Raw genomic sequence first — 57,671 nt, forward strand, 5'->3', positions numbered from 1 at the left:
CCAACATCTACACCTCTTGTTGGCTCATCTAAAATGAGTAACTGCGGGTGGATACCTAGCCATTTTGCAATAACAACCTTTTGCTGATTTCCACCAGAAAGAGATTTCACCGCTTGCTCTCCACTAGCTGCTTTCACATTAAGAAGTTTCATCATATCCGCTGTAAACTGTTGTTCTAGTTCGTTACTTAAGACACTTCCCTTTGAAAGACTTTCTAAATTCGGTAAAGCTAAATTTTCTCGAATTGAGAAATCTAAAACTAACCCTTCAGATTTTCTATCCTCTGTAATAAAAGCTATTCTTTGTCTAATCGCATCTATCGGACTATCAATCTTTACTTCTTGTCCATTTATAAAAATTTGCCCAGAATCTAAAGGTTCGTATCCAAATATCGCTTTCATAATATCTGTACGGCCAGCTCCCATCAAGCCAGCAACACCAAGGATTTCACCTTTTCTTACTTGAAACGAAACATTTTCAAACTTCCCTTTTTTCGTTCCGTTACGCATCTCAAAAATGACATCGCCAATTTGACTATTTCGCTCTGGGTAACGTTCACCAATGCTGCGCCCCACCATCATACTCACTACTTCATCAAATGATGTTTCCGGAATGAGTCTCTTTCCTACGTATTCCCCATCACGTAAAATCGTAATGGCATCACATATTGAAAAAATTTCTTCCATTCGGTGTGAGATATAAACGAACGAAACGCCTTCTTTACGTAATTTATTAATGACAGTAAACAACGTTTCAATTTCACGATCTGTTAATGCAGCTGTAGGTTCATCCATAATAATAACGCTCGCGTTTGTCATTAACGCTTTCGCAATTTCGATAATTTGCTGTTGTCCAACCGATAACTCTCCTGCCAACATAGCGCCTTTTACATGTAACCCTAACTCCGCTAGTTGCTGCTGCGCAATCGCGTTCATTTGACGCGTACGCAAAATACCTGTCTTCCCATACATTAACTCTTTACCGAGAAACATATTTTCAGCTACTGTTAAATTCGATAATATGTTCAATTCTTGATGTATAAATGCAATACCGTACTCTTCTGCTTCTTTCGCATTTTTAAAAGTTCGTTCTTGTCCATCAATCGTGATTGTTCCACCATCTTTTTTGTATACACCTGTTAAAATTTTCATGAGCGTTGATTTGCCCGCTCCATTTTCCCCCATCAATGCATGGACTTCCCCTGTTTCAATCATAAACTGTGCATTCTTCAAAACAGGATTGCCATTGAACGCCTTTGAAATATTTTTCATTTCAATACGCATTCCCATCACTTCCTTTTATTAAAAAATCACGCCTGCATGTAAAATTACATTGGCATAAGGAGTAGCCTCTCCTGTACGAATAATTGCTTTCGCTTTTTTCGTGTGCTCTTTAAATTGTTCATGCGATACATATTCAAATGCTGGCTCTATTAATTTCAGCTCGATTTCTTTATTTACTTCCGCATTATTATTAATGACTTCTTCTGCTAACGTTACTTTTTCAATTGCCATATCATCAGCTACCACTTGCAATACGTCTAAAAAGCTAGGTTTTCCAATCTCAACAGCTAAATCAATTCGTTTTACTCCGTCAGGAATTGGTAACCCGCAGTCTGCGATTACAATCGTATCTGTATGTCCAAGTGAAGCAAGGACTGATGCAATCTCACTGTTTAATACACCGTGCTTTTTCATCCGACAATCACCTGCACTTCACGTACTCTATCTCTCGTTGGCATACCGCCCTGTGCTCCAAGTCTCGTTACAGAAAGACCACCAGCAATATTCGCAAAACGAATTGCTTTTTGAAGTGTTTCTCCTTCAGAAAGCGCGACTGCTAATGCACCATTGAATGTATCACCAGCTCCAGTCGTATCTACTACATCAACAGCGATGCTAGGAACATGTACAATCTCCGTACCATTATGGAAACGAACACCTTTAGAACCTTCTGTCATCAATAGTTTATTTGGATATTTAGCCAGTAAATCTTCAATTGGTGACGTGAAATCATCTAATACGATGCGACACTCATGTTCATTTGGTGTAATATAAGTTGCCTTTTCTAAAATATCTTCTGATAACACTTGTGCTGGCGCTGGATTTAACATAACTGGAATATTATGCTCCTCACAAATAGCCAATACATATTTTACTGTTTCAAGTGGAATCTCTAGTTGAAGAACAACCATATCTGCTTTTATAAGAAGATCTTTTGAACGATCTACAACCGACTCATTTACAAGAGCATTTGCCCCTTGCACGACAACAATACTGTTATCCTCTTCTGCTAAAACGATATGAGCAATTCCTGTCGCCGTATCTGTAACCGGTACCACATAGTCGATAAAAACGCGTCCGTTCTCTAAATTGTTCCTAACTACAGTTCCATAATTATCGTTTCCAACCGCTCCAACCATCGCTACATTTGCGCCTAATCTAGCTGCAGCAACTGCTTGGTTGGCTCCTTTCCCTCCTGGGATTGTATGAAATGCTTCACCAATTACTGTTTCTCCTGCTTTCGGACGTTTTTTTGAAACAGCCACTAAGTCCATTGAAATACTACCTACCACTGCAATATTTGGCATCTGTTTCATCTCCTTACTTCGTTGTATTTCGTTCTATAATTTCAATCGGTAAACGATAGTGTTTCTCTTCTAATACGTTTCCTTCCATCTGCTCTAACAACAGCTCTGTTGCAATTTTCCCCATTTCATAAATTGGCTGTGCAACAGTTGTAATAGATGGATACATCATTTCTGTTAAAGAAATTCCATCGAATCCGATAATTTGTAAATCATCTGGAATAGAAATCCCCTTTTGGAGTGCAGCCTTTACAATACCTATTGCAATTAAATCATTTCCAGCAACAATTCCATCAATATGTGGGTATTCTTCTAATAATTCCACTGTTACACGCTCACTATTAGCTGGATCAAATGTACTCTCTGCAATCATATAAGAAAGATTTTTTTGTGTAATAACGTCTACAAAACCTTCAAAACGTTCATTAGCAGTGCTTACATCACGCGGTCCGCGAATATGCGCAATATGTTTACAGCCTTTATCTATTAATAGCTTTGTCGCTGCCTGACTCCCTGCATAGTTATCTGCATATACAGTAGGGATACGCTCATTAAACATACGGTCAATTGCAACAACTGGAACAGACAACTTCATGTAATTAACACTATTTTGTGGATTCGTTGCTACAATAAATCCATCCACATTATTTTGCCTAAGTACATCAATATATTGCTTTTCTTTCTCTAAACTCTCATCAGAGTTACAAAGGACAACTGTGTATCCTTGCTTATGCGCTACATCTTCTACGGCACGTGCAACTTCTGGAAAGAATGGATTCACGATATTTGGAACAACTAAGCCAATTAAACGTGATTTTTTATTATACAATGAACGCGCTACTGTACTAGGTTTATAATCTAGCATCTCAATCGCTCGTTCTACTTTCTTTAATGTATCTTCATGAACATATCCATTTTTATTTAACACTCTGGAAACGGTCGCCACAGATACTCCCGCTAATTTCGCAACGTCTTTAATCGTACTCATTCTCTTTCCTCTCCATCCTATGTAACCGTTTACAGAAAACAATATAACGTATTTCTAGAAATACGTCAATCATTTCTCATGAAAAAGCTTTTAAGGTTATACTCAAAAAAAGCACCGCCATAAGGCGATGCTTTTTCATTACGAATAGGATACAGTTTGTTCTTTTTCCTCTGTAGCTGGCTCTTCAGCATCTTTTTTACGATCTGACAGTTTAATCTTCTGTAAGAAAATCGTAAAGATAGCGCCTACTACGATAAATACCAATCCTGTTAAGAATACAGTATGAAGTGAGTCTACTAAAGAGTTTTTCAAGATTGGTACAATGCTGTTAGCGAATGCTTCTGGCATTTGTTTTAATGCTTCTGGACTAAATAGCATCGAATATAAACCTTGTGGATCTGTGTGAATCATATCTTTAAATTTCGTTACCATTTGGCCCGCTTCTTTCGGGAACGTATCTAATACAGGTACTAATTTATTTGTTAATGTTGTACCTGAAGTGTTATTCATGATTGACCCTAAAATTGTAATACCAAATGTTCCACCGATTTGACGGAAGAACTGACTTGATGATGTTACGACTCCAAGATCTTTTTTCGGGAAACTTTCTTGTAACGCTAATGTTAATGTCGGCATAACAAGACCCATTCCTAAACCGATAATACTCATATAGAAAGTAGCAGTAAGTTTAGTCGTGTGCATATCCATCGTTGTTAATAACCAGAAACCACCAGCCATAATAAGCATCCCTGTAATAATTTGTGGTTTCACACCAACTTTTAATACAAGTTGACCACCGATAATACTCATCACTATCATTGTAATCATCATCGGTGTCATAATTGTTCCTGATTCAGCAGCACTTACTCCTACAATTCCTTGCATGAAGAATGGTACGAACATAATCGCACCGAACATTCCGATACTCATAAAGAAACCAATCGCATTCAGTATTGTAAACGTGCGATTTTTAAAGAAATGCATCGGTAAAATCGGTTCTTCTGCTTTCGTTTCAACGATAACAAAGCTAACAATACCAATTAGAGCTAATGCAAATAAACCGATAATTTGCCAAGAATCCCATGGATAATCTTTTCCGCCAAACGTTAATGCAAGTAATAAACTTACAACACCGAGAATCATCGTAAAGATTCCAGCAATATCAATTTTGATCGGTCCTGTTTGCTTATGTGACTTTAATCCCATTGCAATAAAGATTGTTGCTAAAATACCAACTGGTAAGTTAATGTAGAATACCCATCTCCAGTTCACTGCGTCTACAATCCAACCACCTACTTGTGGTCCAATTACAGAAGCAAGACCGTATAACGCACCAAAAATACCTTGCCATTTCGCACGTTCTTTTCCCGTAAACATATCTCCGATAATAATCATAGCCATTGGCATCATAATACCGCCACCAAGACCTTGAATACCACGGAAAATAATTAATTCTGTCATACCATTTGCCATACCACATAACGCCGAACCAACCATAAAGATAACTAGTCCTGTAATATATACGTTACGACGGCCAAGTAAATCCGCTAATTTACCTGCAATTGGTACAACTGTCGTTGATGTTAACATATAAGCTGTTGTTAACCACGTCATTAAACTTAATCCGCCTAGTTCACCGACGATACGCGGCATTGCTGTACCAACGATTGTTCCATCTAATGCAGCAAATAGCATCGCGATTATTAAACCGATTAACAGCAACTTTCTATTTATGTTTTCTTGTTGCTCCATGTAATCTCCTCAATTCCTCTTAGTTATTCTCTTTTTTCTCTTGTGTCCCGCAAATAATTGTTTCTAACTTCTCAAAGAGGCGTAACAAATCTTCTCTTTCTTGTAATTCTAAATGTGAGAAATATTTTGCAATATGCTCATTACGAGCTGTCATCGCCTCTTCTACTCTAGCTTTACCCTTTTTTGTTAACTCAATGATGACAACACGACGGTCATCTTTGTCGTGATAGCGCTCTACAAGCTCTTGGTCAATTAGGCGATCAATCATCACTGTAATTGCACTAGGCTTTACATACATCTTTTTTGCTAATTTTGTCGCTCTTGAAGCACCGTAATGATCTAAAATCTTTAAAATATAAAACTGCGGTGGTGTAAGTCCTGTTGCTTGCATTTGTTCTAATAACTCCGTCTGCATTTTCTTTCCAATCGAAAAGGCAAGAGCTTGAATTTTATCGATATGCGTCATATCATTTGGCATGTTATCCACCTCTTATTTAAGCAATAAAATATTTAACGTATTTAAATATTAATCCCACAAACAAAATCCGTCAACACTTTTTATTTATAAAAACGTTTACATTTCTGTCACAAAGTTTTATAATTTTCGACGAAGTTAATATTGACAGTCACGGAGAATCGGAGTATACGGCTATGAATCATAAAAAAGGAAACTTTTTTATATTTCATGGCCTTTTTATATTCTCTCTGACTTACAACATTTCGAATTCATTAGGGGAGGATTTTCATTTTATGTTTTTCACACAATTATTTAAGCCTGCGCCCCACGCGGAACGCTTACCAGCTGATCGCGTTGATAGCGAATACCGTAAATTACGTTTACAAGTATTCTTAGGTATCTTCATCGGCTACGCAGGTTACTACTTTGTTCGAAAAAACTTTTCACTAGCGATGCCATACTTAATTGAACAAGGCTTTAGTAAAGGGGAACTTGGGGTTATCCTTTCAGCAGTATCTATCGCTTACGGATTAAGTAAATTTCTTATGGGTATCGTATCCGACCGTTGTAATCCTCGCTACTTTTTAGCAGCTGGGCTATTTTTATCAGGTATCATTAATATTATTTTCGGCTCATTTTCTTTCATTACAACGAGCATTATACTTATGTTTGTCCTTCAGTTTTTAAATGGATGGGTACAAGGTATGGGATGGCCTCCTTGTGGTCGTACGATGGTTCACTGGTTCTCTATTAGTGAACGTGGTACAAAAATGTCTATTTGGAACGTTGCTCATAATGTCGGTGGCGCGCTAATGCCTTCTCTTGTGACATTAGGCTTATACTTCTTCGCAAATGACTGGAAGAGTATTTTTTACTTCCCAGGTATTCTTTCAATTTTAGTTGGTATTTATGTATTAATTACGATGAGAGATACACCTCAATCTTGTGGATTACCTTCTATCGAAGAACATACTGGAGAATATCCATCAGATGAAAAAGTAAAAGATCGAGAACGCGAACTTTCAGTAAAAGAAATTTTATTTAAATACGTACTAAACAATAAATTTTTATGGTACATCGCTATCGCGAACGTTTTCGTTTATTTCGTACGTTACGGCGTTGTAGACTGGGCTCCTACCTATTTAGTAGAGGAAAAAAGTTTCACTCATAGTAGCTCCCGTACAGCTTATGCTCTATATGAATGGGCTGGTATTCCAGGTACACTTCTTTGCGGATGGATGAGTGATAAACTATTTAAAGGGCGCCGCGCACCTGCTGGTATTTTATTTATGGTTGGTGTATTTATCGCCGTTCTTGTTTACTGGCTAAACCCTCCTGGTAATCCAATGGTTGATAGTATCGCACTTGTCGCGATTGGTTTTTTAATTTACGGACCTGTTATGTTAATCGGCCTACACGCACTAGACTTAGCACCAAAAAAAGCTGCTGGAACTGCCGCTGGTTTAACTGGGTTCTTCGGTTACCTAGGTGGAGCTACTTTTGCTAGCGCAGCTATGGGCTTTATCGTCGATGCATTCGGATGGGATGGCGGATTCATCTTATTACTTGTATCTTGTGTACTTGCAATGTTCTTCCTTGCTCTTACTTTAAAGACAGGATCTGCAAAACCAAAACAAGCTTAAGTACTAATATTATTCTTATCAAAAAAAGAGAGACTGTTCTTTCCCGAACACCTCTCTTTTTTCTACATATAATACTTTTTTCCTACAAAAGATTTATTCTCCTCTTTTTATATGTTAGCGTTTTCAACTAACTTCAATCCCTTATATAACAGCATTCAATCTCTGCATAAAAAGATTTTTGAATATTTTATCAACTTATGCTTGTCAAACATTGTCAATTTATATTAAAATAACAACAACATACAAAATATTTAGTCTTTTCAGAAAAGATGGAGGGATAGCCATGAAGAATCCACTTCTTCGCATTGAAAACTTACAGACTTCCTTTCGCATACAAGATCACTATCATGCCGCAGTTGATGATGTTTCGTTAACTGTCCATGAAAATGAAATTGTCGCGATAGTTGGTGAATCAGGTTGCGGAAAAAGTGCACTTGCCCTTTCTATTATGCGATTGCATAATGAAGCAAATACAAAATTACAAGGGCAGCTTAACTATAGAGATAAGGATCTACTAACTATGTCAGCCGCAGAGATGAATAAAGTACGCGGATCAAACATCGGTATGATTTTCCAAGAACCTCTTACAGCACTCGATCCTCTTATGACAGTTGGAAAACAAATCGAAGAAAACTTAGACTACCACACAAGCCTTTCAAAAGTTGAAAAAAAAGAACGCACCTTAGAACTACTTCATCAAGTTGGTATTCCAAAACCAGAACTTACATATAAACAATACCCACACGAATTATCTGGCGGAATGAGACAAAGAATTGTTATCGCAATTGCAATTGCTTGTAACCCAGCACTCATTATTGCGGATGAGCCAACAACGGCTCTTGACGTAACCATCCAAGCACAAATTTTAGACTTACTAAAATCTATTCAAGAACAAACGAAAATGGGCATCATTTTAATTACTCATGATTTAAGTGTTGTCGCAGAAACAGCCGATCGTATCGTCGTTATGTACGCCGGACAAGTTGTAGAGACAGGAAAAGTTGAAGAGATTTTTAACAACCCTCTTCACCCATATACTCGTTCTCTATTAAACTCCATTCCATCTGCGTATGGTGAAAAAGAAAAATTGCATGTAATTCAAGGGGTCGTTCCTTCGTTAGCGAAGCTTCCTCGCACAGGTTGTCGCTTCCAAGCTCGAATTCCATGGATTAGACCTGATCAACACGAGGAAAATCCAATTTTACATGAAGTAAAACCAGACCATTGGGTACGTTGTACTTGCTACAAGCATTTCAACTTCCAAGATAAGAAAGGAGATGATGTAGCTCATGGCACTGCTTAAAGTAGAAGATTTAAAAGTACATTTTCCAATTAAAGGTGGTTTCTTCGGCCGCACATTAGATTACGTGCGTGCTGTCGATGGTGTAAGTTTTGAATTACAACCGGGTGAAACATACGGGATCGTTGGTGAATCAGGAAGTGGCAAATCAACAACGGGTAAAGCAATTATGCATTTAACGAAAGCAACAGAGGGTAGCATTCATTTTAATAATAGAGATTTAACAAAATTAAGTCGCTCTGAGCTACGTGAACAACGAAAAGATATTCAAATGATTTTCCAAGATCCTTATTCATCATTAAATCCGAAGAAACGTGTTCTCGACATTATTGCTGAGCCTCTTCGAAATTTTGAGAAGCTCTCACCTGATGAAGAACGTAGAGCGGTTCAAGAATATCTTGATAAAGTTGGTCTAAATCCAGAGTCAATTTATAAATATCCACATGAATTTTCCGGCGGGCAAAGGCAGCGGATTGGTATTGCACGCGCTCTTACATTAAAACCGAAGCTTATTATTGCTGATGAGCCAGTATCTGCGCTTGACGTCTCTGTACAAGCACAAGTATTAAACTTCTTGCAAGATTTACAAGCTGAGCTCGGACTAACATACTTATTCATTAGTCATGATTTAGGTGTAATTCGTCATATGTGTGATCGTATCGGTGTTATGTATCGCGGACGCATTGTCGAAGAAGCAACTAGTGCAGAAATTTATAGTAATCCGCAACATATTTATACGAAGCGCCTAATATCAGCAATTCCTGATATTCGTCCTGAAAACAGAGAGAGACAGCGTAAGCTCCGTCAACAAGTAAGCTCTGAATACGAGAAATCATACGAAAATTATTTCAATGAAAACGGTCGTGCTTATGACTTAAAAGCAATCTCGCCAACGCACCGGGTGGCATTACCATAAGGGAGTGATAAAACATGTGGAAGTTTATATTACGGAGATTTTTAGTGATGATTCCGCAATTATTCGTGTTAAGTGTACTTGTCTTTCTATTAGCTAAGGCAATGCCAGGCGATGCCTTAACCGGCAGAGCAATGAATCCAAAAGCGGATCCAAAAGTGATTGAAGAACAACGTGAAAAGCTTGGATTAAATGACCCAGTTGCAACACAATATGTTCGCTGGATTAAAAATGCAGCCCAAGGTGACTTTGGTATTTCCTATGCACATAAAATGAAAGTAACCGATTTAATTGGAGAACGACTTGGAAATACAGTATCTTTAGCACTTGTTATTCTTATTCTTACTTATTTAATTGCCATACCACTAGGAGTTATAAGTGGGCGGTGGAATGATACATGGGCTGATCGACTCATTACCCTTTACAACTATCTAGGTTTTGCTACACCACTATTTATATTTGCATTAATTATGCTCTTCCTATTCGGATTTAAGTTTGCAATATTCCCAACCGGCGGTAGCGTTGATCCTCAAGTTGCAACAGGTACATTTGCTTACTATTTAAGCAAATTGAATCACATGCTATTACCAGCTTTATCTGGTGCATTAATTGCGACAGTTGGTACGGTTCAATATTTACGAAGCGAAATTATTGATACGAAACATAAAGATTTTGTGCGTACAGTAAGAGCAAAGGGTGTTCCAGAATCAAAAATCTATTCTAGACATATTTTACGAAATTCATTCTTACCAATTGCAGCGTTCTTAGGTTATGAAATTACAGGATTAGTTGGCGGTGCTATCTTCTTAGAAAGCATTTTTAGCTATCCGGGAATTGGGCAACTATTTATACAATCTATCTCTCAACGCGATTTTAGTGTAATAACTGCACTCGTTATGTTTACTGGATTTGCAACGTTACTTGGAACTCTCCTTTCAGATATTATTCTAAGCATCGTTGATCCACGTATTCGTATTGATTAAAGAAAGGAGCAGACGTTATGTTGGCAAACCCTGAAAAACAAACTGAAGTTATTCATTACGAAAAAAGCCCTTCTGGTTTCTCTATTATGTGGCGAGAACTTCGTAAAGATAAATTAGCAATGTTTTCACTTGTTTTCCTAGCAATCTTATTACTAGCAGTCTACGCAACATCTTTTATTATGAAACAAGAAGATATTGTACGAGTTGATTTATTCGCTATTTATGCTCCTCCCTCTGCTGAACATTGGTTAGGAACAGATTACGGAGGACGCGATATTTTCGGCCAACTTATTATTGGTACACGTAACTCTTTTACAATTGGATTAGCAATTACTATTCTTTCTTGTGTAATTGGCCTTTCAATTGGATTAATTGCCGGTTATTTTGGAGGAGCAATTGATAATATCATTATGCGCATTATCGACTTTGTTATGGTTTTACCATTTTTAATGCTTGTAATTGTATTTATTACACTTGTTCCTACATTCAATATCTTCACTTTCATTTTAATTATGAGCGTGTTCTTATGGACAGGAAAGGCAAGATTAATTCGCTCAAAAGTATTAACTGAAAAAGAACTCGATTATGTCTCTGCATCAAAAACTTTAGGAACACCAAACTGGAAGATCATTCTTTTCCAAGTACTACCTAACTTAAGTTCAATTATCATTGTTAGTGTTACATTAAACCTTGCTGGAAACATCGGTATTGAATCTGGTCTAACCTTCTTAGGATTTGGTCTACCAGAAAGTACACCAAGCCTTGGTACACTTGTTAGTTATGCTAGAAATCCAGATGTATTACAAGAGAAATGGTGGATTTGGTTACCCGCATCAATCATGATTTTAACATTGATGCTGTGTATAAATTTTATTGGTCAAGCACTACGCCGTTCGGCCGACGCAAGACAAAGAAAAGGATAAGGGGTGGAAGAAATGACAAATAAGCCAAAGTTTTTCAAAGTATTAAGTACACTTGCAGTTTCAACATTACTACTTTCAGCATGTGGTGGCAGTGGTGGTAGTGAAAAAACGAGCAGCACAAAAAAAGTAGATACAAATAAATTTAGTGCATCTGTTAAAAATGATAAAAAGGAAATTAAAGATGGTTCATTAACATATGGTCTTGTTTCTAACACACCATTTGAAGGACTTTTGAACTTCGCTGTATATGAAGGAGATCCTGATAACCAGGTCATTACAATTTTCGATGAATCTTTATTATCAAATGACGAAAACTGGGAATACACGAATGATGGTGCTGCTACATATGAAATTTCTAAAGATAAAAAGACAATTACACTAAAAATCAAAGATAATGTAAAATGGCATGATGGAAACCCTGTTACTGCTGAGGATTTAGAATACTCTTATCTAGTAATTGGTAGCAAACAATATGCTGGTTCTCGCTATGACACTCAAATGCAAATGATTGAAGGTATGGAAGATTACCACAATGGAAAAGCCGAAAAAATTTCAGGTATCAAGGTAACGGATCCAAAAACAATTTCGATTACGTTTAAAGAACCGAATCCTTCAGTGAAAACTGGACTTTGGGCATATCCTCTTCATAAGAAATATTTAGGAGATGTACCAATCGATAAATTAGCAGAGTCTGATAAAATCCGTAAAAACCCAATTGGTTTTGGACCTTTTAAAGTGAAGAAAATTACTCCTGGAGAATCCGTTGAATTTGAACGTTTTGATGACTATTATGGCGGAAAACCAAAGCTGAAAAGCATGGTTTTAAAAGTTGTTAACCCTTCCGTTGTTAACGCGTCCTTAAAAAATGGTGATATTGACATTGCTGAAGTAAGTGCAGATCAATATCCAAATGTAAGTAAATTAAAAAATGCACAATTAGTCGGCAAAACCGATTTATACTATAGCTATATCGGCTTTAAGTTAGGCCATATGGATAAAGAAAAAGAAGAAGTAGTGATGGATAAGGAGAAATTTAAAGATGTTCGTGTACGTCAAGCGATGGCGTATGCTATTGATCGAAAAGAAATTGGTGAAAAATTATATCATGGCCTACGTTATCCGGCTAACTCACCAATCCCACCATCTCTACCAAAATATCATAACAATAAAGTTGGTGCCTATGATAAAGATGTAGAAAAAGCTAAAAAGTTATTAGATGAAGCTGGCTATAAAGATACGAACGGAGATGGATTCCGTGAAGATCCGAATGGTAAAGAATTTAAAGCTAATTTCTTATCAATGAGTGGTAGCGATGTAAGTGAACCACTTGCAAAATTCTTTATTCAATCTTGGAAAGACATCGGCCTAAAAGTAGAACTTCTTGATGGTCGCTTACACGAATTCAACTCCTTCTACGATATGATTAAAAAAGATGATCCAAAAGTTGATCTTTTCGCTGCCGCTTGGGGAACTGCATCTGATCCAGACCCTTCTGGTATTTGGGCTAAAAATGCAGCGTTCAATTACCCACGTTGGGCTACTGACAAAAACACAGAATTATTAAAACAGGGTATTTCTAAAGAAGCAGCTGATGAAAAGTACCGTAAAGATGTATACGATAAATGGCAAAAATTAGTTCATGATGAAGTACCATTAATTCCACTTCATTATAAATTTGATTTAAAAGGTGTAAATAATCGCGTAAAAGATTATAAATATACACCAGAAGATCAATACAAGTGGGGTAAAGTTAGCGTAACAAGCGATAAAGCAGAAACAGAGAAATAAGAAAATAGCTCCTAGCACTGAGGTACATGCTAGGAGCTATTTTTTATTTATAACCCTTCTCTTGCTATTAATAACAACCAATTCCTTTCCTACTCTAAGATTAAAAGATTTGATGAATCATCTTTATTACAACAGCTAACGTAACAGATGCAGCAAATCCTCCTAAACAAATTAAGCTTACCCCTTGACTATATGATAAATTTTGAAATGATTTCATTGCTTCCATCCTCCCTATCTCCCCATTGATACTCTTATTTTACCAATGGGGAAATTTTCATAACATCGATTTTACTAACAACTAACTTACAAATTTGTAAGTTAATAATTTCCCTTTAAACTTATATATCTAGTATGTCCAAGCTCTCTCCCTTTATACGTCAAAAAAGACCTCAAATTATATCAAGGTCTTGCTTACACTACAAAATTTCTCACTCATATTATTTTATAATCATCACCGGGCATTTCACTCGTTTTGCTATTTTATGGCTTACACTACCAAGCACCATTTCTTGTAATGTATTTAACCCTCTACTGCCTGCGATAACAAGATCTATATCCCCTGTATTTACATATTGAACAATCGTATCTCCAGGATCGCCATGTAATATCGTAATTTTGTAGGAAATGTTCTCTTTCTTTAATAAACTTTCAATCTCTTTTAATTTATCTTTTCGACTAGCCGATATTGTTTCTAAATCTGTTTGACCTTGTATAATATCTGATTTTGCCGTTCTATTATCTACTACGTACACAACTTCAACATTTGTTTCTTCGCTACATTTCGCAATATATGTTGCATGTTCCGCTGCTCGAAGTGCATGTTCAGAACCGTCACATGCTAATATAATTTGTTTGTACATATGCTGAATCCCCTTTTCGTTATCCTACCCGTATTATATAATAAAGCCCCCTAAAAAGGAGGCTTCTAACTAGCAATTCTTTTACTATAAGTAGCTAAATTTGAAATAATCTTCGAGCTTCGTTCATTTAATCCCGTTATACTTACTTTCACACCACTTTGTTCATACTTCATGATAACTTTATCAATTGCGGCTACTGCTGAATCATCCCATATATGCGCATAAGTAAAGTTCAACTCAATTTCTTTTACATCTTCATTGAATAAAAAATTATTTATAAAGTCTGCTGTAGATGCAAAGAAAAGTTGACCATGAATTTCGTATATTTTCTTATTTTCAATATATAAATGTTTCACGTGAATCTTTGCCATATTGAATGCAAATAAAACCGCACTAATTACTGTTCCGATAATTACACCTAATGCTAAATTATGTGTAATTATGACAATCACAACTGTTACGATCATAACAAATGCGTTTCCTTTTGGTACTTTATGAATCGTTGTTACAGAGTTCCAATCAAATGTTCCAATTGAAACCATAATCATAACTGCAACTAAAGCTGCCATTGGAATATGAACGACATAGTCACCTAAAACGAACAGTAATACGATTAGAAATCCACCCGCTACAAATGTTGATAAACGACCTCGTCCACCTGATTTAATATTAATAACAGATTGTCCAATCATTGCACATCCTGCCATTCCTCCGAAGAAACCAGCGACAATGTTTGCGATACCTTGACCACGTGCCTCTTTATGTTTATTACTTTCCGTATGCGTCATATCATCTAAAACTGAAGCTGTTAATAAAGACTCTAGTAAACCGATAATTGCAAGCATAACTGCGTACGGTAAAATAATCCCTAATGTCTCAAGTGTAAAAGGCACGTCAGGCATGCTAAAGAACGGTAATTCTTTCGGCAAGCTTCCCATATCTCCTACTGTTTTTAACTGCAATCCGCTCATAAGTGCAATACTTGTCACAATAATAATGGAAATAAGTGTAGACGGTACAGCCGTCGTAATACGTGGAAATACATATATAATTGCAAGTCCTAATGCGACAAGTGCATACATTTGCCAAGTTACATTTTTAAAATGTGGCAATTGCGCTGTAAAAACTAAAATTCCAAGTGAATTTAAAAACCCACTCATAACAGATTTAGGTACAAATTTCATAAATGAGCTCAGTTTGAACACGCCAAAAATAATTTGGACAATACCGGTTAATATTGTTGTAGCAAATAAGTATTGCAAACCATGATCCTTAACGAGAGTAACCATTAATAATGCCATTGCACCTGTTGCAGCTGAAATCATCCCAGTTCGTCCGCCAACAAATGAAATGGTAACTGCAATACAAAAGGCTGCGTATAACCCAACGGTCGGGTCCACGCCTGCAATAACTGAGAAAGCAATCGCTTCAGGAATTAACGCTAAAGCAACGACAATTCCCGATAGCGCGTCTCCTCTCACATTGGAGAACCAGTCATTTTTTATCGTTTGAAACAAAATACCACTCCTCTACTCTTTTATCATTTGATTTTCTCCATAAGAAAATCTAGGCCGACTGCACGAAGGCTATTATATAACGAGTAGAGAGATTTTTGCTATGTAAAAGTTTCCTAAAGAAAAAGACGCTACCTTAGCAGCGCCTTTACTCACTTTATTAATGTCCACCGTGCCCTTGACCACTTTCTTGAACAATCTCTAGCCTCTCATCCAATATACCTTGTGTTTCAAATGAAATATCACTCATACTTCCTAATAAGAAGCCGTGGTTATATGGTCCAAGCGTTGGATCATCTTTAAACTTCGGCTGAATAGTAGCAAGGAAGTCATAGACTGGTTGTGAAGCTTTCCCTTCTTCTAACAATACAATAGGTGCGTGTTTACCCATATGTGAAAATGGTGCTCCTGCAACTGCTAAATCTGGTGTTTTGCTTGAAACAAATGATAAACCGTGACCTGGTTTTGTGAACCCCCAGCCAAATTTCGTTTTTTCATCTTTAAACTTCGCAAATGCAACCGAATTTTCTGTTGGAGTCTCCCCACTAATACGCGTTACTTTCCCGTATTTACTTAACTCTTTTTCTACTGCTTTTGAAATAATTTTTTCTGGTCCTAATACATATATATTCGCTTTATCTTTTCTCATTTTTAATGCCTCTATCGTCGCTTCTGGCACCTTATCTTTTTCTGTATATAAAAGCGGTTCTGGCATATGAGAAATCCAGTTTACAGCTGGTGTTGTGTATAAAAGCCCTTCTTCTTCAGACGAACCTATAATAACGCTATTTGGATAACTTCCTGTTATATCGGCATATTCTTTATCCACATCTTTAGCAAATATAGCTGAATCCGTTTCTTTTATTTGCTTTACTTTATATGCTTTTAATTGTCCAAGGATAGATGCATCTACATCCCCCATCACCATAATTTGTGTTCCATCTTTCGTCCCGAGCGGATTTAATCGTTTTATTTCTTTTAACGTCATTTCGGGTACCTTTTCTTTTTCTATAAATAAGATAGGCCCGTTGTTTGGATGATGGATAAGATCGGCACTCGCGATACCTAATTGCCACTCGTTTACTGGTACTAAAATAATAGCGCCTGGCCGATTCTCTTTATGCGTTGCTGGCCATATCGTTTGCGAAGTTAATACTGCCATTTGCAAAGGATCGTTTGTGTTTAATCTCGTTACATTTTTTAAGCTTGTCGTTAATAAATCATTCGATGCTCCGTCGTTCATTTCTTTCGGCGCAGTTACCTCCTGATTCATTTTCATTTCCTTTTGCTCTGTTTTTTTCTCTTCTTTCGATTCATGATTTTTATGATCCGTGTTCGTTTGTCCACATGCAGCAAGACCAACTGCTGTAATTATTGTTATCCCAAAGATTCGGGTCATCTTTTTCACTATACCGCCTCCATATGAATCGTTTTCGAGCCAATATCATTACCTAAAATGGAATTTCAACTTTACAATAACAAGCAATTCTGAAGAAATTATGCAGATGCATGATAATCTGCACCATTTCTTCATGATTTTGACTTACAATTTAAGTAATAACTACAAATGCGGAGGTACTCTATGGTCGATATACTACTCGTAGATGATGAGCCAAGAATGCTTGAATTATTAACGCTTTATCTTACTCCAATCGGATATAACTGCGTATGTGCAGTGTCCGGGGAAGAAGCTATTTCACATATAGAAAATCGAAATTTTAAATTTGTTTTACTCGATATTATGATGCCAAAGATGGATGGATGGGAAACGTGCAAAAGAATCCGATCCTTTAGTAACGTTCCTATCATTATGGTAACGGCTCGTGATCAAACGATAGATGTCATCCAAGGGTTAAAACTTGGAGCGGATGATTATGTAACGAAACCTTTCCATGAAGAAGAGCTTTTCGCAAGAATTGAAGCTGTTTTAAGGCGAACGAATCAACACGCGCAAATCCAATATCACGGCATTTTATGGGATGAGGCAAAGCATTTCGTTTCTGTCTATAATGAAGAACTTCTTCTCACTCCAATCGAATTTTCTTTACTCGGGTTATTTTTACGTCATGTGAACTACGTGTTAAGCCGGGATCAGCTCATTGAACGAATTTGGGGATTAAATACAAATACAGAAGATCGAACAGTCGATTCACATATTCGCAATTTGCGTGATAAATTACGAAAAGTAAATTTCCCTATTGATCACCATTTAAAAACAGTTTATGGAGTCGGATATCGATGGATCGATACTTTAGATTAAGGAGCTAGACGATGAAGCGAATTTCTATTCAGCTCGGATTTTATTTTTTAATTGTTACACTTTTAATCGAAAGTGTTCTATTCGTCTTGCTTTATTATAGCCTTGTCAACAATAGAGTAAATGAAGAAATGACAGCTTTATTAAAGCGCGGAAATAGTCACCGAGATGTCCTTGAAAAGTATTTTGATAAGCAAACAATCTCCCATGTTGCACTAATGGAATCCGAAGCCGAAACCACCGTTGTTATTACAAATGCAAATAAGGATGTACTAGCTAAATCTAATGAAATAAATACTACTATAAAAAAGCATATTGAAAAGATGCAAACACGAACAGATCATGACGGAGCAATTATAGAGAATCATTGGAAAACATCTAATTATATATGTACAGTTAGTCCCATTGTAGTAGATGGAAAACATGAAGGCTATGTGTACATGTTTCTTGGGACAGAATCCATTGAAAAGATGGTTAATGGGCTAACAAAACATTTCATTATTGCTGGCGCTATCACGTTTCTACTAACAGCCATCACCATTTTTCTCTTATCACGGTTGTTAACAAAACCATTGTTACACATGAAACATGCCACTGAAAAAATGAGTAAAGGCGATTTATCTGTTTCATTAACGACTACTCAAAATGACGAAATTGGTGAACTAGCATCGTCTATTCAAACGCTTGCTAATGACTTACATTATATGAAAACAGAGCGAAGTGAATTTCTAGCAAGTGTTGCTCACGAATTACGAACACCGTTAACATACGTAAGAGGTTATGCTGACATTGCTTTAAAAGAAAGCACATCTCCTGAGCAACGTTTGCGATATTTATGTATTATAAAAGACGAATCTGATTACATTACAAACTTAGTTCAAGATTTATTTTCACTTGCACAAATGGAACAACATAACTTTTCTATTCAAGTAAAGGAAGTACATTTACACAACTTCCTTACTCGCATAGCCGAAAAAGTTAACGCTATGTATAAAGAAAGATACATTAAAGTTTCTTTCTCTTGTCCTCCTACTCTGCTAGTAAATTTAGATGAACAGCGATTTGAACAAGTGATAATAAACATTTTAAATAACGCTTATAGACATTCAAAAGAACATTCTCATATAAATATTTCTGTTACAGAAGAACATAAACGTATTTCCATTACAATTGAAGATGAAGGCGAAGGTATTCCGCCTGAAGACCTCCCTCACATTTTCGACCGCTTTTATCGAGTTGATAAAGCAAGATCACGAGCTACAGGCGGAACTGGTTTAGGACTATCTATCGTAAAAGAAATTGTAGAACTACACGGCGGGAATATTACTGTAACGAGCGAAGTTGATCACGGGTCTTGTTTTATCATTTCATTACCATCTATACAAAAACACGACTACTGATGGTAGTCGTGTTTCTTTATCATTTGACTTTATAATATAAATTTACAAATTGTCCAAAACGTTTCGTATCCGTTAAAGTTAAATTAATTTCTGGATTCTTGTCTTGAAATAACGGAACTCCAGAACCTAATATATGCGGTGTAATCGTAACGATATATTCATCAATTAGATTATTCTTAAAGAACTCTCTTAGTAGACTCCCTCCACCGACCATCCATATTTTAGATCCCTCCTGCTCTTTCAACCTTTTCGTAAACTCCACTACATCTTCATTTACAAACTCCACGTGTTCATTCGAACCTTTTTGTGAGTTAGAAAAAACATAACATTTTTTATCTAAATACGGGAATGGTTCTATATGCTCTACTACATAATCGTACGTTCTTTTTCCCATAATTATTGTATCAATTGTTTCATACATTTCTGTATAACCGTTATCTCCCTCTCCTTCCGTTTCCATTAACCACTGTAAATCATCATTTTCTTTCGCAATATATCCATCTAAGCTCGCCGCAATAAATAAAACAATTTCACGTGACATCTCTTTTCCTCCTTGTGTTTCATCTTGATAACATTATGATGTAAACAATATACTAACAATAAAACACGACAATTTATGTCATGTTTAAAAAGAAAAAAGGTGATACATTTGTCAAAAGCTAAACGCTTATTAGATATTCTTATATTCGCTTCGGCGAAAAAAACATTTACAGCTCAAGAAATAGCTGATGAATTTAATATTTCCGTGCGTACTGTCCATAGATACATTGTAGATTTAAGTGATATGGGTTTACCTATTTATGCTGAACAAGGTCGCAACGGAGGGTATAAAGTATTAACAAATAGAGTCATTCCCCCTATTTTATTTACGGAAGAAGAAGCAGTCTCCATCTTTTTTGCATTTCAATCTTTAAGTTACTATCGAGACTTACCTTTTAACACAGAAATCAATTCCGTTACACATAAACTGTATAGCTCTCTACAGCATGATGCGAAAGCGAAAGTTGATAAAATACGTTCTTATATCGCGTTTTGGAATCCGAAGAGAACAATTGATACACCTCTTTTAAACGAAGTACTAACTGCGGCTATTGAAAATAAAAATTTACACTTTCAATACGAATCTAAATCGGGGATAAAAATAAAACATGTTCATCCTATCGGTGTATACGCTCATGATGGGCTATGGTACCTACCATCCTATGACTTCAGCAGAAAAAAAGTATTACTGTATCGCGTTGATCGTATTCTTTCTATATTATCAACAGAAGAAAATAAAAATACGTTCATGAATTTAGAAAAATGGTTCGACTCTAGCTCTAACGTAGTACACACTCCTACCCAGTTACATGTCTCATTAACAGCAGAAGGTGTGCGCCAATGTAAAAGCGTTCCTTACCTTGAAGAATTCGTAGTAGTAAACGAAGACCGGACAGGATATATACATTCAACAATTGATAAAGGAGAAATCAATTTTATTACCCCTTTGTTTTATAGACTTGGAAAAGATGCACAAGTTTTAGAACCGAAAGAATTGATAGACGGTTTACGTATGCGCGCGAAAGAAATTTTACATATGTATGAAGACGAAAAAAGCTGCTAAATATAAGCAGCTTTTTAATCTAGTTGTTCCTATTATGTTTACGATTGACGAATATCAAACCACCAACGATTTTTCTCATTCATATTCTCAGTTCCACTAGAACCACTGTAACGGAAAGCTTCAAGGAAAAGTGAACCTAATTTATCCTCATCTACAAAATAACCTAACTTAACATTTACCGTTTGTCCTGGTCGGATACTGCCAATATTATAAAAGCTTTTTCCATCTCCGTGAGGCTCTAAATAATCAACTTCGCCTGTCATAATATTTTTTTCCTCAATTCCATCTCTTTCAGCGTAGTTCCATGCATTCCCTTCAGATTTAAGCAACTTTATGGATGGATGCATATAGATTTCTTTTGTCGACTTTTTACCAATATTTTTCACTGTTGTTGTTAAGTAAACAAATTTAGGATTAACTAATTTTGATTCTACTAATTTATCGATTGAATCTTTACCATTTCCAAGTTTATATTCATCCCGTCTGTATGGTAGCAGTTCTCCCATCTGATTTAAAGCCTTATTCTCGCTTAGTATTTCTAAGCCAAGTTCATTAAAGTTTTCTTGTTTAAAATCTTTAATTGAATCAAAGACTTCAACTTTTTCTATCACATATTCAATTTGGCTGTTATCCATGATTATAGTTACTGGAACCTTTTGCCCTATACGAAATAGTCGTTTGCTATCTTTTTTCAAAGGAATCACCTTAGTTTTTTTCGGTTCATCTCCTTCGCTAAAACGATTTTCATCATAATCTATTGTATCTGATGCCTTTTCTTTTGACGTAGGCTCAAGCGAAATGTTCCTTAACACCTCCATCATTTGTTCTTCATTTACATCGGATCCAATATAACTTTCTAACATAATCCCTTCTTTCTCAAAAAAGAGAAAGACCTTTCTGTCAAACATTACATTGTTGTTTCCTGTTTCTTTATGGACAATTACTGCTTTCCTACCATTTATCTCTTTTTCTTCGTAACTTTTCGAGTACAGAGTTTGAAAATCTGTATTCTCCCCTACTCTCCGAAGAGCGAATGAAAATCCACCCTTTGCGTAGTTATCTTTAAATGAATATTTCATAGCAGTGTCATCGATTGCTTCCATATTTTCTGGTAATTTATCGACTTTCAATTTATACCACTTGTCAGCCTTGTTCGAGTCCTTGTTTGTTACTGAAACATTTACTTCATAATTTTGTTTTTGAACGATCATATTATAGACTTTTACTGCTCCAAAAACGGTTGTCGGCATACCAATCAATAAGCAAGCAACTGCAATTAACATACGATGTTTTTTACGCTTTTTCTGCGGTTGTCCATCTTTCAGCTTCATTTCCTCCATAAACAATTTCTTTTTGCGCGTATATGTATGTGAAAATTCATGTTGTTCTTCAAGTTTATCAAAATCATCTAAAGCAATTTTTTCAGCAAGTTCATATATTTCTTTGGAGTTCTTTGAATTCGTCATGTTGTATACCTCCTATCATATTTTGGACTCGTTTTCGAGCGCGTTCAAACTGCTTGCGGACATTGACCTCCGTTATCCCCATAACACTTGAAATTTCTTGATACGTTAAGTTATAAAAGACTTTGTACTTAAACACCTGTCTGTTAGATTCATTTAACTCTTTTAGCAATGCATCAATTTGAAGCTCAGACATTTTACGTTTTTCCCACTCTTCAATATTTTCATCTACTGCCTCTACTGATTCTCTTTCATATTCTTCTAAAAATGTTTCATGTCGTTTATTTTTCCGGTAACTATCAATTGCCTTGTTTTTCGCGACCCTCAAAATGTAACGTTTAAGCTCTTGAGTAGCCAAGTTATGGAGCTTTTCCAAGTTCTTATAAAGAGTAATAAACGTCTCTTGAACTGCATCTTCTACCTGCTGAATATTATTTAAAATAGAATAAGCTACGTAATAAATTTTTTGTTCGTACAACTCGTATAGCTCTTCCATCTTTTCATAATCGTTGTTTGTAACTTTCATATAATTCCTCCTCTCACTCTATATAACGAATGAGCCATATACTTTGTGACACTATAAAATCTATTTATAAATAAAATTTAATAATAAAATAAACAAAAGCCCAATTTCTCTATTTTAACTGAGAAATTGGGCTTTTGTTTATTAGAGTTTTCCTGACTGCTCCTTTAAGATCATCCCTCTTACGCCTTTTCAGTAAGCAGTATTTGCTCTATCGCTTCTTTTAACAAATTCTGTGTCTCTTCCAAGTTATAATTCTGCTTTTCTCCCGGTTGTACCATATAAAACTCAGCAAACGAACGCTCTTTATATCTTGGTACGACATGCATATGATAATGCGATAACTCATTAAAAATCCCACCATTTTGGCAAATCGTAACTCCGTCAGGTTTATATACTATCTTAATCGCTTTTGCAATAAGCTTAGAAGCATCCATAACGGATTTTGCTACAACATCATCTAATTCGTCCACTTCTACAACATGCTGCTTTGGCACAATTAAAGTATGACCTGGATAAAAAGGTTCATGATCTAAAAAACATGTTACATAGTCATCTTCATATATTTTATATATAATTTCTTGTTCGTTGGCTAATTTACATCCTAAACATTCCATTACACTTTCTCCTCTCTCTAAAACATAAAAACGTGAGAGCCGTATTCTCACGTTTTTATGTTTCACTTTATTAGTTCAATTGTTTCCGTAACTTTTATACTATCTTTTACCGATTGAACAATCGTGCAATTTTTCACTGCAAGTTGCAGCGCCTTGTCCAATTGCTCTTCTGTAATGTTTTGTGCTTTAATTTTATAGTGCAAATGAACACTTTCAACTGGTTTCGATAAAGCTTCACTTCTACCAATTTCCGTTTCAATTGTAAACGTATCGTATGTAATACGTTTCTTTTCTAAAATTGTTTGAAAGACAATTGCACTACATCCTGCGATAGAAGAAACGAGTAATTGTAACGGTGAATACCCATTTTCTTTTCCAATCGCTAATGGACCATACGATAAATCTGCCTCTATACCATCATGCTTAATTTTTATTTTCATACTTCGCTTCCATCTCCACTTTCATCGGTTTCTTCCGTTTCTTACTCATATAATAATATATATAGCAGAAAATGATAAATGGAATACCACAGTATAACGCCATTCTTTGTTCTGGAATAAACGCTAAACTAATAACAACGATGCTATTTGTAATTAAAGCTAAAATAGGAACAATTGGATATAACGGCGTTCTATACTTTAAGTCCTCTAACTTTCCTCCGCCTTTTATATACTGACTTCTAAAGCGAAGTTGAGATAGAGCAATAATGATCCAACTTGAAACAGCTGATAAACCAGCTATAGATAATAAGTACATGTACACTGTATCTTCTGCAAGGAAACTTGTGAATAAAGAAAGGCCAGCTACTGCAATCGTTACAACCAGTGCTGTAATTGGAATACCTCGTTTATTTACTTTCTTGAAAGATGTTGGTGCCATTCCTTCATTTGCAAGTGACCATAATATACGAGTTGCCGCATATAATCCTGAATTCGCTACAGATAGTAACGCTGTAATAATAACGAAGTTCATAATATCAGCTGCGTATGGAATACCGATTTTATCAAATACGACTACGAATGGACTTTCAATTACCCCTGCTTCTTTCCAAGAAATTAATCCTACTAAAATCGTCATTGTTAAAATGAAGAATAACATAATGCGCCATACTGTATTACGAATTGCACGTGGAATTGTTTTTTCTGGATTTTCACTTTCTCCCGCTGCAATCCCGATTAACTCTGTTCCTTGGAATGAGAAGTTAACCGTAATCATTGTAAGTAATACGGCAGCTAGTCCATTCGGGAATAATCCACCATCGCTTACAAAGTTAGAGAAAAGAGGTGCTGCTTCTTTTCCGTCATATGATATAAACCCTAATAATGCACCACCACCAAGAACAACAAACGCAAGAATTGTCACTACTTTAATACTAGAGAACCAAAATTCTAATTCAGCATAACTTTTCGCCGAAATTGCGTTTGACGCATATAGAATAACGCCGAATACGAGACACCATACCCAAACATCAACATTCGGAAACCATCTTTTCATCATTAAACCGATTGACGTTAATTCTAGTCCTACTGTCACTGCCCAGCCAAGCCAATATAGCCAGCCAATCATAAAGCCCGTTCCTGGCCCAATAAACTTCGTCGCATACTTTTGGAAAGAACCTGAAACCGGCATTGCTACCGTTAACTCTCCGAGACAAAGCATTGTTAAATACATAATAAATCCGCCCACTAAATAGGAAAGGATGGCTCCCCCTGGTCCAGCCTGATTAATGGTGTAACCTGAACCTAAGAAAAAACCAGTCCCGATTACACCACCTAGTGCGATCATAAATAAATGTCTACTCTTCATCGTACGATGTAATTTCTCATTCGTTGGTTGCTGCATCTAAATCCTCCCCCTACCGATACCCCTATATCTTGTTAAAATTTTCTGATAATAAAAATATACACGAAAGCGATTACAATTTCTATATAAAATTAAAACTTTTCTGATAAAATAATATAAAAAACCGAATTATTGTGAGATTTAGATTCTAATTAGAGGAAAATAAGGAGAAACAAGGGAAAACCTTTACATATATTGTAAAGGTTAACGAAGTTCTAATCTTCTCGATAAAATTGATAAACTATAATTTACGATAAAGTACATACAAGCTACTACTATAAACGTTGGAATCATATAATTTACATTCTGCCCGCTAATAATTTGAGCATTATGCATAAGCTCTGGCAGTGATATACCAACTGCTAATGATGTATCTTTCAGCAATGAAATAAACTGACTGACAAGCGGCGGGACCATTCTTCTTAATGCTTGTGGTAAAATGATATGCCACAGTGCTTGAACATACGTTAATCCTGAAGATCTTGCGGCCTCAATCTGTCCTTTTTCAATCGATAATAGACCACTTCGAACAATTTCAGATATCATTGCTGCTTCAAATATTGTTAAAGCAACAATTACAGCTGTTATAATCTCTAATTTCAAGCCTACTTCTGGAAGCGCAAAATATGTGAAAAATATAATTAAAAGTAGTGGTAAGTTTCGAATCACTTCAACGATAATTCCTAATACTTGTGAGACGACAGGGATTTTTATGTAGCGCAATATCCCTATTATACTACCAATAATAAAGCTGAGTACAATTGCTACGAACGCTACCTCTAACGTTATAAGTAATCCTTTTAATAAAAACAGAATATGATCTCCTGTAATTGCTCCCTTAAAATCCATTTACACCGCCTCCTTTGCTAAGCGTTTTTCTAAATAACGCACTAGCATACTGAGCGGAATTGTTAATATTAAATAAAACATCCCGACAAATATATAAACGTCGAACGTAACAAATGTCTTCGTTGAAATTAAATCTCCTTGATACATCAAATCGGTACCAGCGATAATTCCGAGTATGGAAGAGTTTTTTACTAAATTGAGAAATTGATTTCCTAGAGGAGGGATTACGATTTTCATCGCCTGGGGTAAAACAACATAATACATCCCCTGTACATACGTTAATCCTGAGGAACGCGCTGCTTCCATTTGACCTTTTGCAACTGATAAAATACCAGCGCGAATGACTTCCGCAATAAACGCTGCAGTATATACGGTAAGCGTAACTGTTCCTGCTACAAAACCATTTAAAGTAATCCCTATTACAGGTAAAGCGAAATAAAATATAAATGCAATTAATACGAGTGGAATATTTCTTACAAACTCTACAAAAGCCGTTCCCAACCAATTTAAAATACGAATAGGTGCAATGCGCATTACAGCCAAAATTACTCCCAAAATAAAGCTGCCTATTAACGCAATTACACTAGACATAACTGTATACTTAAAGCCCTCTAAATACATATCAATGTTATTCGTCAATATAGAAAAATCAGGCACATATTCTCCCCTCTTTCTTTACAAGAAGAGGATGAGCATTCCTCATCCTCTTACTATTTATCAATGAGAATAAAGCTCCATTAATGAAACTATCACTTTACTTCTCTTGTTTTTGCCCAATCCATTTCTCATACAATTTGTCGTACTCCCCGTTCGCCTTCATATCTTTTAGCAAGCTATTAATCTCTTTCGTTAAATCAGCTGCACCTTTTTGCACTGCAATTCCGTACGGCTCATCCGTGAAAATTTTCCCTACAACTTCATAATTCGAATCTTGTTTTGCCATGCCGTAAAGAATTGCATTATCTGTCGTTAATACATCGCCTTTCCCTGCTTTTAACGCTGTAAATGCCTCACTGTAATTTTCAAATTCTAATACAGTCGATTCTGGTGATTTTTGACGAATATTATTTGTAGACGTTGAACCTTTTACCGCTAACACTTTCACACCCTTTTTCACATCATCAATACTTTTAATATCGCTTCCTTTTTTCACAAGTAACGATTGCCCTGCTTTAAAATATACATCTGAAAAATCTACTTCTTTTTTACGTTCTTCCGTAATTGTCATTGTCGCGATAATTGCATCAATATCACCGTTTTTCAGTAGTGGAATACGCGTTTTAGATGTTACTTCTTTTAATTCTAGTTTCTTTTCATCTCCGAGAATTTTTTTCGCAAGTGCTTTCGCGACATCAACATCAAATCCTTCTACCTGCCCAGTGGAAGGATTTTTTAATCCGAATAAGTTCGTATCATTCTTCACTCCAACTACTAATTTCCCACGCTTCTTAATTTGCTCCACAGCTCCGCCTTGCTTCGTATTCGTTTCTTTCGTCTCATCTTTTTTACTTCCGCATCCAGCAACGACAAGTACGAATAAACATGAAAATACGATTAACGTAAACAACTTTTTCATTTTAAGCATAAAACTCCCCCTTTAATGATCTAACACTCTTCTTAAAAATAGACGAGCTCTTTCTTGTTCAGGACTTGCAAAAAATTGCGCCGGTGTTGTATCTTCAATAATTTGACCATCATCCATAAACAAAATCCGATCTGCTACTTCTCGCGCGAATCCCATTTCATGCGTTACAACGACCATCGTCATCCCTTCTTTAGCTAGCGTCTTCATAACATCAAGTACTTCCCCGATCATCTCTGGATCAAGAGCAGACGTAGGCTCATCAAATAGCATAATTTCCGGCTGCATTGCGAGCCCCCTAGCAATCGCTACCCTTTGCTGTTGTCCTCCGGATAATTGATGCGGGTATACACTAGCCTTCTCCGGAATTCCTACTTTCTCTAAATAAAACATCGCTGTTTGCTCAGCTTCCTCTTTTGAAACCTTATTTACTTTAATCGGTGCTAGTGTAATATTTTGAAGAACCGTTTTATGTGGATATAAATAAAAATGTTGAAAGACCATCCCAATATTCCGGCGTAATTCATTCATATCTGTTTTTGTATTGTGTACCTCCGTATTTTGTACAAGTAACTCTCCATCTGTAATTGTCTCTAGCTGATTTATACACCTAAGCAACGTGCTTTTTCCTGATCCTGAAGGACCAACAACTACTACCACTTCACCTTTTTTCACTTGCACATTAATATCTTTTAAAACTTGAAAGTTGCCATAATATTTATTTACATTACGAAACTCTATCAACATACTCTCCCCCTCCTTCCCCTAACAAAGCATGTACATTCTTTTTATATTCAAAAATAGGCAAAAAAATAACTTCCAGCCTCATTTTGTTCCATAAAAAAAGCAAAGGGATTTCCCTTTGCTTCTTCATTTCTATTCTATTAAGATACTTCTTCTTTCTTATCTTTCCCGTATTCATGCTCCCAGAAATCAGCATTTTTAATTCCTAATGGCCCTGGATCGAATACCGGATCTTTTCCTTCTTTTTTCTGCTTTTCATAATCCTTTAATGCAACTAATGCAGGTTTTTGTAATAGTAAAATCGCAATGATATTTACCCATGCCATAATTCCTACACCGATGTCACCTAAAGCCCACGCCGTTGCTGCTGTTTTTATACAGCCATAGAATACAGCTCCTAAAAATACAAACTTTAGTATCATAGACAGCCAAGGACGGTCTTTATCACGATTTAAGTACGCGATATTCGTTTCTGCAATGTAGTAATACGCCATAATTGTTGTAAATGCAAAGAATAGTAACGAGATTGCAACGAAACCGTTTCCAAATCCAGGGAAAACAGATTCTACCGCTGCCTGTGTATATCCTGGTCCTGGCTGAGCACCATTTAATTTATTTACAATAAAGTTTTTTCCGCTTGCATCAAATACGTTATACATGCCTGTAATAATCATCATAAATGCTGTTGCTGAACAAACAAATAATGTATCAATGTAAACGGAAAATGCTTGCACTAAACCTTGTTTAGCTGGATGTGATACTTCAGCTGCTGCTGCTGCATGTGGTCCAGTTCCTTGCCCTGCTTCATTGGAATAAATACCACGTTTTACTCCCCAAGAAATTGCTAAACCGATAATACCACCGAAAGCCGCTTCTAATGCAAAAGCACTTCTTATAATTAGCATAAATGCTTCTGGTAATTTTTCAATATTCATAGCAACAATAACGCAAGCTACTAAAATATAACCAACTGCCATAAACGGTACGACAACTTGTGCAACGTTAACGATTCGCTTTACGCCACCGAAAATGATAATAGCTAATACAACAACTAATAAAGCCCCTGATACGGTAGTGTTAATTCCAAAAGCTGTTTCTAAACTTACGGCAATACTATTTGCTTGCACACCTGGCAATAAAAGCCCCGTTGCAAGAATTGTCGCTGCAACGAATACTAATGCATACCATTTCACACCTAAACCTTTTTCAATGTAATAAGCAGGTCCACCACGAAACTGCCCTTGATGTTTCGTCTTATATATTTGCGCTAATGTAGATTCTACATAAGCTGATCCTGCTCCTAAAAAAGCCACTGCCCACATCCAAAATACAGCTCCTGGTCCACCGAATGCAACCGCTGTTGCTACCCCAGCTATATTCCCTGTCCCAACGCGTCCTGATAACGAAAGTGCTAACGCTTGGAATGAAGAAACACCAGCCTCTGATTTTTCACCTTGAAATGTCAGCTTCACCATTTCGCCTACATGCCTTACTTGTAAAAACCTCGTTCGAATAGAAAAATATAAACCTACTCCTAAACATAAATAAACAAGTGCTGGACTCCAAACAATATTATTTAACCAATTTACGAAAGCTTCCAACATTCCCCCTCCTTCTTTATAAAGAATATTCAGAATATATATAAAATTATAAGTGTATACCGAATCTATAACAATATTATTTTAATAAAACAAACATATTTTTGTATAAAAAAACAAAGCATACATTTATTCTGTATACTTTGTTTTCACAAAAATGTATTATATATTCACAATTGCTTCTCTTTTTATAATTCTTTCATATAGCTCTTCTGATAATTCTCGGAAGTTATCTGGCATATCTTTCCCCTTAAACTTCTTTTGAAGTGTACCGTATAAACCAACATCACGTAGCCGTAAAAACAACGGTAACGATTCATACCAACTATCCGCCAGTCTGTGCTCATGCTCATAGCCTTTTCGTAACACTTGTAGCTGTTTACGAGCAAAGTCTGTCTTCTCTTCCGCTGTCCATGGTGTAAATAGAACAGAGTAATAGAGAACCATCGCTAAATCATGTATAAAGTAATTATAAGCCGCATCATCAAAATCAAAGATTGTTAGCTCTTTACCATCATAATGAAAATTACCGGGATGAATATCACCGTGCATAAGGCCGAACGTTTCTCTTTCAATTGGAAGAACCTTTATTTCATCCATTAATACCGCTGCAATCTTTTTCACTTGATCATCTTCTAATTCATTAACAATCCCACTTTCGTCTTCTTCCCACGTATCACGATAGTCTGTTTTAGGATAGCTCATTGTTAGGCGATGCAGTTGTCCAATCGCTTTTCCCCATGCTTCAAAATAATCATCTCCCCAATAAGGCGATCCTTCCCCTTTTACTTGCTCACCTTTTGCATATGTAAATAAAGAAGCAAAAAAGAAAGTTTCATCCTCTGCTCTGATCTCTTCTACAAGATTTTGAGACTTTGAATAAAGAGGCCCTGCTACCTTTGCCCCATTCTCCGCAACATATCGTAAAAAATCTAGTTCAGCTTCAACTTCTTTTTTAAAACGGTGAGAAGAGTGGGTTAAACGTAATACGTAATCTTCACCACTATCACCTTTCGCCTTAAAAATATAATTTTCAAAATCTCCAAGTGGCTTCTCTTCCACTGTTACATGAAATGTCTTTGCTGCTCTTGCTAAAATTTCTTTCGTAAAAACTCGTTCTACTGCTATTTCCATATGTATCCCTCCTATATATCTTCTTAATTCGACACAAATGTGAGAAGTACTGCTATGAAATTGAATAGTGCGTGGGCAATCATAGCTGATAAAATAGAATTTGTTTTCTCATATAACCACGCAAATACTACTCCACTTAAAAAATTCACTGGTAATGTGTTATATGTTGGAATATGAACAACGGTAAATATTATGGAACTTATAAGCACCCCGCCCCATATGCCATATCTATCACGAAAAAACGTATAAAAAACACCTCGATATAAAATTTCTTCATAGATTGGTGATATAACTGCTGCTCCAATTACCGCGATACAGAATGAATATATTGATTTATCATTTTGGACCGTTTCCGTTTTACTATTTTCAAAAGAAATACCCATTTTCTCCATTATCATTAATACAGCAATACTAACTACAATTAAGAAAATAACCGCTCCAAATGTCCATAAGAAATCTTTCCATGAAAGCTTCCGAATTCCAATATCTCTCCACGAGAGCTTATATCTTTTTATACAAAAAAGATAAACTACAGTAGTAAATATCACTGCCATTATAAATCCCATTAATACTCCAGCATATAATGAGTTCCCTATTATTTTTAAAGCATAGTCATAAAAAAGAGATTCAACAGTTACTGGAACAATAATAAATACAAACATAAATAAATATAAAATTTCTTTCCATCCCCACATACTTTTCAAAATTATATACACCATCCCTCTACTCCTTGTTTCCTTAAGTATAAAAGATGACATAACGTAACTTTCAAGCTTATTTTTTTTCAAATAATCCAAGCATAATTTTCTCTCAAAACACAAAAAAGGTTGATTCACTAAATCAACCCTTACACTATTAAAAATTTTATTTCTCAATTCTTCATCAATTTATTCTTATATATAACATTTATCTTTATCTCTCTTCACCTTTTGTCTGCATTGAATTGAAAGTCCAATTTAATTTTAATGAATCTCCTTGAAATACATTTTGCTCTTCATTGCTATCTACAAATGTGAACATTACATAGAAAGTATCATCATCACCAGGAGCAAGTCCATTTCCTTCTCGATCTACAACACCTTTTTGTACAAGATCAGGAATACTTCCGTTTTGCGTAGCTACCTTTAATTCAGATAATGTAGTAGACCAAATTGGAACCTCATTTTTATCCAAATTCCATAAGAAATCGACACGGATATGATCACCAAAATCAGCACTTCCATTATCTCCTTTAGCATCGATTACACTATAATCTGTAAGAAGTTTCACGTCTCCTATCGCTAAAGTTCCTTTGTTAACTAATTGAAAACCGCGTTCCATTTCATCACCTGGTTTAATATTGTCGACATTAATAACAACTTCAGGATTAACACTCAAATCTAAAGTACCCGCTGCAAACGTGTTTTGTGATACTTCCTTATCACTAAAATACGCATATGTCCCCCCGCCAATTAAAGATAAACCGAGCCCTGCAGTTACAACACCCATACCAAGTTTTTTCTTAATACTCATTTCACAAGTCCCCCTATTTTTAAAGTTCAAACTCCAACCCTTATTTCCATCCCACAAACAATACTAATTAAGCAAATATCTTATTATCCCATAACGAAAGCGAACTAACTTTAAACTAGTTACTTCATGCCTCCAAATAGCTATCATTTTAAGAAGAACCGGTAATGTTACAGTGAATCATTACCGGTTCGTTGTTAGCAATACCCATTTACTTATGTGTTCATTGCTTTGTCGCTTAGTTTTCCCTAGAAGTGTGTCCCTTTATCTTTTTGGTTCTAAACCAATAGAGCGTAAGATTTTATCTAACGTCACTGGCCCTACATTTTCTTTCGGTTTCTGATTTCCTTTAGCATCTGGACCCTTTTTCAAGAAATTCTTCTCAATAAAACGAATATCTGTTTCATTTACAACACCATCTTGATTGACATCTCCATCTTTTACAGCCACTTTTCCTTTTTCATATGAAAGAGCTGCTATTCTAGCATCTTGAATATCTACCATTTTATCGCCGTTTACATCACCTGCAAGGCTGTCATCCATATCTGCTCTAAAGTTTTGTCCCACTAATTCTCCATCCTGCATTTTTCCTATTTTTGTAGTTAATTTACTATTTAAATGACCTGGCATTTCTACGAAAATATTATATTCTGTATCACTTACTGGAACATTATGAATTTCAAATTGTCCATTATCATCAATCGTTCCTGTATATTTCTTTCCATCCTTACCAACTGCATACACTTTTGCTCCTAGTTTTGTGTAGTCATCCTTACCTAAATACCCCTCTTCAGTTAAGAAAGCTTCTGGTCCAATATATCCTGTAACCATTGCATGTTTCGAAATAATAGAAAAGGATGTATCTTTAAACACAGGAATCTCAACGCCTTCTGATGCACCTGTTTTTGTATAAGAGAATTTATCTACTCCAAATGCTGTTAAATTATTAAAATACTCGTCACTCGTCATCTCGAATGTAACATCTACAAATGGTGTGTCTCCATCTAGACCTTTAAATTCTGTTCCTTCTAAAGATGCACCAACTTTCACCTTGTTTTCCCAGTTTCCTTCTTCATTTATCACTGGATCTTCTAATTTAATATTTAATCCATGTTGTTTTGCATATTCTGCAAGTGCTGGATTTGGTTTAACATCTACAAATTTAAACAACTGTTTACTATAAGGAATCTCAAATGTACCTGACATAAGTTGTTTCACATTATTAAGATTTAAAGTTAATGTAATTTTTTCTCCTAGTTTAACTTTATCCTTGTCATAGCTTGGGACAGCGTATTCCGTTCCCTCTTTAACAAAGACATAATCTTTAAATCCATTTGCCATATTTGATGCAGTTGCAAGATCATATCCAAATAACCTTAAATTAAGCGGTTCATTGATTTCCTCTGGAAGTACACCAAATTTAAAATCACCATTGGCTTGAATTGTATTCAACCAACCTGACGGAAAAGCGGAGTTTTGGTAATATACAATTTCATTAGTTTTTTGGTCATACTGAAGGCCTTTTGCCTTTAATACATCTATCGTAGAATCATAAATGTTACCATGTACCCATAATGCACGCTGACCATCTTCTTCTTTGAACATAGATTCATTTACCTCATGAACGCCAGGTTTTACATCGGTAAATTTCATTTCAGGTTTGATATTATCAATAATTACGCTATCTCCTTTTGTATAAGGTTTCCCTTCTTTGTCATATCCAATGAAATCCAGTTGGTAATCTCCATCAGGCAACGTAACTCGCTTGTCTCCAATTGGATGATTTGGATCTCCTGTAAACGGGAATACATAGCCACCCATACCATCGAACATGATATATTCAATATTTGGTGTTAGACTGCTAGCATTAATTGTCCCCACAATTCCTAATGCCTTTCCTGTTTTTCGATCCTTCACCACTGCATCGATAGTTTCAAGTGGACTGTTCAATTTAAATGTCAGCGGTGAACTCGGCCTTTCCATAAATGGATGGAAGTTAGATGTATCTGTTGCCATTGCATCTCTCAGCAGATCTACAGATTCAATCCCTTTTTCTGTGAACTTCACTGCAAACGGCACTTGATATACTTCTTTTTCATTGTTTTTATTTGAAATATGAATATATCCCTCATATCTACCAAATTCAGCGTTTTCTGGAATGATAATTTCAGGGCTAATTTCCCCTGCTGTACCAGGAGCCACTTTAATAGAATCTTGTACGTTTAGCTTCACACCATTCTTCGCTGCATCTTGCACACCTACACTTGTTGGTGAAAACTCTACTTCTAATTTAAACTCTTTCTCGTCTGTTTTATTGCTGTTCTTAATTAAGACTTTTCGACTATCTTTAATTGGTCCATTTCCCAATTGATTTTTATATCCGAATGCAATAGAACCTGTTTTTTCTTCAATATCTACTTCTTCATCATTTACAATGTTTGATGTTTTATCGATAACCTCGATAGCTGTATCTGCATGAACTGCACGATACGCATCAATTCGGCCCGATCCCACCTCAAATACAGAGCGTGCTTCTTTTAAGTCAACTGCAGTATTCATAAGCGCTTCTTTTACTTCAAACGGGCTATAGTTTGGATGTTCTTGCAAAATGAGTGCTGCCACCCCCGCTGTATGAGGAGTTGCCATAGATGTACCTGACATACGTCCATACGCTACCGGATAATTTTCTCCATCCTTTAGATCATTGATATATTCAGGAACAGTAGAAAAAATAGACACACCTGGTGCTACAATATCTGGCTTAATATCATCTGTTTTCGTTGCAGGACCACGGGAGCTGAAATCAGCTAAGTGATCTCCCTCTGTTTTTATATTACTAAGTTCCCCAAACGCTAACGACACATCTCCTTGTACAGCTTTTGCTTGCAAGTTCTCACCATCTACTTTTGTTAAGCGGAACGATGGAATAGATGAAGTACTTTCCCCAAGATAACTTGTAATTTCCCCATCTACATTGTTGTATACAATTACCGCCTTTGCGCCTGCTTCCTTAGCATTTTTAATTTTTTCATCAAATGTAATCTCACCGCGTTGGATAAGAGCTAACTTCCCTTTTACATCTTTCCCTGTAAAATCACCTGATTTCCCAAGCCCTGCATATACAACCGATAAGGATTGACCTTTCAAATCTTCAATCTTATCAGTAAAGCTTTTTCCAAGTAGCATCATTTTATCCACATGTAAATCAGCTGCATCGGCGGAAAATGTCGGGATAGTCATCGCAGCGTCACTTGCTCCAACTGTAATTGGAAGTGCTGCTGCACTAGGTGATCCAAGGGTACCTTCTTCTGGACCACTATTACCTGCCGCTACTACTGTAACAACACCAGCTAACATCGCATTGTTTACTGCAATAGAAGTAGGATATAAAGGATCATTAATAGACGCACCTAATGATAAATTGATAACGTCCATATCGTCTTTCACTGCTTTATCAATCGCAGCAAGAATACCGCTTGTTTGTCCACTTCCATATGGACCTAATACACGATATGAATATAAATCTACATCCGGAGCGACTCCCGTAACTGCATAATCCACACTATTCTTTTTGTCTGCAGCAATTGTCCCAGCTACATGAGTACCATGGGATGTATAGTATGCACTTCCATCATAAATTTCAGGATATCCTCCAGAATTTTGCCAATCCTTATACGTTGTCTCCATTGGATCAGCATCATTATTAACAAAATCCCATCCTTTTATTGAGTTCGAATCTATTTTGCTTGGATCTTCACCTTGCTTTGCACGATACCCTTTATAAGCATCTTTTAAATCAGGGTGGTTATAATCAATACCTGTGTCCAGTACACCTACCTTAATTCCTTTTCCTGTTATTTTTTCATCATGCAGCTTGTCCACACCAATTTGTGGTACACTATCTGCCATTTTGGGTTCGGCAGCCGTCTTAGCTGTTTCTTTCGGTAAATCAATTTTGACCTCACGATCTTCCCATACACGCTTAACAATACCAGTGCGAACTAAATCTTCGATCATATTCGCAGGTAACGACATTGCCACACCATTAAAAGCATTCTTATATTCTCTTGTTATTTTGGCAGTTTTAAAATCCGGCCCCTTATCTTTCTTTTTTTGAAGCTGTTCAAGCTCAGTTTTAAATCCTTTATGCGATGCTTCCACCTTTTGTTCTGCAGTTGAAAGAGCTATTTTTTTCCCTTTAGCTGCTTGTTTTAACATCTCAATTTTGCTAGGTGCTTGCTTAAATTCTACAATAACATTCACATTATCAGGACTTGCTGTATTAATGCCTGGTGAAATAACAAAACCAGGTTTTGTATCTAATGTTTTTAAAGCATTACGTTGTTCCTTTGTAAGTCCTTTCAATATAGAACTTGCATCATCAATTCCAGTTAAAGTAGATGTATTTACTTCTTCTGCCAATACGTTATATGGAATTCCTTGAGACATTAACATTCCAACTGTTAGCGTTCCAATAAGAATTTTCCCAAATTTCCCTCGTTTCATATTGCATCTCCCCATTACTAAAATTATTTTTCTAAACAAATTGATTCTTAAATTCCCATTTAGTATTGAAAATTCTATTAATCTTAAACTTTTATTTTGTATCATTAAGAATTTCCAACACTACTACCATCCCCATATAGCTAATCATTCACTTTAACCTTTCTATAGAAGCCCCCCATAATTTATTTTCACTAAAAGATTTTCACAAAATGAATTATTAATAGGATTAAAATGTAATTCTATATTTATTATTGCACGTTCTGATTTTTCTGAAAATTAGTCAAAAGGCGTATCTTTTTTCTAATGATTCTATGTCTACATAGTACAAAAGAACTATCTTGCTCTTTATTCTTTGTAATATAGAATAAAGAAACACGATAGTTCTTTTAAACATCTCTTATTTAATCCAACGGAACCAATTGATTTCGAACAGCATAAATCACCGCTTGCGACCGACTTTTCACATTTAGTTTTTTAAAAATTTTATTGATGTGAATTTTAACTGTTTTATCACTAATATACAGAGCTTCAGCAATTTCTTTATTACTAAGTCCTTTTACTAATTCAAAGAGAATTTCCTTTTCACGTTCCGTCAGTTCATTTTCATTTGATTCTACTTTCATTTTTTGCTGATGATATGTAATTAATTTTTTAGTCATACGCGGATGAATAACTGAATCGCCTCGATATAACATCCGAATTGCTGCTACTACCTGCTCCGATGATGAATCTTTCAATAAATACCCATCAGCACCAGCTTGGAGTGCATCCATTAAATACTCATCATGCTCATACATTGTAAACACAAGTACTCGGCAATTCGGATAATTTTTTTTCACCAACTCTGTAGCTTCAATACCATTTTTCCCAGGAAGATTAATATCCATCAAAATACAATCTGGTCTGCATTCTTCTACTTTTTCCAATACTCCGTCCCCAGAGCTAGCTTCTCCAACCACGTTCATATCAGATTCATCCTCTAGTATGCTCCGAATTGCGTCTCGTAAAAAAGCATGATCATCCACGACTAATATTTTAATCATTTTACGCACCCCTTGTTTGTGAATCTGGAATTAATAGTGTAATTTCTGTCCCTTTCCCTACAGAACTATCAATCTGTAAAGTAGCCCCTAATTGTTCAGCTTGTTCATTCATATGTAATATACCATAATGTGGCTCATTCTTCGTTTTAACCATAGACTCAAATAGTGAAAAACCAACCCCATTATCCTTAACCCTTAAAAGCACGTGCTCACTTTGATAGCTAAGTAAAACATCAGTCTTGTCTGCTTGTGCATGTTTTACAATGTTTTGCAAACTCTCTTGTAATGTATCAAAAATAGCTCTTTCTTTTGAAAAGCTAAGCGCACGTGCATGACCTCTTTCATGATATGTAATATCTAGTTCATATTCTTGTTTTAAAGACTTTATTTTACTTGCTATCGCCTGCTTTAGCCCTAATTGTTGTGTCGGATATGGTTTTAAAGCATAAATAGAATAGCGAACTTCTCCTAAGCTTCCTCTTAAATCTTTTATACTTTTCTCTACTACTTGCTGCATATCTATTGGTTTATCACGGTATTTTTTCTGCGCGGATTCTAGTTGAAATATCACCCCAGCTAATGTTTGCGCAATACCATCGTGAATTTCTCGTGCGATTCTATTTCTTTCTTCTAAAATCATTCTTTTTTCCTGCTCAGAAATCAATATCCTTGTTTTAACTACGTTAGCTAATTGGTTAGAAAATGTAGCTAACGACTGTACATCTTCCGGAAAAAAACCTGCAGTTCTACTTTTCCCTGCAACAAACATTCCGACTAGTTCATCATTTACAATAAGAGGAAAATACACAAGTGAGCGTATGACACTATCAAATATTTCATCTCCAGGAGCCATACCAATTTTCCAATCATTAAATACTAGATTTTTAGAGAGTTCCTCGAACGCCTTATCTTTTTCTGAATGATCAGAAAAATCAGGACGAACTTTCCCATCTTTTAATAGAATATTCCACTTCCCATCATCTTTTGTCCATATTACATATGCTTGTATGCCGAAAAAACCTTTAAGTGCTTGTTTAATATGCTTCAAGTTTCCTCCGGTTAATCCTCGACTAATTTCAGTCGTAATAAGAAATAACTCATATAATCGTTCCTTCTCCATCCTTATCCGTACAGAAAAAGAACTAATAATTGAAGCTGCTACAAGTGGAAAAAAGAAAAATAGTACTGTAACCTCGTTTACTTCCACACTATATGTACTAATTAATACATGCATCAGTGCTGCATAAGAGAAACCAAAAGTTTCGCAAAGAAATACAGTTACAGTTTTTTTATACCACTGATAGATTGAATATGGTTGCGGAAGGAGTATCATTAACAAATCGTAAAAGCGGTTGTTGAAAAAACAAAAAAACATGCAAAATAATAACAAAGATATTAAATTTTCATATAGAACTGACATATCTATCTTGTTAATTAATAAGGACATACATTTATTTGCAAACCATTGGGCCAAGATTAAACTAAGCGCATGCTGAGTACTATTAAATAACATTCTTTGTATCGGCGAACGACGATGCAGGTGAATAATTAGTGTTACGAGTACAATAGCAATAATAGTTATATGGATTCCAAACTGCCAACTCATAGCGTAAATTATCGGAAAGGTAAGCGAGCTAGTTCCTCTCCAAAATCGTACAGGAAAATACTCTGCAATCCCCATAAATATTAATAACAATATTAATATCGTTGGATAAGAAGGGATTTTAATTTCAAGTAAAGATATAGTTATAGTAATCAAACCAAGAAAAGAAATGAAATAAAGATAAGAACTAGCAATCTTTTCTCTCATAAAGATAGAATTTACATCCTTCAAAACAACCCCTTCTTTCTTTATAAAACTTCATTTTCTCTATTATCCAATAAAAAACCGGCACTGGCAAAATGGAAGAACCTCCACTAGCCAATCACCGGCTGTGTACTGTACCTAAAAAGGCAAGACACAATACTAGTATTATAAATCGCTTTTCTTAAATTTCCTATTCATCGAATGATGTAATTATACATACCGCTAGGTTTACCACCTTATAGTACAAAAGATATATATTAATATCTCAAATATATACTTTCTTTCCATCCCCCTACTTTTTCTAAATAACCCAAGCATAAATTTCTCACAAAAAGCAAAAATTAACAGAAACAATTGCACTTTAAAAGAGGTGGAAATTATGACCGAACAGGAAAGTTCACAACAAGATAATAACAAAAAGCATATGTTTCCATCACTTCCGGAGAACATTAATTACATTGAAAATAAGCTTTGTCACTCAGATGATATAAAAAAATTAGATATCCCTTTTCAAAATGGAAAAGGAACAATCTTATATATCGAATCTTTAGCAGATCCAAATTTAATTCATCAATTAGCTATTGAGCCATTGTTAACGCGATCAGATTTGTCTTTAGATAAAGCTTTTTCCACGTTAAATATGAAGAAAGAAACAAATTTAAATTATGGTGTGCAGCTTCTATTACAAGGTAAATCATTATATTTCCATGAACATGTCGACAGTTTTTGTATTTTCGAAACAGCTTTATCTTTGAAAAGAGATATAACCGAACCTGATAATGAAGGCGTTGTCCGTGGACCCCATACCGGTTTTGTAGAAGATTTAGCAACCAATTTAGCTTCTATTCGCAAACTCATAAAAAGCCCAAATTTCGTCGTTAAATATTTCACACTTGGTGAAGAAATGCACACGAAAGTGGCAATTGCTTATATGCAAAACATAGCCAATGACGATCTAGTTGCAGAAGTGAAAAGAAGGTTAGAAAAAATTAAGACAGATGCACTTATGCCTCCAGGATACATACAAGAATTTATAGAGGATACGTCTTTCTCACCATTTCCGCAGCAATTAAATACAGAGCGTCCAGATAGAACTGCTGCTAATTTAATGGAAGGACGGGTTGCCATTTTATCTGACGGAGATCCAACAGTGCTCATCGTACCTGTTACGTTATTCGCTTTCTATCAATCACCAGATGATTATAATAACCGCTGGATTGTCGGTTCTTTCATCCGAATGATTCGCTTAGTAAGTTTTTTAATTGCCTTTCTCTTGCCAGCTTTTTATATTGCAACTGTCGCTTTTCATCCTGATGTGTTGCCGCTCGAACTTGTGTATACAATTAAAGCTTCATTAGAGAAAGTACCGCTTCCTCCTATTTTTGAAGCTCTCTTAATGGAATTGATTTTCGAGTTATTACGAGAAGCTGGTATTCGTCTACCAAGCCGAGTGGGACAAACAATCGGTATTGTAGGTGGGTTAGTAATTGGTGATGCAATTGTAAAAGCTGGACTCGTTTCTTACACAATGATTATCGTTGTAGCTTTAACTGCAATTTCATCTTTTCTCGTTCCATCAAACGATATGAGTTCCGCAGTTCGAATTCTTCGTTTTCCATTAATGCTCCTTGCTGCCATATTTGGATATGTAGGCATCTCATTCGGTCTAATTATAACTTTCGTTCATTTATGTCAACTACATTCATTTCATACACCATATCTTTCTCCCGTTGCCCCGATGCGGATTAAAGATATGAAAGATTCTTTCGTAAGACTACCAATTTGGTCATTTTGGGAACGACCACATGATCCAAAACCGAAAAAAATGCAACGACAACATGTAACGAGAGAGGATGAGGACGGTGACAAACACGCAAAGTAAAATCTCGCTAGTTCAATTTACCTTTTTCGTTATTCAATGCCAAATCGGAGTTGGTATACTTTCTCTCCCTAACCGTCTTCACCCAATTGCTAAAGGTGGTGGATGGATTTCTGCACTCATAGCTGGACTTGCAATTCAACTTATCATTTTACTTATGTGGCTTTTCTTAAAACGATTTCCTGATGCAGATATGTATGAAAGTGTTTGTATGCTATTTGGTAATAAGTTTGGAAAACTATTAGGTTTTGCTTATGTTTTTTATTTTACCCTTATCGGTATGACGGTTATGTTGAATGTTTGTAATGTCGTTAAAGTTTGGATATTACAAGCAACTCCGTGGTATGCCATTCTTATGTTATTTACAATAGCTTGTTGTTATGTAGCTTATAATACGTTTAAAGTTATCGTACGATTCTATGTCATGGCCTCTATTCTCATTTTACCTATGGCGCTTTTAATTGCCCTAGGGCTTTCCCGAGCTGATTTTTCTTATATTTTTCCCATTACAGAGGCTGGATGGTGGAATATTATTCAAGCATCGAAAGAAACAATTACAGCCATGTATGGTTTTGAAATTATTCTTATCGCTTTCCCAAAAGTAAATGGGAATTCTGTGGCAAAACTGAAGGCCATTTCTATCGCTAATGGATTTGTAACTCTTTTTTATACTTTTACTGTTTGGATTTGCTTTATCGTATTTAGTCCAAAACAAATTGAACTTATCCCAGAGCCAGTTGCTTACTTATTACGCTCCTTGCATATCGGGATTATAGACCGGACTGATTTATTATTCATTCCAATATGGATGATAACTGTTGTAGCTTCTATTGCGAGTTATTATTGCGCTGCTTCAATCGGAATTAGACATATCCTCAATCTTGCTAATCATAAAAAGGCTGTTCCAATCGTTGGTATTATTGCTTTTAGTGTAGCCTTATTTATAGATACACCTGAAGAATTAAAAGTAATTGCAACTTTCACTGATAAGTTCACCTATATTTTCATCGTTGTCCTCCCTCTTTTATTTCTACTCTATTCAGTAATAAGAAAGAAGAAAGGAGAACAGTATGTTCAAAAAAAGATTTAAATTACTTTTTATATTATGTACTAGTTCCCTCCTTTCTGGCTGTTGGGATCAAGAACCATTAAGGGAAGCAAGGTTAGCTTATAGTATTGGATCTGATATTACGGAAGAGAATAAACTCCAGCAAACAATCGAGCTCGTAAAAAGTTCGAGCGGAGAGCAATCTTCATTCGAAAATGAAATACATTCAGCAACCGGGCATAACATAAGGGATACAAGCGATGCCCTAAAAAAAAATGTGACTGGGAATATTCGCTATTTCAAATATGGTGTTCAATTACTAGGAACCAAAATTCTAAAAAAAGGTATACTACCCTATTTAGATGTCAGCTTTCGTGACCCAACAAACCCAACCGCTTTAGTAAAACTTATTGCAGTAGATGGTGAAACGTCCGAGATACTCGAAAAAAAGAAAGTAGGAAATTTACTAATTGGAGATTTTCTAAAGAAAAAAGTGAAAAGCTTAGAAGATATGAGTGTATTTCCAAAAGAAACTTTAGAAACAGCTGCTACAAAAATGTTAGATCCCGGTAAAGATTTCACCCTCCCGTCTATAAAAATAAAAGGAAAAGAAGTAATTACAAACGGGTTAGCTTTATTTAATAATGATAAATTAACTGGGCATTTACCTTTGAAACACTCTGTTTTATTCGTGTTATTAACCGGAAAAATGGGAACAAGTGCCCGTATAACCCAAAAACTTACTAGCGATGAATCAGAGAAGACATCTGATTATTTAACAATGGAAATTAGCAATCGAAAGTTAAAACGAGACTTAAAAATAACAACGGATAAAAAAGGAAATGTTTATGCTCACATTAAGCTTCAATTAAAAGTTATAGCGCTTGAAGCTCCGAGAGATAATCTTTACAAAATGGATGAAAGAGCCAAACTAAACAAAGAATTGTCTAAACAGCTTACGAAAGAAGCTAAAAAGATAACGAAAAAGTTACAAAAAGCAAATTGTGATGCTTTCGGTATTGGAAGACATCTTATCGCTTATCATCCTGACTTATGGAAGAAAAAAAATTGGAATAAAGATTATGCAAAAGTAAAATTTAAGCCTGAGGTAGAGGTAAGCATTTTGTATAGCGGTGTCTTAAAATAAAAGGTTGTATGCCGCGCGGGCATACAACCTTTTATTTCGTATATCGATAGACAATTGACTCATATGGTCTTAAGTTAAGTTTTGTAATATCCTTGCTGGAATCTTTATAATTCGACAGTAGTACTTCTTGCTTCATCCCATCTAATTGAACATGCGCTGGTACAGAGTACGTTATTTCTTCTCCATAGAAGTTATTAATAACAAGTAGCACTTCACTCTCTGTAGTACGAGTATATGCCCAAATCTTAGCATGATTTTCATCTAAAATAGCATATTCTCCTTCTGTAATTACATCATACGTTTTTCTAAGTTCTATTAACTTTTTATAATGATAAAATACAGACTCTTTATCTTCTAATGCTTTTTCTACGTTTATTTCTGTAAAGTTTTCAGCCACTGCAATCCAAGGTGTACTTGTTGTAAAACCACTGTTCATCTCTTCATTCCACTGCATCGGAGTACGGGAATTATCACGAGATTTTTGTTTTAAAATCCCGATAATATCTTCTTTTGATAATCCTTCTTCCAGCTTTATGTCATATATATTTAACGATTCTACATCGCGATATTGCTCAATGGACTCGAATTTAGGATTCGTCATACCGATTTCTTCGCCTTGATAAATGTAAGGTGTGCCCTGCAACATATGCATAGCTGTCGCTAGCATTTTCGCAGATTCATTTCGGTACTTTCTATCATCACCGAAACGTGACACAATACGGGGCTGGTCATGATTACACCAGAATAATGCATTCCATCCTCCGCCCTTTTGCATTTCAATTTGCCAATTAGACATAATCTCTTTTAATTTAATAAAATCAAAATCCGCTTTCGTCCACTTATCTCCATTCGGATAATCTACTTTTAAATGATGAAAACTAAACGTCATACTTAATTCATTACGCTCAGGGTTTGAATATTTAATACAATTATCAATTGTCGTAGATGACATTTCTCCAACTGTAATTACATCTTTCCCTTCAAAAACATTTCGGTTCATCTCTTGTAAATATTCATGAACGCGCGGGCCATCTGTATAATATTTACGGCCATCGCTTGTCGCCATACTTCCGTCATCATTTAAGAACTGCTGATCTTTTGAAATTAAATTAATAACATCTAATCGGAATCCTGTTACCCCTTTATCAAGCCAAAAGCGCATCATATCATATACTTCTTCACGAAGTTTTTCATTTTCCCAATTTAAATCAGCTTGCGTCTCATCAAATAGATGTAAAAAATATTGCTCTGTCTTCTCATCATATTTCCAAGCAGACCCACCAAACTTAGATTGCCAATTATTTTTTTCATCACGCCAAATATAGTAATTACGATATGGACTATTTTTATCTTCCTTCGCTTCCTTAAACCACTTATGCTCCGTAGAACTATGATTTACAACGATATCAAGCATAATTTCAATGTTACGTGCCTTTGCTTCTTCTAAAAGCTCTTCAAACTCTTCCATCGTTCCGTAAGATGGATCAATACTGTAGTAATCACTTACATCGTATCCATTATCATTTTGTGGTGATTGGTATATCGGTGTTAACCAAATATAATCTATTCCGAGTTCTTTTAAATAATCTAATTTCTCTGTAACTCCTTTTATATCACCGGTTTCTTTATTGTAATAGCTATTAAAGCTCTTCGGATAAATTTGATAAACTACACTTTTATGCCAATCCTTCATGTTTAACTTCCTCCTACTTCTGTTTTACTCGTTTTGCAAATAACCATGTTAACGTAAATGGGATTACAACCGCGATAATCATTCCTACAATAAACATTGGAATCGATTTCGGAATGATAGAAATAAATGCTGGTAATCCACCAATTCCGATAGCAGGTGCTAATACACCATTTAACGTAATAAATATAGCTGCAATAGCCGATCCTATAATCGCTGCATAGAACGGGAATTTATTTCGTAAGTTTACACCAAACATAGCTGGCTCTGTAATACCGAAATATGCTGAGATTGCTGATGTAGATGCCATGCTTTTATCATTTTGATTTTTAGAAATCCAGAACATCGCAAGTGCCGCACTACCTTGCGCAATGTTAGAAAGAGCAATCATTGGCCAAATGAATGTACCACCGTGCTGTGCAATTAATTGTAAGTCGATAGCAATAAACATATGATGCATACCTGTAATTACAAGCGGTGCATATAATGCTCCAAACAATATTGCTCCAACTACTGGTACTGTTTCATATACACCTACCAATCCAGCTGTTAATAAATCTCCAATATGACGTGTAACTGGACCAATAATTCCTAATGCTAACACACCTGTTACGACAATCGTTGTAATTGGTACAACTAATAATTGAATTGCATTTGGTACATGTTTCTTTAAGAAGATTTCCACTTTACTTAATACAAATGCTGCTACTAAAACCGGTAAGATTTGACCTTGATACCCTACCTTTTCAATTTGAAATAATCCTAAAATATCGAAGTACTCAATCTTTTGTCCATCTAAACCAGTCGCTGCTTTTCCATAATCCCACGCGTTTAATAAGGCTGGATGCACAAGCATTAATCCCATAACAATCCCTAATATCGGACTACCACCAAAACGCTTCGTTGCTGACCAACCGACAAGTGCTGGTAAGAATACGAATGCTGTATTCGCCATCATATTAATTAAATCCCAAAGCCCACTTAAGTTTGGATACACATCTAATAAATTTTTACCTTCAAAAAATAAGTCCTTTGCCCCTAATAGATTGTTAATTCCCATTAGTAAACCAGCTGTTACGATGGCTGGTAATATCGGCATAAATACATCTGAAAATACCTTTACAAACTTTTGAGCTGGATTTAACTTTTGGTTTCCAGAATCTTTTACATCAGCTACTGTCGCTTCCTTCATACCTGCAAGCGTTATCAATTCGGCATAAACTCGATCAACATCTCCTGGTCCGATTACAATTTGAAATACCCCAGCGTTATGAAACGCTCCCTTCACTAATGAAACAGACTGCAATTTATCGTTATCTATTTTACTTTCATCTTTTAAAGCGATACGGAGCCTCGTTACACAGTGCGCAGCTTGTTCAATATTGTCTCTCCCACCAATATACTGCAACACTTCCTCTGCTGTTTTACGATAGTCTTTCCCCATATTCCCGTCCCTCTTTTCTTTTTTTGATACCGTTTACAATTACATATTAACTCGTATATATAAGTTAGTCAACACTCGTATATACGAGTTTGTGATTTTTTTATAAAAAAAGAGATGAAACGTTATTTCGTTCCATCTCCTTATTTTCTCCGCGCCACATCCGAAAAATGAAAAATATCTAAACGATGGCGTGATTCTGTATATTCGAACTGACTTCCATCATAAAAATGCGTAAAGTTTTTTACAACGACAACATAGTCTGTTCCATTTAAATCTAAATACTCTCTATCGTCCTCTGTACATGGCTGCACTTCAATTACCCTCTGTGAGTAACTAATATGAAGACCTAATTCTTTCTCAATGTATTTATAAATGGATTCCGCTGCAATTTCACTCGTTAATCCAGGAATATATTCCGATACAAAATGATTAATATCCAAAATTACTTTTTCTCCATCAATATTTCGTACTCGTTTAATATGATCTATTTCTGTTTTCTCTTTCACATTTAATAGCTTTGCAACTTCTTTTGTCGCTTTTACTTTCTCCATTTCCACGACTTCTGTAATACAATGGCGTCCTAAACGTTCATTTTCTTCTTGGAAACTTACAATACCACCAAAGTTGAATTCAATGTTTTTTCGCTTTAAAACAAAAACACCTTTTCCATGTATTTTTTGAACATATCCACGCTCTTGTAATAAATCTACAGCTTTTCTTACCGTACCGCGGCTTGCTTCATACTGCTTCATTAATTCAGTTTCGGATGGGATTTTGCATCCCTCTTTTAATTGCTTATTATCAATAGACTTACTGATTTCTGTATAAATTTGTTCATACTTACTCATCATCTACAATAGCCCCTTGTCACCTTCTAATTCTATATGTATTATACCATGCTACACTCTTCTGCCAATCTCTCACTTATTTTCCAGTATAGGAAAAATACAGGTAAATATTTAATCTCTAAAACGTATTTTTATAAAAATTTTTATATTTTTCTTTTCATTCAAAAAAACATGTAGTATACTAACTTCAAAATCAGAGGAGAAAGGGAGCAAAGAACTATGCTTACTTATACAACAATTGTAGTTACATTTGCACAAAAACATCATCATCATACGTAACCCTTGAAACCTAGCGGAAAAATTACGCGTAGGTACAAGGGTTATTCCCGTTGTACCTACGTTAGGCGAAGAGCCATGTAGGTATTTTTTATCTACATGGCTCTTTTTTTATTGCCAAAAAGCTAGTAAAAAATGATGTTTAAGCAAAACTTACTACAAAGGAGTTAACAAAAATGGAAACGAAAAAATGGGGATTATGGATTTTAACAGCTTTTGTAATCGGAAATATGGTTGGCGGTGGCGTATTTATGCTCCCAGCAAATTTAGCACACGTATCAGGTCCAATGGGTTCTACACTCGCATGGAGTATTACAGGCCTTGGCGTATTTATGATTGCACTCGTATTTGGAAATTTAGCAATCCGAAAACCAGAATTAAAAGCTGGACCACAAAGTTATGCTCAAGCGATGTTCCCTTCAAAAAAAGCGGGTAAAGTTGCAGGATATAGTATGGCATGGGGCTATTGGGCTGCGAACTGGGCTGCAACCGCATCTGTTATTATTTCCTTTGCTGGATATTTATCAACATTCTTTCCAGTGTTACAAAGTAAGCAAATTCTCTTTTCAACGAATGGATTTTCACTAGAACTCGGAAAAGGACTAACTTTCCTCGTATGTAGCCTTATGTTATGGGGAATTCAATATATTCTTTCTCAAAATATTGACCGAGCTGGAAATATGAATCTTCTTGCTACTATTGCAAAAATTATCGGATTTACAATGTTTATTGTAATCACATTATTCATTTTCAATGCCTCTAATTTCGGAGACGGTCAAACATTTATGAATGAAGCAGGACAATCAATTTCGTTAGGTGGACAAATCAATTCAGCTGCTATCGCAACACTTTGGGCATTTATCGGTATCGAATCTGCTGTAATGCTTTCTAACCGTGCAAAATCTCAGCGCGATGTAAAAAAAGCTACCATTTTCGGATTGATTATCGCTCTTCTTATTTACATGTCAATTACTTTACTTACAATGGGAGCTCTCTCGCAAGATGCTTTAAAAGAATCTCAAAAACCATTAGTAGACGCATTAAATTTAGCAATTGGCAATAAAGGTGCCTATATCATGGCTTTACTTGCACTTGTATCTTTATTTGGATCTACAGTTGGCTGGATCGTTGTTAGTTCAGAAGTACCTTACCAAGCAGCAAAGAATGGACTTTTCCCTAAGTTTTTCGCGAAAACAAATAAAAAAGGTAGTCCTTCAAAATCATTATTTATTACAAATGTGATGACGCAAATTTTCTTATTCTCAACGATTTCTGGTACCGTGTCAGAAGCGTATAATTTCGCTATCGTTGTAGCAACATTAGCTTATTTAATTCCATACCTTGTTTCTACGCTGTACCAATTCAAATTGGTTATTACAGGAGAAACGTATGATATAATGCCTGGCTCTCGAATAAAGGATGGGATCATTACTACATTAGCATTTGTATACTCTATTTGGGTTATCAAAACCGGAACTGCTGATTTAAAAACGTTCTTCTTAGGAATCGGATTGTTCGTATTAGGTCTTATTCTTTATCCAGTACTCATGAAAAACTCACAAAAAACGAATTAAAAAAAGAGAAGCTACCAGCTTCTCTTTTTTATTCAAAATCTGTAATTAACTTTTCTTTTAACTCTCCTACAGATAAAGGTTTCGCATAATAAAATCCTTGTACGTAATCACAACCCATAGATTGTAATAAGCTTTCTTGCTCTACTGTTTCTACCCCTTCAGCAACTACTGCTAAATTTAAGCTATGGGCAATTTCAATAACAGATTTTACAATCGTTCGCTCTGGCTGTGCGTGATCATAATGAAATTCACGAATAAAGTTACGATCAATTTTTACTATATCCAGTGGTAGTTGTTTTAAATAATATAAGGAAGAATAGCCCGTTCCGAAGTCATCTAAAGCAATTAAAATACCCATATTTCTTAATTCTTGTAATGTAGCAATAATATAATCAAAATGGCGAACAGCGATACTTTCCGTTACTTCCAAAATTAAACGATTCGGAGGAAAGCCAGTTCTCCTCAAAATACTACGTACAGATAAAATAAAACGCTTTTGCATTAATTGTTGTATGGATAAATTCACAGATAACTTTAGTCCTTCTTGATAATCTGGCAATGTTTTAAACAAGCGACATGACTTTTCTAATACCCAGTCTCCTAATTTTATAATAAGTCCAGATTCTTCAGCTACTGGAATAAATTCGCCTGGCGAAATAGACCCTTCTTCTGTCGAACAACGTGCTAAAGCCTCAATACCAGTATATTTCTTCGTTTTCAAATCAATAATAGGCTGCAGTACCACATCTAATTCTTCATCACGAATTGCCTTTTGCAAAGCGAATTCAATTTTCATTCTACGATTTATTTTCGCACGTAACTCATCTGTAAAGAAACACGCGGCATTTCTGCCTTGTTCTTTCGCGCTATACATGGCTAAATCCGAATTTTTCAATAGAGTTTCTACATCTTGTCCGTCTTGCGGATATGAGCACAGTCCTAGACTAGCTGAAATGTATACTTCATGACCTTCAAGCATAAATGGTGCCTGAAAACACGACAACACAGATGTCGCTAACTGCCTCATTTCATCTTGTTTATGATTTTTTGTTAACAGCACAAATTCGTCGCCACCCAGTCTAGCCAGAACGTCTTTCTCTCCTAGCACATAATGCAACCGTGAAGCAACTTCGCTTAAAAGTAAATCCCCTATCATATGACCTAGCGTATCGTTTACTAATTTAAAACGATCCAAATCAAAGTAAATCATACCAAATTCTTTTTTTCCTGCAATCATCTCGTTTACAGTCGTTATTAGCTGCAATCGGTTCGGTAAACTCGTTAAAGCATCATGATACGCAAGCTCCCTATAACGACTTTCACTTAACCGCAACCTCTGTTCCGCTTCTTTCCTACTACTAATATCATTTCGGATCGCGATAAATTGATACGGCTCTCCTTTTTCATTTAAAAACGGAACAATTGTTGTTTTAACCCAATAATACGTCCCATCTTTTGCTTGATTTCGAATCTCACCTCTCCATACTTTTCCGTTCAAAATGCGCTTCCATAGAATTTGAAAAAATGTTTTCGGGTGATACCCTGAATTTAAAATACGATGATCTTTCCCTATTAACTCTTCCCGTGTATATTTGGAGATTTCACAAAACTTATCATTTACATATGTAATAAGACCATTTCGGTCTGTAATCGCAACAATTGAAGACTCATCTAATGCTAACTTTAAATCTCGCAATGAAGAGTCATATAATGCATGACCTCTTTGTTCTAGCATGCGCATCTCTCCTTGCTTCCTATCTGACTAAAACACAACTTGTTTCTCTTCATAGAAATAGAGATATTTCATTTCTTAATAATAGCTATTTGCATTCATCACATTTTGAAATATGCCGATTAAAATAACATAATATTATTTGTAATAAAAAGCAATATAATACCGTTTCAATTATAAATAGTAGTTTCTTATCGCTATAATTAGCTTACTTTATTATACTCTTACATTCCTTTATAGCTAGCTCTATACAACGCCTATTCCCTATTAACCCCGCTCATATCTAACCTCTTTACTTTAACTAGCGAAATAGAATTTCGAGCACACTATACAACTATTCACGGATAATAATATAAAAGTTAAAATTAGTATATATGTTTTTGAATTACAATAACAAAATATTAACATATTTTCACCTTTATTTTGGAAATATTTTATAAATACTTTATTAAACTAAAAAAGAGGTAAGCCTCTTTTTTAGTTTAATACGGATATGGTATTTGCTGATACCCCGGATATGGAGTTGGATATGGTGCTGGGTATGGCGCTGGATAAGTTACTGGGTACGGTGCTGGATAGTAGCCTCCACTTGCTGCACCCGTTAATGCGCCAGCTGTAAGTCCACCTAACACGCCTCCAGCAAAACTTCCTGGGAAAAATCCACCGCCCCATGAGCCGCCACCCCAGCCCCATCCACCTCCGTGATGGTGGTGATGATCATAGTGATTGTGCCCTCCATGATGGTTATGTCCGCCATTATGATGGTGACCTCCATGATTATGACGATAATACAATCCGTTATTTTCTATATAATTCATTATTCCCCTCTCCTTTTCCATTTTCTTATCTTAATAGGTATTGTATGAATAGTACGGACCTTGTTAGTAACCTATATAATTAAGAAGGATCCGTATAATACGAATAACCATATCCTTGGCTTCATCATGCACCTGTTACAAATCCATGATATGGTTATCCCCGTTCCTACCCCTACACTGTTTATTAACCAGCAAATAGCAGGATAATAACGTAACAATATACTGTATGTAGGACAAATGCGGAAAGCATGGGGAAAATGTCTATATTTTGTAAAAAAAACAAAACACTTTATAATAAGAATGTCGGATTATCCCTTTTATATAAGAAGTCTATATTTAAGAAAGATTAGAGGAATTTTATAGAAATGAAGAAGCCTATCGTTCAATTACTATTAATATTTACAATTATATCTATCGTTCTTTTCCTATTAAATACATCGTTTATTTCTTTATATACATTTGTCGGTGCCCTATGGTCTATTACAATCGTAGGAATTTCATTCGTTATTTTTATCGAAAATAGGTCTCCTCAAAGCACCTTAGCGTGGTTTTTAGTATTAGCACTTCTTCCCGTTATAGGGGTGCTTTTATACTCTATTTTCGGTCGTAGCCGTTGGAGAAGAAAAAAACATCTCCATCGTTCAGAAGAGCAAAGAAAATTATTCCGTGAGATATTAGAAGGAAGACGAGTAGAATTATTACTCACAGTCCCCTTACATGAACGTTCTGTACATTTAACAGAAGTCGTACAAAAATTTGGAGGCGGACCTGCCGCAGATAAAACAACTACAAAACTTTTAACAAATGGCGATCAAACATTCTCAGAAATTTTGCAAGCTATCGAACAAGCAAAACATCACATACATATTCAATACTATATTTATAAATCTGATGAAATTGGTACAAAAGTTCGAGATGCTTTAATCAAAAAGGCAAAAGACGGTGTTATTGTACGCTTCCTTTATGATGGACTCGGAAGTAACACTTTAAGAAGAAGATTTTTACAACCTATGAAAAAAACTGGCATTGAAATTGTAGAATTTGACCCTATTTTTTCAGCTTGGTTACTTGAAACTGTCAATTATCGTAACCATCGTAAAATCGTTATTGTAGATGGAGAAATCGGTTTTACTGGTGGACTCAACGTCGGTGATGAGTATCTTGGCCGTTCGAAAAAATTTCCTGTTTGGCGTGATAGTCATTTAAAAATAGAAGGAAAAGCGTTATATAAATTACAAGCAATCTTTCTAGAGGACTGGCTCTATGCATCTAGTGGATTGAATACTTATTCCTGGGATCAATTTATGAATAGACAATACTTCCCAGGTAAAGAAATTTCAAGTGCGGAAGGTGCTGTGCAAATTGTAGCAAGCGGACCAAGCTCAGATGATAAAAGCATTCGCAATACATTATTAGCTGTTATGGGATCTGCAAAAAAATCGATTTGGATTGCTACACCATACTTTATTCCAGATCAAGAAACTTTAACATTATTACGTTTAAGCGCAATATCTGGCATAGATGTACGTATTTTATATCCTGGTAAAAGTGATAGTATTATTAGTGATCAAGCATCTCAGTCCTACTTCACTCCACTTTTAAAAGCTGGTGCCTCTATTTACAGTTATAAAGATGGTTTTATGCATGCGAAAATTGTACTCGTTGATGATAAAATCGCGACAATTGGAACAGCAAATATGGACGTACGCAGTTTTGAATTAAATTACGAACTTATTAGCGTACTTTATGAATCAAAAACGGTGCATGATATTAAACGTGATTTTGAAGACGACTTTAAGCATTCCACGGAAATTAAATGGAACGCTTTCCAAAAAAGAAGTATCAAAAAACGAATATTAGAATCTTTTATGCGACTCATTTCCCCTTTACTGTAAGCAATCAATGTAATATTGATTGCTTTTTCTTTTGCATTTCTCCCCTTTCCTTTTCTTTGCATACCATATTAAAACAAGTTATCATAAGATGTATTACTTTATGAAAATAATGTTAGGTGGGAAATACATGTTAAAACAATTTCATATACATGCTGATTTAAAACAACAGCTCTCAAACATTCACGAAAAGAATAAACAAGAAGCTGGTGAAAATGCACATTTAATCGGTACCAAAATATATAAAGCATCTGATAACAGCATTATCGAAGATGCCATTACAGCACTTCTTCTTGGCAAAAACATTCTATTAAAAGGGCCGACTGGTAGTGGTAAAACAGTACTAGCTGAAACTCTTTCTTCTTTATTCCAAAAACCAATGCATAGCATTAACTGTTCCGTTGACCTAGATGTAGAAGGTATTTTAGGATACAACACACTACAAACGAAAGATGGCGCATCTGAAGTTACATTCGTTAACGGTCCTCTTATGAAAGCAATGAAGAACGGTCATTTCCTATATATTGATGAAATCAATATGGCAAAACCTGAAACGTTACCACTTCTTCACGGTGCATTAGATTACCGTAAAATGATTACTAACCCGTTTACACAAGAAGTTGTATACGGTGATGAAGAATATCGTGTAATCGCAGCAATTAATGAAGGTTACGTTGGTACTAGTGAACTAAACGAAGCATTAAAAAACCGTTTCGTTATTATTGAAGTTCCTTACATCCAAGGTGACACATTAAAAGAACTATTACTATCTGAATCGAAATTAAATGATGTTGCAACAATTGAAAAGTTCGTTGCATTTGCAAGCGATCTTATGCCTTTAGCTCGTGATGGACGTGTAAGTGAAGAAGCAGCAAGTATTCGTGGCATTATCGACGCATGTGATTTAGGTGTATATATTCCTGTTATGCGTGCAATTGAACGTAGTATTATCGCAAAATTAAACGATGAAACAGAACAAATGACTGTCCGTGAATTAGCAGAAAGTTATTTCTTTGAGGGATAATTCATGAGACAAATTTTTAGTGACAAAAAAATTGATGCGTCGCTGTTTCTACAAATGGAAAACTTAATGTATGCTCTTCTAAAAGAAGACGATGCCTACCTTGAGTATGGCTATAAAGCATACTACGACGAAATTGAAAAAAAGGTTGTCATTAGTCACTTTTGGGATGATCGAAAAGAAGAGGATACAGTAATCGGATTAAAAAGCGAAGTGTTTTTAAAAGCACTTGGTAATAAACATTACTCGGACATGATTTTAATTCGTTCTTATGCGATTGAATTACAAGAATCACCCTTAAAAAAGTTTTTAACACAATTATTTGTTCTATTAGAAGATTTACGTGTTGAGGAAATCGTAAAAAACTTACGCCCTGGCACAAAGCATGTTTTTAAAAGAAGAAAAGAAATGTATCGCAATTACTTTGGTTCACAAAATGAAATCAATCGTGTTCGTAACTATCACGGTGATCGTCTATTTTGTCTCTGCTATCTGTCATTAACGAGCGATAAATATGAAATGTTTAATAATGAATACTTCGAGCAAATTGAAGCAATTTTGCATGAAACATTCCAAGCTCGTAATACGGAAGATATTATGTATATCGTTGAGAAAATTCGCTATCGTTTAGAAGGCCTTCTTGAAAGTGATATGCTTAATAATTATTTCGGACATGCTCCGCTTTATTTATCTGTCATCGCAAACGAAAAGAACTGTCGCGTCGAAGATTTAGCAAATGATGATACACAACTCATAGATGACGATGAAAATAAAAACAAAATGGATGAAAGTTTCTCTACATGGCATCGTGAAAATAAAAATAACGAAAACGAGAACTTTTTACGCTTTGAATTAGAAAGCGGAACAAAAACAAATATGATGGGCGATACTGCTCGCGAATCAGAAGATGGCGACCAAGCACTTGGTTCTGTACCAGGTACTTCTCAAAAAAGTACACAATCCAACTTTGATGGTGCTGATACAGAAGAAGCAAGAGCTTCACATGCTTCTAGCCAAAACGACGGTGCATACGGTAAGTATAACGTTGGTGCCTCTCATACATTTAAAGAAGCTCGCAAAGCAAATAGCGATGAGAAAAAAGATTACCAAGTTATCAAATCAGTCGTTAATAAAGATGTAAAAGAATTAAAGAAAATTATTGAAAAAACGATTGAAAATAAAACGAATGCAAATAGTGATAAATATTACGGAAGACTTCGTAAGAAATTCCTTCGTATTTATACTGAAAAGCAGCCGCGCATGTTTTATAAAAAAGGACAAGAATCACAAGAACTCGATGTTGCATTCCAACTACTAGTGGACTGCTCTGGTTCTATGTATAACAAAATGGAAGAAACGAAAAAGAGTGTAGTCCTATTCCATGAAGCGTTGAAATCTTTAAAAATCCCGCACGCTATTAGCGGATTTTGGGAAGATGCCTCTAGTGCTAAACCTGAAGATAAGCCGAACGTTATCCATGAAGTTGTAACGTATAAAAACTCAACGTTACCAAACGTTGGGCCTGAAATTATGCAGCTTCGCGAAGAAGAAGATAACCGCGACGGATATATTATTCGTATCGTTTCTGAAAAGCTTGCGAAAAGACCAGAAAAGCATAAATTCTTACTTGTTTTTACAGATGGTGAGCCTTCTGCGCTAGACTATCAACAAGACGGTATTTTAGACACGCATGAAGCTGTCAAACTTGCTCGTAAAAGTGGTATGGAAGTAATCGGAATCTTCATCGAAGAAGGCGAAGCGAAAGAAGCAACTTATCAATTAATGAAGAACATTTACAACCATCACTTCTTGGTTGCAAATCATGCTGAAGATTTACGTCTGAAAATTAAACCGCTATTGAAAAAGTTATTACTGAAGACGATTGAATAGAAAAACAGGAGCGTTGTCGCTCCTGTTTTTCTATTCAATCACTTTGTTTCTGGTTGAAACTTGTATGGAATGGCTACTTCTAATAATGCCTCGAATCCACCATCGTAGAATGGGAATCGTTCATTTGCAATTGCTCGGTCCACCCACTCTATTGCAGAAATTTCTCCTTCATCTTCTGCAATAAGTTCACCTTTTACTACATTTGCTCGGAATGTAAAAAGTAGCGC

At 35.6% G+C, this 57,671-nt stretch carries 48 protein-coding genes and 1 pseudogene (2 of these 49 cut by a window edge); 16 read left to right on the forward strand and 33 right to left on the reverse strand.

The window, feature by feature from the left end; all coding sequences use genetic code 11:
* The 6 genes from rbsA to QCI46_RS24095 form a co-directional block, all read right to left on the reverse strand.
* Nucleotides 1-1,283, reverse strand: partial view of a ribose ABC transporter ATP-binding protein RbsA gene (gene rbsA, locus QCI46_RS24070; protein WP_046953796.1) — the 5' portion only. It extends 202 nt beyond the left edge of the window; the window shows 1,283 of its 1,485 coding nt (coding positions 1-1,283); its start codon is at nt 1,281-1,283; its stop codon lies off the left edge, out of view.
* 18 nt (nt 1,284-1,301) lie between these two features.
* Nucleotides 1,302-1,697, reverse strand: coding sequence for a D-ribose pyranase (gene rbsD / locus QCI46_RS24075; RefSeq protein WP_000716160.1), 396 nt, complete (start codon nt 1,695-1,697; stop codon nt 1,302-1,304).
* Nucleotides 1,694-2,590: a ribokinase gene (gene rbsK, locus QCI46_RS24080; RefSeq protein ID WP_353841605.1), complete on the reverse strand. Its 897-nt coding sequence runs from the start codon at nt 2,588-2,590 to the stop codon at nt 1,694-1,696. Before rbsK ends, rbsD begins: the two co-directional genes overlap by 4 nt.
* Before the next feature lie 13 nt (nt 2,591-2,603).
* Complete coding sequence (gene rbsR, locus QCI46_RS24085; RefSeq protein WP_353841606.1) at nt 2,604-3,575, reverse strand: ribose operon transcriptional repressor RbsR; 972 nt, start codon at nt 3,573-3,575, stop codon at nt 2,604-2,606.
* A gap of 138 nt (nt 3,576-3,713) precedes the next feature.
* The gene (locus tag QCI46_RS24090; RefSeq protein ID WP_060486985.1) at nt 3,714-5,327 is read right to left on the reverse strand and encodes an MDR family MFS transporter; all 1,614 of its coding nucleotides are present in this window, start codon (nt 5,325-5,327) and stop codon (nt 3,714-3,716) included.
* A gap of 19 nt (nt 5,328-5,346) precedes the next feature.
* Nucleotides 5,347-5,805, reverse strand: coding sequence for a MarR family winged helix-turn-helix transcriptional regulator (locus tag QCI46_RS24095; RefSeq protein ID WP_001132358.1), 459 nt, complete (start codon nt 5,803-5,805; stop codon nt 5,347-5,349).
* A 272-nt stretch (nt 5,806-6,077) separates the two neighbouring features.
* On the opposite strand from QCI46_RS24095, the gene glpT reads away from it, so the two are divergent.
* The 6 genes from glpT to opp4A all read left to right on the forward strand — a co-directional run bounded on the left by glpT (nt 6,078) and on the right by opp4A (nt 13,334).
* Nucleotides 6,078-7,427, forward strand: a complete 1,350-nt coding sequence (gene glpT / locus QCI46_RS24100; RefSeq protein WP_088061884.1) for a glycerol-3-phosphate transporter — start codon at nt 6,078-6,080, stop codon at nt 7,425-7,427.
* Nucleotides 7,428-7,710: 283 nt separating this feature from the next.
* A complete protein-coding gene (locus QCI46_RS24105; RefSeq protein WP_000795363.1) occupies nt 7,711-8,730 on the forward strand; it encodes an ABC transporter ATP-binding protein in 1,020 nt (339 codons plus the stop codon).
* Nucleotides 8,717-9,643 carry an ABC transporter ATP-binding protein gene (locus tag QCI46_RS24110; protein ID WP_001196372.1) on the forward strand — a complete coding sequence of 309 codons (927 nt, stop codon included), beginning with the start codon at nt 8,717-8,719 and terminating at the stop codon, nt 9,641-9,643. Before QCI46_RS24105 ends, QCI46_RS24110 begins: the two co-directional genes overlap by 14 nt.
* A gap of 14 nt (nt 9,644-9,657) precedes the next feature.
* A complete protein-coding gene (gene opp4B, locus QCI46_RS24115; protein WP_000265438.1) occupies nt 9,658-10,623 on the forward strand; it encodes an oligopeptide ABC transporter permease in 966 nt (321 codons plus the stop codon).
* 17 nt (nt 10,624-10,640) lie between these two features.
* Nucleotides 10,641-11,546: an ABC transporter permease gene (locus QCI46_RS24120; protein WP_060486988.1), complete on the forward strand. Its 906-nt coding sequence runs from the start codon at nt 10,641-10,643 to the stop codon at nt 11,544-11,546.
* 12 nt (nt 11,547-11,558) lie between these two features.
* Nucleotides 11,559-13,334, forward strand: coding sequence for an oligopeptide ABC transporter substrate-binding protein (gene opp4A, locus QCI46_RS24125; RefSeq protein WP_000182627.1), 1,776 nt, complete (start codon nt 11,559-11,561; stop codon nt 13,332-13,334).
* 100 nt (nt 13,335-13,434) lie between these two features.
* On the opposite strand, the gene QCI46_RS24130 is transcribed toward opp4A, so the two are convergent.
* From QCI46_RS24130 to QCI46_RS24145, 4 genes are all read right to left on the reverse strand, one after another.
* On the reverse strand, nt 13,435-13,560 hold the full coding sequence (locus QCI46_RS24130; protein WP_082181333.1) for a DUF4027 family protein: 126 nt from the start codon (nt 13,558-13,560) through the stop codon (nt 13,435-13,437).
* A gap of 211 nt (nt 13,561-13,771) precedes the next feature.
* The gene (locus tag QCI46_RS24135; RefSeq protein ID WP_000278000.1) at nt 13,772-14,194 is read right to left on the reverse strand and encodes a universal stress protein; all 423 of its coding nucleotides are present in this window, start codon (nt 14,192-14,194) and stop codon (nt 13,772-13,774) included.
* A 65-nt stretch (nt 14,195-14,259) separates the two neighbouring features.
* Entirely contained in the window at nt 14,260-15,711 is a 1,452-nt protein-coding gene (locus tag QCI46_RS24140; protein WP_353841607.1) for a SulP family inorganic anion transporter, read from the reverse strand.
* Nucleotides 15,712-15,868: 157 nt separating this feature from the next.
* Entirely contained in the window at nt 15,869-17,116 is a 1,248-nt protein-coding gene (locus QCI46_RS24145) for a cell wall-binding repeat-containing protein (protein ID WP_353841608.1), read from the reverse strand.
* A gap of 174 nt (nt 17,117-17,290) precedes the next feature.
* On the opposite strand from QCI46_RS24145, the gene QCI46_RS24150 reads away from it, so the two are divergent.
* Both QCI46_RS24150 and QCI46_RS24155 read left to right on the forward strand, forming a co-directional pair.
* The gene (locus QCI46_RS24150; protein WP_353841609.1) at nt 17,291-17,968 is read left to right on the forward strand and encodes a response regulator transcription factor; all 678 of its coding nucleotides are present in this window, start codon (nt 17,291-17,293) and stop codon (nt 17,966-17,968) included.
* 11 nt (nt 17,969-17,979) lie between these two features.
* Entirely contained in the window at nt 17,980-19,365 is a 1,386-nt protein-coding gene (locus QCI46_RS24155) for a sensor histidine kinase (protein WP_353841610.1), read from the forward strand.
* 19 nt (nt 19,366-19,384) lie between these two features.
* Here QCI46_RS24155 and QCI46_RS24160 read toward each other — a convergent pair whose 3' ends face one another.
* Nucleotides 19,385-19,906 (reverse strand): dihydrofolate reductase family protein, encoded by a 522-nt coding sequence (locus QCI46_RS24160; protein WP_353841611.1) that lies wholly within the window; start codon nt 19,904-19,906, stop codon nt 19,385-19,387.
* Between the two features lie 75 nt (nt 19,907-19,981).
* Between QCI46_RS24160 and QCI46_RS24165 the strand changes: the two genes are divergently transcribed.
* On the forward strand, nt 19,982-20,968 hold the full coding sequence (locus QCI46_RS24165) for a helix-turn-helix transcriptional regulator (RefSeq protein WP_353841612.1): 987 nt from the start codon (nt 19,982-19,984) through the stop codon (nt 20,966-20,968).
* 38 nt (nt 20,969-21,006) lie between these two features.
* Here QCI46_RS24165 and QCI46_RS24170 read toward each other — a convergent pair whose 3' ends face one another.
* The 16 genes and pseudogenes from QCI46_RS24170 to QCI46_RS24245 all read right to left on the reverse strand — a co-directional run bounded on the left by QCI46_RS24170 (nt 21,007) and on the right by QCI46_RS24245 (nt 40,212).
* Complete coding sequence (locus QCI46_RS24170; protein WP_353841613.1) at nt 21,007-22,434, reverse strand: DUF4367 domain-containing protein; 1,428 nt, start codon at nt 22,432-22,434, stop codon at nt 21,007-21,009.
* Nucleotides 22,400-22,957, reverse strand: coding sequence for an RNA polymerase sigma factor (locus QCI46_RS24175; RefSeq protein ID WP_353841614.1), 558 nt, complete (start codon nt 22,955-22,957; stop codon nt 22,400-22,402). The genes QCI46_RS24170 and QCI46_RS24175 overlap by 35 nt, the downstream gene beginning before the upstream one ends.
* 179 nt (nt 22,958-23,136) lie before the next feature.
* Nucleotides 23,137-23,622, reverse strand: a complete 486-nt coding sequence (locus tag QCI46_RS24180; RefSeq protein WP_353841615.1) for an HIT family protein — start codon at nt 23,620-23,622, stop codon at nt 23,137-23,139.
* A gap of 11 nt (nt 23,623-23,633) precedes the next feature.
* Entirely contained in the window at nt 23,634-24,011 is a 378-nt protein-coding gene (locus QCI46_RS24185) for an OsmC family protein (RefSeq protein ID WP_048541724.1), read from the reverse strand.
* Nucleotides 23,995-25,413, reverse strand: coding sequence for an amino acid permease (locus QCI46_RS24190; protein ID WP_046953813.1), 1,419 nt, complete (start codon nt 25,411-25,413; stop codon nt 23,995-23,997). The genes QCI46_RS24185 and QCI46_RS24190 overlap by 17 nt, the downstream gene beginning before the upstream one ends.
* 204 nt (nt 25,414-25,617) lie before the next feature.
* Nucleotides 25,618-26,262 carry an amino acid ABC transporter permease gene (locus QCI46_RS24195; RefSeq protein ID WP_353841616.1) on the reverse strand — a complete coding sequence of 215 codons (645 nt, stop codon included), beginning with the start codon at nt 26,260-26,262 and terminating at the stop codon, nt 25,618-25,620.
* Nucleotides 26,263-26,919, reverse strand: coding sequence for an amino acid ABC transporter permease (locus QCI46_RS24200; RefSeq protein ID WP_097815123.1), 657 nt, complete (start codon nt 26,917-26,919; stop codon nt 26,263-26,265).
* A 97-nt stretch (nt 26,920-27,016) separates the two neighbouring features.
* Entirely contained in the window at nt 27,017-27,847 is an 831-nt protein-coding gene (gene glnH, locus QCI46_RS24205) for a glutamine ABC transporter substrate-binding protein GlnH (RefSeq protein ID WP_353841617.1), read from the reverse strand.
* 12 nt (nt 27,848-27,859) lie between these two features.
* A pseudogene (locus tag QCI46_RS24210) lies at nt 27,860-28,784 on the reverse strand (amino acid ABC transporter ATP-binding protein).
* A complete protein-coding gene (locus QCI46_RS24215; protein WP_353841927.1) occupies nt 28,729-30,189 on the reverse strand; it encodes an alanine/glycine:cation symporter family protein in 1,461 nt (486 codons plus the stop codon). Before QCI46_RS24215 ends, QCI46_RS24210 begins: the two are co-directional and overlap by 56 nt.
* A 159-nt stretch (nt 30,190-30,348) precedes the next feature.
* On the reverse strand, nt 30,349-31,320 hold the full coding sequence (locus QCI46_RS24220; RefSeq protein WP_353841618.1) for a phosphotransferase enzyme family protein: 972 nt from the start codon (nt 31,318-31,320) through the stop codon (nt 30,349-30,351).
* Between the two features lie 23 nt (nt 31,321-31,343).
* Nucleotides 31,344-32,030: a CPBP family intramembrane glutamic endopeptidase gene (locus tag QCI46_RS24225; protein ID WP_353841928.1), complete on the reverse strand. Its 687-nt coding sequence runs from the start codon at nt 32,028-32,030 to the stop codon at nt 31,344-31,346.
* A 202-nt stretch (nt 32,031-32,232) separates the two neighbouring features.
* Nucleotides 32,233-32,832 (reverse strand): TasA family protein, encoded by a 600-nt coding sequence (locus tag QCI46_RS24230; protein WP_000023371.1) that lies wholly within the window; start codon nt 32,830-32,832, stop codon nt 32,233-32,235.
* Between the two features lie 261 nt (nt 32,833-33,093).
* Complete coding sequence (locus tag QCI46_RS24235; protein WP_353841619.1) at nt 33,094-37,335, reverse strand: S8 family serine peptidase; 4,242 nt, start codon at nt 37,333-37,335, stop codon at nt 33,094-33,096.
* 401 nt (nt 37,336-37,736) lie between these two features.
* A complete protein-coding gene (locus QCI46_RS24240) occupies nt 37,737-38,378 on the reverse strand; it encodes a response regulator (RefSeq protein ID WP_000590680.1) in 642 nt (213 codons plus the stop codon).
* 1 nt (nt 38,379) lies between these two features.
* Nucleotides 38,380-40,212 carry a GAF domain-containing sensor histidine kinase gene (locus QCI46_RS24245; protein WP_353841620.1) on the reverse strand — a complete coding sequence of 611 codons (1,833 nt, stop codon included), beginning with the start codon at nt 40,210-40,212 and terminating at the stop codon, nt 38,380-38,382.
* A gap of 352 nt (nt 40,213-40,564) precedes the next feature.
* Between QCI46_RS24245 and gerKA the strand changes: the two genes are divergently transcribed.
* From gerKA to gerKC, 3 genes are read left to right on the forward strand one after another with little or no spacing between them, the layout of a single operon-like run.
* Complete coding sequence (gene gerKA / locus QCI46_RS24250; RefSeq protein WP_353841621.1) at nt 40,565-42,067, forward strand: spore germination protein GerKA; 1,503 nt, start codon at nt 40,565-40,567, stop codon at nt 42,065-42,067.
* Entirely contained in the window at nt 42,048-43,154 is a 1,107-nt protein-coding gene (locus QCI46_RS24255) for a GerAB/ArcD/ProY family transporter (RefSeq protein WP_353841622.1), read from the forward strand. The genes gerKA and QCI46_RS24255 overlap by 20 nt, the downstream gene beginning before the upstream one ends.
* A complete protein-coding gene (gene gerKC, locus QCI46_RS24260) occupies nt 43,135-44,259 on the forward strand; it encodes a spore germination protein GerKC (RefSeq protein ID WP_000474009.1) in 1,125 nt (374 codons plus the stop codon). The genes QCI46_RS24255 and gerKC overlap by 20 nt, the downstream gene beginning before the upstream one ends.
* Before the next feature lie 31 nt (nt 44,260-44,290).
* Here the strand turns inward: gerKC and treC are convergent, their stop codons facing one another.
* The 3 genes from treC to treR all read right to left on the reverse strand — a co-directional run bounded on the left by treC (nt 44,291) and on the right by treR (nt 48,244).
* A complete protein-coding gene (gene treC / locus QCI46_RS24265) occupies nt 44,291-45,952 on the reverse strand; it encodes an alpha,alpha-phosphotrehalase (RefSeq protein ID WP_353841623.1) in 1,662 nt (553 codons plus the stop codon).
* Between the two features lie 13 nt (nt 45,953-45,965).
* On the reverse strand, nt 45,966-47,393 hold the full coding sequence (gene treP, locus QCI46_RS24270; protein ID WP_327958267.1) for a PTS system trehalose-specific EIIBC component: 1,428 nt from the start codon (nt 47,391-47,393) through the stop codon (nt 45,966-45,968).
* A 140-nt stretch (nt 47,394-47,533) separates the two neighbouring features.
* A complete protein-coding gene (treR, locus tag QCI46_RS24275) occupies nt 47,534-48,244 on the reverse strand; it encodes a trehalose operon repressor (protein ID WP_097917718.1) in 711 nt (236 codons plus the stop codon).
* Between the two features lie 449 nt (nt 48,245-48,693).
* On the opposite strand from treR, the gene QCI46_RS24280 reads away from it, so the two are divergent.
* On the forward strand, nt 48,694-50,091 hold the full coding sequence (locus QCI46_RS24280; protein WP_000448430.1) for an amino acid permease: 1,398 nt from the start codon (nt 48,694-48,696) through the stop codon (nt 50,089-50,091).
* A 28-nt stretch (nt 50,092-50,119) separates the two neighbouring features.
* Here QCI46_RS24280 and QCI46_RS24285 read toward each other — a convergent pair whose 3' ends face one another.
* Together QCI46_RS24285 and QCI46_RS24290 are read right to left on the reverse strand one after the other, a co-directional pair.
* Nucleotides 50,120-51,826, reverse strand: coding sequence for a putative bifunctional diguanylate cyclase/phosphodiesterase (locus QCI46_RS24285; protein WP_327958264.1), 1,707 nt, complete (start codon nt 51,824-51,826; stop codon nt 50,120-50,122).
* A gap of 479 nt (nt 51,827-52,305) precedes the next feature.
* Entirely contained in the window at nt 52,306-52,641 is a 336-nt protein-coding gene (locus tag QCI46_RS24290) for a hypothetical protein (RefSeq protein WP_046957341.1), read from the reverse strand.
* Nucleotides 52,642-53,006: 365 nt separating this feature from the next.
* On the opposite strand from QCI46_RS24290, the gene QCI46_RS24295 reads away from it, so the two are divergent.
* From QCI46_RS24295 to QCI46_RS24305, 3 genes are all read left to right on the forward strand, one after another.
* Complete coding sequence (locus tag QCI46_RS24295; RefSeq protein WP_353841624.1) at nt 53,007-54,536, forward strand: cardiolipin synthase; 1,530 nt, start codon at nt 53,007-53,009, stop codon at nt 54,534-54,536.
* Between the two features lie 127 nt (nt 54,537-54,663).
* Nucleotides 54,664-55,557, forward strand: coding sequence for an ATP-binding protein (locus tag QCI46_RS24300; RefSeq protein WP_353841625.1), 894 nt, complete (start codon nt 54,664-54,666; stop codon nt 55,555-55,557).
* A gap of 3 nt (nt 55,558-55,560) precedes the next feature.
* Nucleotides 55,561-57,444, forward strand: coding sequence for a vWA domain-containing protein (locus QCI46_RS24305; protein WP_353841626.1), 1,884 nt, complete (start codon nt 55,561-55,563; stop codon nt 57,442-57,444).
* Between the two features lie 38 nt (nt 57,445-57,482).
* Here the strand turns inward: QCI46_RS24305 and QCI46_RS24310 are convergent, their stop codons facing one another.
* A protein-coding gene (locus QCI46_RS24310; RefSeq protein WP_353841627.1) for an NUDIX hydrolase crosses the window boundary here: on the reverse strand, nt 57,483-57,671 show its 3' end. The gene runs 234 nt beyond the window's last position; 189 of the gene's 423 nt are visible here — the last part of the coding sequence; its start codon lies beyond the right edge, outside the window; it ends in the stop codon at nt 57,483-57,485.

Origin of the sequence: Bacillus cereus group sp. RP32, assembly GCF_040459735.1 — a bacterium.
Lineage (GTDB): Bacteria > Bacillota > Bacilli > Bacillales > Bacillaceae_G > Bacillus_A > Bacillus_A wiedmannii.

Excerpts from the sequence above, each read along its gene's own strand:
- glnH (WP_353841617.1), bottom strand. The coding sequence starts at position 27,847 with ATGCTTAAAATGAAAAAGTTGTTTACGTTAATCGTATTTTCATGTTTA.
- QCI46_RS24220 (WP_353841618.1), bottom strand. The coding sequence starts at position 31,320 with ATGGAAATAGCAGTAGAACGAGTTTTTACGAAAGAAATTTTAGCAAGA.
- QCI46_RS24190 (WP_046953813.1), bottom strand. The coding sequence starts at position 25,413 with ATGCAGCAACCAACGAATGAGAAATTACATCGTACGATGAAGAGTAGA.
- gerKC (WP_000474009.1), top strand. The coding sequence starts at position 43,135 with ATGTTCAAAAAAAGATTTAAATTACTTTTTATATTATGTACTAGTTCC.
- opp4B (WP_000265438.1), top strand. The coding sequence starts at position 9,658 with ATGTGGAAGTTTATATTACGGAGATTTTTAGTGATGATTCCGCAATTA.
- treC (WP_353841623.1), bottom strand. The coding sequence starts at position 45,952 with ATGAAGGATTGGCATAAAAGTGTAGTTTATCAAATTTATCCGAAGAGC.
- QCI46_RS24155 (WP_353841610.1), top strand. The coding sequence starts at position 17,980 with ATGAAGCGAATTTCTATTCAGCTCGGATTTTATTTTTTAATTGTTACA.
- treP (WP_327958267.1), bottom strand. The coding sequence starts at position 47,393 with ATGGGGAAAGACTATCGTAAAACAGCAGAGGAAGTGTTGCAGTATATT.
- QCI46_RS24170 (WP_353841613.1), bottom strand. The coding sequence starts at position 22,434 with ATGACGAATTCAAAGAACTCCAAAGAAATATATGAACTTGCTGAAAAA.
- QCI46_RS24175 (WP_353841614.1), bottom strand. The coding sequence starts at position 22,957 with ATGAAAGTTACAAACAACGATTATGAAAAGATGGAAGAGCTATACGAG.
- rbsK (WP_353841605.1), bottom strand. The coding sequence starts at position 2,590 with ATGCCAAATATTGCAGTGGTAGGTAGTATTTCAATGGACTTAGTGGCT.
- QCI46_RS24130 (WP_082181333.1), bottom strand. The coding sequence starts at position 13,560 with ATGGAAGCAATGAAATCATTTCAAAATTTATCATATAGTCAAGGGGTA.
- QCI46_RS24305 (WP_353841626.1), top strand. The coding sequence starts at position 55,561 with ATGAGACAAATTTTTAGTGACAAAAAAATTGATGCGTCGCTGTTTCTA.
- QCI46_RS24240 (WP_000590680.1), bottom strand. The coding sequence starts at position 38,378 with ATGATTAAAATATTAGTCGTGGATGATCATGCTTTTTTACGAGACGCA.
- QCI46_RS24090 (WP_060486985.1), bottom strand. The coding sequence starts at position 5,327 with ATGGAGCAACAAGAAAACATAAATAGAAAGTTGCTGTTAATCGGTTTA.
- QCI46_RS24285 (WP_327958264.1), bottom strand. The coding sequence starts at position 51,826 with ATGCTAGAACAAAGAGGTCATGCATTATATGACTCTTCATTGCGAGAT.
- QCI46_RS24165 (WP_353841612.1), top strand. The coding sequence starts at position 19,982 with ATGTCATGTTTAAAAAGAAAAAAGGTGATACATTTGTCAAAAGCTAAA.
- QCI46_RS24095 (WP_001132358.1), bottom strand. The coding sequence starts at position 5,805 with ATGCCAAATGATATGACGCATATCGATAAAATTCAAGCTCTTGCCTTT.
- QCI46_RS24150 (WP_353841609.1), top strand. The coding sequence starts at position 17,291 with ATGGTCGATATACTACTCGTAGATGATGAGCCAAGAATGCTTGAATTA.
- QCI46_RS24185 (WP_048541724.1), bottom strand. The coding sequence starts at position 24,011 with ATGAAAATAAAAATTAAGCATGATGGTATAGAGGCAGATTTATCGTAT.
- QCI46_RS24290 (WP_046957341.1), bottom strand. The coding sequence starts at position 52,641 with ATGAATTATATAGAAAATAACGGATTGTATTATCGTCATAATCATGGA.
- treR (WP_097917718.1), bottom strand. The coding sequence starts at position 48,244 with ATGATGAGTAAGTATGAACAAATTTATACAGAAATCAGTAAGTCTATT.
- QCI46_RS24235 (WP_353841619.1), bottom strand. The coding sequence starts at position 37,335 with ATGAAACGAGGGAAATTTGGGAAAATTCTTATTGGAACGCTAACAGTT.
- rbsD (WP_000716160.1), bottom strand. The coding sequence starts at position 1,697 with ATGAAAAAGCACGGTGTATTAAACAGTGAGATTGCATCAGTCCTTGCT.
- QCI46_RS24105 (WP_000795363.1), top strand. The coding sequence starts at position 7,711 with ATGAAGAATCCACTTCTTCGCATTGAAAACTTACAGACTTCCTTTCGC.
- QCI46_RS24110 (WP_001196372.1), top strand. The coding sequence starts at position 8,717 with ATGGCACTGCTTAAAGTAGAAGATTTAAAAGTACATTTTCCAATTAAA.
- opp4A (WP_000182627.1), top strand. The coding sequence starts at position 11,559 with ATGACAAATAAGCCAAAGTTTTTCAAAGTATTAAGTACACTTGCAGTT.
- QCI46_RS24135 (WP_000278000.1), bottom strand. The coding sequence starts at position 14,194 with ATGTACAAACAAATTATATTAGCATGTGACGGTTCTGAACATGCACTT.
- QCI46_RS24195 (WP_353841616.1), bottom strand. The coding sequence starts at position 26,262 with ATGGATTTTAAGGGAGCAATTACAGGAGATCATATTCTGTTTTTATTA.
- glpT (WP_088061884.1), top strand. The coding sequence starts at position 6,078 with ATGTTTTTCACACAATTATTTAAGCCTGCGCCCCACGCGGAACGCTTA.
- QCI46_RS24230 (WP_000023371.1), bottom strand. The coding sequence starts at position 32,832 with ATGAGTATTAAGAAAAAACTTGGTATGGGTGTTGTAACTGCAGGGCTC.
- QCI46_RS24295 (WP_353841624.1), top strand. The coding sequence starts at position 53,007 with ATGAAGAAGCCTATCGTTCAATTACTATTAATATTTACAATTATATCT.
- gerKA (WP_353841621.1), top strand. The coding sequence starts at position 40,565 with ATGACCGAACAGGAAAGTTCACAACAAGATAATAACAAAAAGCATATG.
- QCI46_RS24300 (WP_353841625.1), top strand. The coding sequence starts at position 54,664 with ATGTTAAAACAATTTCATATACATGCTGATTTAAAACAACAGCTCTCA.
- QCI46_RS24160 (WP_353841611.1), bottom strand. The coding sequence starts at position 19,906 with ATGTCACGTGAAATTGTTTTATTTATTGCGGCGAGCTTAGATGGATAT.
- QCI46_RS24280 (WP_000448430.1), top strand. The coding sequence starts at position 48,694 with ATGGAAACGAAAAAATGGGGATTATGGATTTTAACAGCTTTTGTAATC.
- QCI46_RS24120 (WP_060486988.1), top strand. The coding sequence starts at position 10,641 with ATGTTGGCAAACCCTGAAAAACAAACTGAAGTTATTCATTACGAAAAA.
- rbsR (WP_353841606.1), bottom strand. The coding sequence starts at position 3,575 with ATGAGTACGATTAAAGACGTTGCGAAATTAGCGGGAGTATCTGTGGCG.